The following is a 55,393-nucleotide window of genomic DNA, read 5'->3' as shown; positions in this document are numbered from 1 at the left end:
CGTCGATCAAGGCACGATTCGCGTCGAAGACGCGAAAGGTAACTCCAAGGGTCGTGCCCGCGAGCGCGCGGCGAAGCGCGCCTACGGTCACCGCAAGGGCCCCGGCTCCCGCAAAGGGAAGTCCGGCGGCCGGAAGAACAGAAAAGACGAGTGGGTCAGTCGGATCCGCGCCCAGCGCCGTCGCCTGAAGGAGCTTCGGGACGACGGACCGCTGACGCCGACGCAGTACCGCACGCTGTACAACAAGGCGTCCGGCGGCGAGTTCGACAGCGTCGACCGACTCGAAGCGTACATTCGGAACAACTACGACGTGGAGATCTAACAATGGCGACAGGACCACGCTACAAGGTGCCGATGCGTCGCCGCCGCGAAGTTCGGACGGACTACCACCAGAGGTTGCGCCTGCTGAAATCGGGCAAGCCCCGCCTCGTTGCTCGCGTGAGCAACAAGCACGTCAGGGCGCAGCTGATCTCGCCCGGTCCGGACGGCGACACGACGCACGCGGCCGCGAGCTCCGAGGACCTCGAAGAGTACGGCTGGGAAGCCCCCACGGGCAACATTCCCAGCGCGTACCTCACGGGGTACCTCGCGGGCCTGCGCGCACGCGAAGCCGGTCTCGAGGAAGCGGTCCTCGACATCGGCCTCAACACGGCTACCCCCGGCAACAAGGTATTCGCAGTACAGGAAGGTGCAATCGACGCGGGGCTCGAAATCCCCCACAACGAAGCGGTTCTCGCCGACTGGTCGCGTAACCGCGGCGAGCACATCGCCGAGTACGCAGAACAGCTCGACGAACCGCTCTACGGCGGGGACTTCGACGCCACAGAACTGCCCGAGCACTTCGACGAGATGCTCGCGCGACTACAGGAGGACGAATGAGCCAACGTAACGACAACGGCTGGGAGCCGCGCACGCGGCTCGGCCGCATGGTACAGAACGGAGACGTCACGTCCATGGACCAAGCGCTCGAGACGGGACTTCCGCTCAAGGAGTCCGAAATCGTCGACCAGCTCCTCCCCGGACTGGACGACGAGGTGCTCGACATCAACATGGTCCAGCGCATGACCGACTCCGGTCGCCGCGTGAAGTTCCGCTGCGTCGTCGCGGTCGGTAACCGCGACGGCTACCTCGGCTACGCCGAGGCGCGAGACGACCAGGTCGGATCGGCCATCCAGAAGGCTATCGGCGTGGCGAAGCTGAACATGATCAAAGTGGACCGCGGTTCGGGGTCCTGGGAGGACTCCGCGGGCGGCGTGAACTCGCTCACGCGCAAGGCCACCGGTAAGGCCGGCTCCGTGACGGTCGAAATCATGCCCGCTCCGCAGGGCCTCGGCCTCGCGGCCGCCGAGACGGTCCGCAACATCCTCGAACTGGCCGGCGTGCAGGACGCCTGGACCCGTTCGAACGGAAACACCCGTACGACGGTCAACCTCGCGAAGGCGACGTACAACGCGCTGCAGAACGCGTCGCAGTCCCGGGTTCCCCGTCGTGCGCGAAAGGTTCAGCGGGAGGCGGACGAATAATGCAGGCGATCGTCCAACTCCGCGGCGACGTCAACATGAGCGACGCCGTCCGCGACACGCTGAAGATGCTGAACGTCCACAGCGTCAACCACTGTACGTTCGTTCCGGAGACGGAGACGTACCGCGGCATGATAACGAAGGTCAACGACTACGTCGCCCACGGTGAACCCACCGTGGACGCCGTCGAGACCGTGCTGCGAAAGCGCGCGGAGCCCGAGGAGGGCTCCGTCAACGTGGACGACGAGTGGATCTCCGAGAACACCGACTACGACGACCTCTCGGCGCTCGCGCAGGCGCTCGTCGACGAGGAGACGACGCTCCGCGAGCAGGGAATCTCGCCGGTGCTCCGGCTTCACCCCCCGCGCGGCGGCCACCGAGGCCAGAAGCACGTCACCAAGGAGGGCGGCCAACTCGGAAAGCATACCACAGAGCAGATAAACGAACTGCTGGAGGATATGCGATGACGTCCAAGAAACGACGCCAACGCGGGTCTCGCACCCACGGCGGCGGCACCCACAAGAACCGGCGCGGCGCCGGTCACCGTGGCGGCCGCGGCCGCGCGGGACGCGCCAAGCACGAGTTCCACAACTACGAACCGCTCGGAAAACACGGCTTCAAGCGCCCGGAAGACGCCCAAGACACCGTCGTCGAAGTGAAGGTCCAGAAGCTGGACGAGGACGCCGCCCTGCTGGCGGCCGACGGCGTCGCGGAGAAAGACGGCGACGCGTACCACATCGACGCCCGCGACGTGGCCGAGGACGGCTACGAGGCGGACGTGGTGAAAGTGCTCGGCGGCGGACAGGTCCGACAGGAGCTGCACGTCGTCGCCGACGCGTTCACCGCCGGTGCGGTCGAGCTGATCGAATCGGCCGACGGAAGCGCAGAGCTGTCCGAACGCGCCGAAGAAGCCGCCGAGGACGAAGTCGAAGAAGATAACAACACCGACGAGGAAGGCTCGGAAGAGTAACATGGGATGGAAGGAGGCCGCCGAACCGGTGCTGACGCGGATGCCCGCAGTCGTGCGTCCGGAGGGACACGTCCCGTTCCGCCGGAAGCTCGCGTGGACAGCTGGCATCCTCGTGATGTATTTTTTCCTCACGAACGTCACGCTATTCGGACTGGATACGACGTCATCGACCGACTTGTTCGGACAGTTCCGTAGTATACTCGCTGGACAGCAGGGATCGATACTGCAGTTAGGTATCGGTCCCATCGTCACGGCGAGCATCGTCCTGCAGCTGTTGGGTGGGGCCGACCTGCTAGGACTCGACACCGACGACCCCCGCGATCAAGTGCTCTATCAGGGGCTGCAGAAGCTGCTGGTCGTCGTGATGATCTGTCTGACCGGTCTGCCGATGGTGTTCGCGGGCGGATTCCTGCCCGCCGACCAGTCCGTCGCCCGGTCGCTGGGCATCGGCGTCGGGGGCGTGAAGACGCTCATCTTCGCTCAGATGTTCGTCGGCGGCGTCCTCATCCTGTTCATGGACGAAATCGTGAGCAAGTGGGGAGTCGGGTCCGGCGTCGGACTGTTCATCATCGCGGGCGTGAGCCAGCAGCTCGTCGCCGGGCTGTTCAGCTGGCAAGCGCTCGGCGGGAACTCCGGCCTCTTCCCGACGTGGATCGGCATCCTCACGGGTGCGACCGACATCGGGTCGCCGCTCTCGCCGGGCGGCCTGTCCGACATCTTCCTCGGACAGGGCCAACTGCTCGCGCTCATCACGACGGTGCTCATCTTCGCGATCGTCGTGTACGCCGAGAGCGTCCGCGTGGAGATACCCCTCTCGCACGCACGCGTGAAGGGTGCCCGCGGTCGCTTCCCGGTGAAGCTCATCTACGCGAGCGTCCTGCCGATGATCCTCGTCCGCGCGCTTCAGGCGAACATCCAGTTCCTGGGTCAGATCCTGCACAACTCGTGGGCCGGGATGCCGGCGTGGCTCGGTTCGTACAACGGCGGACAGGTCACCGGCGGCCTGTTCTACTACCTCGCTCCCATCCAATCGCGGGCCGACTGGATGTGGTTCCTCGGGTTCACCTCCGCGGACCCCGCCCAGATCATCGTCCGCGTGCTCATCGACCTGACGTTCATGATCGTCGGTGGCGCTATCTTCGCCATCTTCTGGGTCGAGACGACGGGGATGGGTCCGGAGTCGACCGCAAAGCAGATTCAGAACTCCGGGATGCAGATTCCGGGCTTCCGACGGAACCCGCAGGTCATCGAGAAGGTGATGGAGCGGTACATCCCGCAGGTGACCGTCATCGGCGGCGCGCTCGTCGGTCTGCTCGCGGTCATGGCGAACATGCTGGGCACCATCGGCCAAGTCTCCGGTACGGGACTGCTGCTTACGGTCTCCATCACGTACAAGCTGTACGAGGAGATCGCCGAGGAGCAACTCATGGAGATGCACCCGATGATGCGCCAGATGTTCGGAGATTAAACTCAATCTCCACTCAAAGCGGTGATTTTTGCGTTATTTAGCTTCGTAGCGACAGCGTCGTTCCAGCTAAAACTCGTGAAAATAAGCTGGCGTTCCAAAACACTGAACTGACACTTAGCTGAAGGAAGGTACTTCTCGGAGACTCAGCCATGTAGACATAGGATGGTCTCCGAATCCGCTCTCCTAACCGCAGCGGTCACTCTCCTCGCGACACTCACCGGTGCAGCAGTCAGCCTCTACAGTACCTACGAGCTCCACAACCGCCAACAAGAAGCCGAAGAACAACGCCTGCGACAGGCGCTCATCGCAGAAATCGACTCAATGGACATCGAAGCCCTGGATACATTCGCAGAGAAACTAAAAGACCTCGGCTCACAGGACGACCGTGAGAGTAACATCCTCGACGGAATGAAAGAGGGGATGAAAAGAGCGGGAGATGAAGATCATTTTGAGAGTCTCTCAGAAGAACAGAAGAAGGCTATCTCGTGGGGTGCCGGTATTCTTGCACTCCCATATGTTAACGAGTTAGACGAGCTTTCTAAGATAGACCTCTCCACCGATATTTACGATGCCAACCTTGACAAGATCGGGCTGTTAGATGTCTCCGATATTGGCGAGGTGATTACGTACTATAATGACGTTCACAAAGTCCAGCGGACTGTTGCGAGCGTTACGCAGGCATTTGAGGCTGGTGAGCGAGAGAGCGATATTGCGCAGTTTAGCGGGCGTTTGAAACGGCAGACAGACGGATTGTATTCCCAGAAGGAGGATGTATTAGAGATTCTGCGCGAACAGGGGAACGAAGAAGACGTTGAATCTGTAGGTACGAGCTATCCCCGAACACCATACGCTTGAGAATAGACACAACGGTACTGTTCTATTGCCTCGCCACCGAAACACCCCCTTACTGTGAGAACGGGGGACACGGTGGCCTTTTGTCCGCCCCTGTCTTCTGTCCGCTAAATGAATTGGGCTCCGATAGCGACGGCCGGGCCGGAGGACGAGCGGAGGGGTCTCTTCTCAGCGACGCACGCACATCGTCTCGATGACTGCGCCGGGACGCTATCGAGTTTCGAATGCGGCGGGGAGGAGGCTGGATGAGCAAGCACGCCCTCTCGAACGAACGGTCGGACGGGGCGGCGACCCTCGAGGTCGGCCTCGAAGCGTTCCAGTCCGGCCCGGAGTTCCACGGCCCCGTCGAGGAACCCGGCAGCCATCACTGCAACGGCCACTTCGCCCACGTCTACGAAACCCCCGAGGAGAAGTTCACCGCCGCGGTCCCGTTCGTCCGCCACGGACTCGACCGCGGGGAACGAATCCTGTACGTCATCGACGAGAGTACCGAGCGGGAGGTGAAAGCGGCCCTCCGCGAGGGCGGTATCGATGTCGACGCCGCCGTCGACTCCGGTGCCCTCTCGTTCCCCACCGTCGAGGAGACGTACCTCCGGAACGGCGCGTTCGACGTCGACGAGATGATAGAGTTCTACGCCGACACCGTCGACGAGGCCACCGAGGAGTACGCCGCCCTCCGAATCGTCGCCGAGATGACGTGGATTCCGGCCAGCGACACGTCCATCGAGCGGTTCATGGAGTACGAGCAGAAGATCAACGAGCTGTTCGCCGAGACGGAGTCGCTCGCGATCTGTCAGTACGACCGCGACCGCTTCTCGCCCGAGGCCATCCGGGACGTCGTCCGCTGCCACCCGCACCTCATCTACGACGGCGCGGCGTGTCACAACTTCTACTACACGCCGCCCGAGGAGTTCTTCGGCGAGGACGCCCTCTCTCGCGAGAACGACCGGATGCTCCGGACGCTTCGGGACCGAGCCGCCGCGAAGGCCGAGATACAGGAACGCGAGCGGTTCCTCCGGGAGTGCTACGAGATCACGGCCGACACCGTTCGCGGGTTCGAGAAGAAACTCCACGCGCTGTTCGAGTTGGGGTGCGAGCGGTTCGACATGGAACTCGGCGGACTGGCGAAGGTGGACTCGGACACCGACCTCTTCGAAGTCGAGGCGGTGAGCGGCGACCACGACCATCTCGTCCCCGGTGCGCGGGCGGACCTCTCGGAGACGTACTGCCGAATCGTGGCGGACGACGGCCACACCGACGCCGTGACCGACCCCGTCGGCGCCGGGTTCGGGGACAACCTCTGCTACCGAGAGTTCGGCGTGCAGTCGTACCTCGGCACCCACCTCGAGATGGACGGCGACGAGGACAGGACGTTCTGGTTCATCTCGACCGAACCCCGCGACGACCCCGTCTCCGACGCGGAGCGCACGTTCGTCCACCTCATGGGGCAGTGGGTGAAGTACGAACTCGAGCGCCAACGGCACGAGCGCGAACTCCGCGAGCGAACGGAGCACCTGAACGCGCTCATCGAGACGACGCCCGAGTGCATCAAGACCGTCGCCCCCGACGGTACCCTCCTCCAGATGAACCCCGCCGGAGTGGAGATGGTGGGGGCGGACTCGGCCGCGGACGTGAGCGGCAGATGCGTCTACGACCTGATAGCGCCCGAGTACCGCGAGCGATTCCGCGAGTTCAACGAACGGGTCTGCCGCGGCGAGAGCGGAACCTTGGAGTTCGACATCGTCGGCCTCGAAGGGACGCGCCGCCACATGGAAACCCACGCGGCGCCCCTCGAGCGACCAGACGGGACGACCGTCCAGGTGGCGGTTACGCACGACGTCACCGAACGAAAGCGGCGCGAAGCCGAACTCCGCCAGACGAAGAATCGGTTCGAGACGGTGTTCGAACAGAGCGACGACGCCATCCTCATCCTCGACCCCGACGCGGCCGAACTGGTGGACGCGAACGCCGCGGCCGCCTCGATGACCGGCTACGCGCGCGACGAACTCCTGTCGCTTCGCCCGTCCGACCTGCACCCCGACGAACTGGAATCGTTCGACGCGTTCCTCGACGAGGTGCGCCGAACCGGGTCGGCGTGGAGCGAGGACCTCCACTGTCGCCACAAGGACGGCCACGACATCCCGGCGGAGGTCACCGGGTCTACGATCACGCTCGACGGCCGCACCCTCGTGCTCGCGCTCGTTCGGAACATCGAAGAACGAAAGAAACACGAGCGGTATCAGCGGGAGTTGTACGATATCGTGGCCGACTCGCGGGCGTCGTTCGACGAGAAACTCGAACGCCTGCTCGAGTTAGGGCGCCAACGGGTCACCCTCGAAAACGGGTACCTCAACCGCATCGACGCCGACGCCCGCGAGTTCGAGGTCGTCGCGGCGGTCGGTCCGCACGACCGTATCGAGCCGGGCGTGGTGGACTCGTTGTCGGGCACCTACTGCGAGCGACACCTCTCGTCGACAGCGCCGCTCGCCGTCGCGGACGTGACCGAATCCGGGTTAGACGGACTCCGCGCTCACGAGGAGTACCAGTTGAAGGCGTACTTCGCGACGACCGTCGACCTCGGCGACGGCGGGTGCGGGACCCTGTGTTTCGCCAGCGAATCGCCGCGCGAGGGACGGTTCACCGACGCCGAACGGGCGTTCCTCGACCTCCTGGGCCAGTGCATCGGGTACGAATTCGAACGCCAACAGCACGAACGGGAGTTGAAGGAGACGATCGGCCGACTCCAGCAGTCGAACGAGCGACTGGAGCGGTTCGCGTACGCCGCCTCCCACGACCTGCAGGAACCGCTCCGGATGGTGACGAGCTACCTCCGACTGCTCGAACAGCGATACGAGGACGCCCTCGACGAGGACGGCGAGGAGTTCCTCGAATTCGCGGTGGACGGCGCCGACCGCATGCGCGAGATGATCGACGGCCTGCTGAAGTACTCGCGGGTCGAAACCGGCGGTGAGCCCCTCGAACCCGTCGAGTTGGACGGCGTCATCGAGGACGCCCTCAAGAACCTGCAGATCGGAATCGAGGAGACGGACGCCGAAATCGAGGTCGAAGAACTCCCCCGCGTGGAGGGCGACGCCGGTCAACTCCGGCAGGTCTTCCAAAACCTGTTGGACAACGCGCTCACGTACAGCGGGGACGAACCGCCGCGGGTCCGCGTCGGCGCGGAGCGACGAGGGCGGGAGTGGGTGATATCCGTCAGCGACGACGGCATCGGCATCGACTCCGACGACCACGAGAAGATATTCACCGTCTTCGACCGACTCCACAGTCGCGAGGAGTACGACGGGACGGGAATCGGGCTAGCGCTCTGTGAGCGCATCGTCGAACGGCACGACGGCGAGATATGGGTCGACTCGGAATCCGGCGAGGGGGCGACGTTCTCGTTCACCCTCTCCGCGACGGAGGAGTAACTTCGGTCGAAGACCGTCGAGCTACACCCCGAGTCCGATCAGCTCGACGACCGGGTGGTGGCCCTCCTCGTTCACCCGCACGTCCGCGATGGAGTGTAGCCCGCCGACGCGGGCCACCTTCCGAAGCCCCAGTTCCGGAACGTCGGTCGGGTCCACGGTGAGGACGTACGCGCGCATCTCGCCGATGTCGAGTTCGCGCGCCGCGAGGGCGCGGTGGTGACCGTCCACGAGGAGGGTCTCCTCGCCGTAATCGAGCGCGATGAGCGGTTCCGCGAGTTCGTGTTCCAACTCGTAGGCGCGGCCCTCCAACTCGTCGGCGAACACCTCGCGCTGCGTGGGTATCAACTCCGAGACCGTAACGACGCCGTCGCCGACGCCGACGCTGACGCCGTGGGTCGATTCGAGCATCTTCCGCGTGCGCTCGACTTTCGAGGGCGTCGTGCGCTCTATCTGGCTCCGAACCACGTCGGCGTTGGAGACGACGCCGAGGAACGTCGCGTCGTCGTCCACGACGGGGAGGAACCGGTGGCCGGTCCGGAAGAGGACGCCGGCGGCGTCTCTGAGGGACATCCCCGGGCGGGCGACGGCGAGGTCCCGACGCATCACCGCGCGGAGGGGTTCCTCCTCGGGGACGCCGAGGAGGTCTACCGCGCCGACGAATCCCACGAGGCGTCCGTTTCCGTCGAGAACGGGGAGGCCGCGGCGCCGAGAACCGGCCCGCAGTCGTTCGACGACGTCCGCGACCCGGTCTTCCGGGCGGGCCGTCTCTACCGTCTCGTTCATGTAGGCGTCGACGCTGACGTCGTCGAACTCCGTCGGGGGCATCACCCCCCGGTTGGTTCGCAGAGACCGTATAATCGACCCCTCCGTTCGATCCCTCTATCCAATTTTCATATATGATATTCGGGAGAGTACATTTATGTACGAACTCGCGTCACTCACGTACGTCGGTAAGCGGGCGTGGCTTCCCCAACCCTGCGTCCGGAGTTCCGACGTGGCACGGACGTCTTCCCGGACGTTCCGCGTGCGAACCGCACGCCACCACCACCCACCACACTGTGACCGAGGCGTTCCCCGCGAACGCCGCCGCCGGGTGTCGTCTCTCGTCCGGCGGTCGGTCGAACGCCGCACCCCGCGGCGATACCCCAGACGGGGACGCCCTCCCCGGGGCGTTCCCGTCACCGTCCCACTGCCGGCGGGGCGGAGTCAGCCTACCGACTCCGACCCGGCCTCGACCCGTTCGCGGGGCGGCTTCGTTTTCTCCGAACTGTCGCGCGGTAAACGTTTAGCCGCTGCCCTCCCAACCGGGAGGCATGAACGGCGTCATCACCGGCGTGGAGGGCGAACTCCGGAGCAACGGAATCAGCGTCGAGTCCCTCGATACCGAGGGCGAGACGGTCGAACTCGCGTACCTCACCGCCTTCCCGGGCGAGAGCGTGAACCACCTCGAGGTGGGGCGCGCCCTCAGGACGTTCGTCGAGAGGGTGACGGCCGACGAGTGGGAGCCGAAACGCGTCGAGGCGACCGTCCTCCGCGCTAACGACGACGTGCAGGGGACGTGGCACGCCGAAGCCGAGTGGTTCCGCGAGTACGACCGGTACGAACTGAGCGACGAGGACTTCTCCGAACTGGTCCTCGACACGCTGGAGGGCGGCGAATGAGCCGACCCACCGCGCGCGGCGAGTGGAAGCGGGCGGAGCGACGAGAACGAGTGCGCGAGGACAGAGGACGGAGGGGGAACCGGGAGGCCGACCGCTCTCGGCCCCGCCGCCCGTCGCGCTACGAGTTCTCGAAGGTGACGATGGGGTTCGAGAGCGGCGGCGAACGCTGCACCGGGTGGCTCTACCGTCCGGACCGCCCGGCGGACCCGCCGGTCGTCGTCATGGCCGGCGGCATCGCGGGCGAACGCTCGTTCGGGCTGCCCGCGTACGCCGAACGGTTGGCCGAGTCGGGGTACGCCGTCTTCCTGTTCGACTACCGGAACCACGGCGACAGCGAGGGCGAACCCCGCAACCTCGTCTCCCCGTCGCGGCAGCGAACCGACTGGGAGGCGGCCATCGCGGGCGTCCGCGAACGGGACGACCTCGACACCCGGCGACTCGTCCTCTGGGGGACCGACATCGGCGGCGGTCACGTCCTCGACGTGGCGGCCGACGACGCGCGCGTCCGGGCCGTCGTCGCGCAGACGCCCGTCCTCTCGGGGCGGTCGCTCCTGACGACAAACGGGTACGGCTACCTCGCGAAGGGCGTCCTCGCGGGCGTCCGCGACAGACTCCAGTCGCTCGTCACCGACCCGCACACCGTCTCCGTGACGGGCGACACCGGGGAGTCGGCGCTGCTCTCGACGCCCGGCGCGCGCGCGGGCTACCTCGATTTGGTCCCGCGCGCCTCCGAGTGGAACAACGAGATGCCCGCCCGGTCGCTCCTCTCTCTGGCGACGTACTCCGCGGGCGACGAGGCGGAGGCCATCACCTGCCCCGTCCTGTTCGTCGCCGGCGAACGCGACGACATCGTCTCTGCGGACGCCGTAGAGAAGAAGGCGGAGTCGGTGGCAGACGCCACGTTCGTCCGCCTGCCCGCGGGGCACTTCGACCTCTACGAGGGCGCGACGTTCGAACAGGCCGTCGGCCACGGCGTCGCGTTCTTAGACGGCGCGTTGGACCGGCGGTAGGCGTCCCGCCGAGGGCGGTGCGTGACCTTCTTGACCGCACGGCCTAACCCTTCACCGATGACCGCGACGCGAACTGTCGAACTCGAGGGTCACATCATCGACTCCGGGATGATGCAGCGAGCCTTCGGTATCGTGATGGACCTCGACGGGTCGTTCGAAGTCGAGGAGTTCGAGGTCGGCAAGCACAAGGACAAGACGTCGTACTGCCGGATGGCGATAAGCGCCGACTCCGAGGACCAACTGCAGGAGATTCTCCACGAACTCCACCAGAACGGGGCGAACCTCACCGACCCGGTGGACGCGCACGTCGAACCCGCGCCCGCCGACCGGGTGGTCCCGCACGGCTTCTACTCGACGACGAACCACCCGACCGAAATCCGCTACGACGGCGAGTGGATAGACGTCGAGAACATCGAGATGGACTGCGCCATCGTCGTCGAACCGGACCCCGAGGACCGCGAGGGGCCGCGGGCCTACACGAAGGTGCTGAACGGCATCGAGGAGGGCGATCTGGTGGTGACGGACGAGGCGGGCATCCGCGTGCAACCGCCGGAACGCCCCCGCGACTCCTCCGGCCCGTTCGGCTTCATGCAGGGCGGCGTCTCCTCGGAACGCCCCTCCGAATCGCTCATCGAACAGGTCGCCGAGGCCGTAGAGGAGACGAAGGCCGAGGGCGGGGAGGTGTTGGTCGTCGCCGGCCCGGCCCTCGTCCACTCCGGCGGCGCGATGGACCTCGCGCGACTCATCCGCGAGGGGTACGTCGACATGCTGTCGGCGGGCAACGGCTTCGCCACCCACGACATCGAACACGGCCTCTACGGCACCTCCCTCGGCATGGACATGGAGACGATGGAGCACCCCCGGAAGGGCCACAAACACCACATCTACACCATAAGCGAGGTCATCCGCGCCGGCGGCATCGCGGAGGCCGTCGAGGAGGGACTCGTCGAGGAGGGCGTGATGTACGAGTGCGTCCGGAACGACGTGCCGTACGTCCTCGCGGGCTCCATCCGCGACGACGGCCCCCTGCCGGACACCATCACCGACGCGGTGGAGGCGCAGAACGCCATCCGCGAACAGGCCCACGAGGCCGACATGGTGCTGATGCTCTCGACGCTGCTTCACTCCGTGGCCGTCGGCAACTGCCTGCCGTCGAACGTCCGCGTCGTCTGCGTGGACATCAACCCCGCGACGGTCACGCAGCTTTTAGACCGCGGGAGTTCCCAAGCCATCGGCATGGTGACGGACATCGGCACGTTCGTCCCGACGCTGGCGGACAAGATTCTCGGCCCTGCGAACGAGGAGGAGGCGAAAGCGGAGAGCGAGTACTACGAGACGGACGGCGGGGACGAAGACGGCGACGGCAGCGGCCACAGTCACGGCGGCGGTGGCTACCCCTGCGGCGGGAACTGACGGTCCGCATCGGGGCGTCACCCGAGAGTCGGAACGACCCGCTACCCACAGAGTGAACAGGCTCGTATCCGTACCCTTCGCGTGAGTTTCTCGATGCAGGGCCTCACGGACGAGACTCGTCGCGCGTACGGACTCGTCGTCGTCGCGGCGTTCGCGTACACGTGTCTGATGTTCGTCTGGTTCTCGCTGCCGGCCTACCTCTCTCGAATCGTCGAGGACGTCGGCCTCACGGGCACGCAGGCCGGGTTACTGGTCGGTGCCGTCCCGTTGACCTACATCCCGCTCGCGCTGTTTTCGGGGGTCGCCATCGACCGCGTGGGACCCGGCCGAAGCCTCGCGGCCGGCGTCTCCGTGTACGGCGTCGCCCAGATCGCCCGAAGCGTCGCACTGGGGTTCCCCTCCCTGCTGGCGTCGACCCTGCTTCTCGGCGTCGGCGCGACGGCCGTCACGTTCGGACTCCCGAAGCTCGTCTCGATCCTCTTTCCCCCGGAGCGGACCGGTCTCCCCTCTTCGATATACCTCATCGGGGCCGCCGCGGGGTCGGCCGGCGCGTTCGGCGTCGGTCGTCCGCTGTTGGGTCCGCTTCTCGGCGGCTGGCGACCCCTCTTCCTCTGGAGCGGTCTCGCCGCCGTCGCCTATGCCCTCCTGTGGTACGCGATCTCGCGGAAGGCGGGCATCGACGACAGCACCGCCGAGGGCGAGTCGTTCTCCGTGCGCTCGGTCGGCCGTGACCTCAGACTCGTCCTCTCTCACAGGGAGCTTCGGTTTGTCGTCGCCGTCGGGACGATGTACCTCCTCGTCAACCACGGAATACAGGGGTGGCTCCCGACGATACTGGAGTCGCGCGGACTCTCGCCGGACCGCGCCGGAGTGACGACGAGCCTGTTCGTCGCGGCCGCGGCCGTCAGCACCCTGCTCCTGCCCGCCGTCGCCGACCGGTACGCCGCGCGACGGACGGCGCTCGTGGCGTGCGGGAGCGTGGTGTTCCTCGGCGTCCTCGGGACGGCGCTGAGCGGTATCGGCCCCCTCCTCTTTCTCGGCGTCGCCGTCACCGGCGCGGGCGTCGGCGGCATCTCCCCCCTCGTGAGGGCGATACCTCCGGACTTGGAGGGCATCGGCCCCCGCCTCACGGGCACCGCGATGGGATTCGTCTTCGCCGTCGGCGAAGTCGGCGGGTTCCTCGGCCCGGTACTCATCGGCACGTTCCGCGAGGAGACGAACTCCTTCGTTCCGGGGTTCGCGATGCTCGCGGCCGCCGGACTCGTCGTCGTTCTCGCCGGCGAGGGCCTGCGCCGGTCGACGGAGTAACGCGACGGACACCGCTCCGACGCGTCGCCGACCGTCGCCTCGGGCCGAGTACGTCCTCGCCGGACGTTCACGTGCGGTTGAATTTACACAAGACATATACCACGGACTACTGTCGGTCGTCGTATGAACCGCGACGCCGCCCTCGCAGGCGCGGCCGTCGGGGTAGTCCTCGTTGCCCTCCTCGCTTCGGTGGCTCTCCCCGGCGTCCTCGCCGATCCGACGGAAGACAGGCCGGTCCGACCCGGTCCGATCCGCATCTCGGAGGTGAACATCGGGTCCGACGACGCGCAAGTACGGGGTGGGACCGTCACCCTCTCGGTCGACACTCGAATCGAACACCGCGGCAACCCGACGGAGAACGTCACGCTCCTCGTCCGCGCCGTGGACTCCGAGTCCGGGCTGGTCGAGACGACGCGAACCGTGGACGTGGGGATCCTCCGCGACGAGGCCGAAACGTCCGTGACGGCGAACGTGACGGTCGAGCGCGAAGGGGGCTACCGCATCGAGACAGTCCTCTATCGGGACGACCGCCGGGTGGACGAGAGCGGAAAGACCGTCAGCGGTCTCGAGGCGTTGACGCCCGCGTACGCCCGCAGCGACGTTCGGTTCTCCGAGACGAGTGCGCTGCCGCCGCTCTCGTTCTCCGTCGCGCGGGCGGACGCGGGGAACGATCGGACGACGCTCGAACTCGCCGCGTCGCTGACGAACGGCGGCGACGGTCGCTCGAAGGACCTGCGGGTGCAGTTCGTCCTTCGGCAGGCGGAGTCGAACATCGTCGCCGCGCGGACGGCGGCCGACGTGGGCGCGATTCGCCCCGGTCGAACCGCGACGACGACGGCGCGGGTGACCGTCCCGCGCGACTACAACTACTACGTGGACGCCGTGTTGCTGAAAGACGGCGTGGTCGTGGACTCCGCGCGGACCGCGGCGAACCTCGACCCGACGAAGCGAATCAGCGTCAACGAGACGGAGACGGACGTCGAACTCCGCGTGGAGGACTTCGAAGGCGGCGGAAACGGCGGCGGAGGCAGGCCGACCGAGGAGGGAGGCGAACCGACGGACGCGAGTACGCCCGGATTCGGCGCGGTCGCCGCAGTCGTCGCACTCCTCGCGTCGGCCCTCGCCGCCCGGAGGTGGACCCGATGACCGACACGAACCCTAACCCCGACCCCGACGACAGCGCTACCGACACCCGACCGAGCGACCGACAGGAGTGGCCCGACCCCTCCCGGGGAGGCGGCGAGTCCACGGCGGAGCAACTGAAGCGCTACCTCAACTACGCCGTCCTCGCGGGCCTGGTACTCGTCGCGTTGGTGTCGGTGTTCCAACTGTACTCGGCAGTGACGCGGACCATCAACACGTTCGTCACCCCCGAGTACCGCGCGCCGTTCCTCGCGGCGTTCAACCTCGTCGTCCTCCTCGTCGTCGCGTTGGGCATCTCGCTCCAACTGAAGCGACTGCAGGAGTAGCGCCCGCCGACTCGTCGACGCGCCGCACCGACCGCCGACGCCGCACTGATAACCGACCTCGCGTGGCGGGTCCGCCAGGAGGGCCGCGACGTGAAGTACCGCGTCGGGGCCGAGAGCAACCGAGAGAGGCGACGGCTTCGTCCCCGAAACCGACGACTGGGAGGCCGAAGTCGAGTGGGCCGACGTGATCGTCTTCGACGACGTCCGGGTGGGCGACGACGGGCCGAAACCCGCAGAGAAAAATCCGACTCAGACGACCACTAACCACGCGAGGAGGACGGCAGCGCCGCCGACGGCGGTGCTGGCGACGGCGTGGACGCGGAGCCTGTCGAGCAGAGCGTGAGCGTCGCCCTTCACCGTGAGCAGGTCGTGGATCTCGCTGCCGATTTCGCACCGCGGGAGGAAGTCCATCGCCACGTGGAGGAACACGCCCGCGGCGAACCCGAAGACGAGCCCCCGAATCGGATCGGCGGCGGGGACGGCGATAGTGCTCGACAGCATCGCGGCGATGCCGACGCCCGAGGCGGGGACGAGGAGGACGGAGACGGGGCGTCCGTCGCCGACGAGGCGGCGCGCGGCGGCGTACCCCGCCGGGCCCTTGTGCGAGACGATGGCGACGCCGAGGAGCGGTCCGAGTTCGGGCATGTTGCCGTAGATGATGCCGATGATAGCGCCCGCCGAGAACGCGTGCGCCGACAGTTCCGCCACCGTGCGGTCCATCGGGAGGTCCAGGTGCGCGAGGCGGTGGCCGATGGTGTGGGAGGCGAAGCCCGCCAATAGGCCGAACGCGATGCCGAACCCGCCCCACTGCGGGTGCTGTCCGATGGCCTGCGGGACGAGAAACACCGCCGCGCTCGTCACCATCGCGCCGCTCGCGAGGCCGTACCCCCACACGAGGGCGTTGGCCTGTTCGCCGACGGCGCGCGCGCCGAGGGGCGCGGCCAGCGCCATCGCGAGGAATGCCACCCACGAGATTCCGAGCAGTTTCCACGACTCCGAGGCCGCCGCGTACACCGAGAGCGCTGCCAACACCGCCGTGGCTAGTAGCCCGAGCCGTGATATCCGGTTCACGATGTGAATTCTTTCTTTGCGGTTAATAACGTTCACGTTGTTAACTCCGATGTTCGTGTTAATAACCGTACCGGTGTTCCGTGGCCCGACCGGTGCGACGCCGGTTCTCGCGTCCGGGCGTCGGTTCGCGGTCTGCCCGCGCCTCGCCCGACTCGCGCGTCCGGCGAGACTAAAACGGCCGTTTGTCTCAACGGGGGGTATATGTCCGCGGACGTGAACGAACGGATATGGTCGACATCGACTCCGAGACGCTGTTCAACGGCGCGGCGGCCGTCCTCGTCACTGTCGCCGTCCTCTTTTTCGTCTTCAACGTCCGGTGGGGCTACTCGCCGGTGTCGAAGGTGGCGTTGACGCTCCTGTTTCTGACCGGCGTGTTCGCCATCACCCAGCGAACCGACGACTACCAGTTGACCCTGTTGGGGTACGGCGTCGTCGTCACGTCGTTCGTCGGACTGTTCTTCGAGGTGGTGAGCACGTTCGGCGCGGGCGACGCGGCGACCGTCGCCGGTCTGTTGGCCATCGCCGCCGCCCTGTTCTTCGTCCGCACCCGACTCGACGAGGACGAACGCTTCGTCACGGGGCGGTGGGCGACGTACGCCGTCGGCGTCGTCGCGGTTCTCACCGTCGCCGTCCTCCTCGTGGACGCGACCACCGGCGGCCTCGCGTACGAACTCCGACCCGCGAGCGAAGTCGAGTACGCGGAGTCGCACGACGAGGGGATGCGCGTCGCGTCCGTCGTCGTGACGAACCCGACGCCCCTCCCCGAACGCGTCGAGACTCCGAACTATCGAGTGTGCGCCGCGGGCAACTGGAGCGAGTACCGACCGCCGTCGGAACCCGGGCAACCGGAACGCCCCGTCGACATCAACGTGTACGTCCAAGACGGCTACGGCGAACACGTCCCCCCGTTCGGGACGAAGACGTACCCCGTCGAACTGAACCTCCACGGCGCGAACCTCTCCGGCGAGACGTTCCCCGTCGAGCGAACGTCGGCGTGCCCGGACGACGAGGAGGGGTCGCCGTACGTCGCCATCTTCGAGGCGGAACGGGACCGGTACGGACGCCCAGTCGCGTTGTAGGCGGCCGAACGCCCCGTCTGTGGTCAGTTCTTTTATACTTTCCACGTCCCTAGGGCGGGGTATGAACTCCGTCTCGGACCCGCGTTCGCTCGCCGGCTCCTCCGTCGTCGTCGTCGGCGGGGGGTTCGGCGGCCTCTCTACGGCGTGTTACCTCGCGGATGCCGGCGCGGACGTGACCCTCGTGGAGAAAAACGAGCAGTTGGGCGGGCGCGCCAGCAGACTCGAACGCGACGGGTTCCGGTTCGACATGGGGCCGTCGTGGTACCTGATGCCCGACGTGTTCGAGGACTTCTTCGGCACGTTCGACCGGACGCCGTCGGACTACTACGAGTTGACGCGACTCGACCCCCACTACCGCATCTTCTTCAAGGACGGCGACAGGGTGGACATGGTCCCCGACTTGGAGGCGAACAAGGAGACGTTCGAGTCCTACGAACCCGGCGCGGGCGAGAAACTGGCGTCGTACCTCCGGAAGTCCGAGCGGAACTACGAGATCGGCATGGAGCACTTCGTCTACGAGGATCGGACGGCGCTCTCCGACTACCTCGACCTCGACGTGGCGAAGAACGCGTGGGGACTGTCGCTCGTCGGGTCGATGCAGGACCACGTCGAACGCTACTTCGACCATCCGAAACTCCAGCAGATCATGCAGTACACCCTCGTCTTCCTCGGGGGCGCGCCGAACAACACCCCGGCGCTGTACAACCTGATGAGCCACGTGGATTTCAACATGGGCGTCTACTACCCCGAGGGCGGCATCGGCGGCGTCGTGGACGGCATCGCCGAACTCGGCGAGGAACTCGGCGTGACGTTCCGGACGAACGCTCCCGTCTCCGAGATCCGGGGCCGCGAGGGCGCGTTCGTCGTCCGCACGGAGGGCGGCGAGGAGTTCTACGCCGACTACGTCGTCAGCGACGCCGACTACCGCCACACGGAGATGGAACTGCTCCCGCCGGAGAAGCGCCAGTACGACGCCGAGTACTGGGACTCGCGGACGTACGCCCCCTCCGCGTTCCTCCTCTACCTCGGCGTCGAGGGCGACGTCGAACCCCTCGAACACCACACCCTCGTTCTCCCGCCGGACTGGGAGGACCACTTCGAGACGATATTCGAAGACCCGTCGTGGCCCGAAGACCCCGCGTACTACCTCTGCGTCCCCTCGGAGACGGACGACGACGTCGCGCCGGAGGGCCACAGCAACCTCTTCGCTCTGGTCCCCGTCGCCGCCGGACTGGACGACACGCCCGAACGCCGAGAACAGTTCCGCGAACTCGTGCTCTCGGATATCGCCGAGCACACGGGCGTCGAACTGAGAGACCGAATCGTCTTCGAGGAGACGTTCTGCGTGGACGACTTCACGGACCGGTACAACAGCACGAAGGGGACGGCCCTCGGGTTGGCCCACACGCTCCGGCAGACGTCGCTGTTCCGCCCGCCGCACCGATCGAAGAAAGTCGAGGGGTTGTACTTCACCGGGTCGTTCACGACGCCCGGCATCGGCGTGCCGATGTGTCTCATAAGCGGGCAGTTGACCGCCGAGGCGATGGCCGAGCGAGTCGGGCGAGAATGAGCGACCCCGGCCGCCTGCGGTACCTGCTGGCGCTCTCGCGCCCCCGGTTCTGGCTCTACCTCGCGGGCCCCGTCCTCGTCGGCGTCGCGTTCGGCGCCGAGAGCGTCGCCGGCCTCTTCACCCCCGGTGCCGCCGTCGCGTTCGCGTACTTCCTCCTCCCGGCGAACGTCTACCTCTACGGCGTCAACGACGCCTTCGACGCCGAGATAGACGCCGAGAACCCGAAGAAAGACGGGAGGGAGGCGCGGTGGCGCGGCGACCCGTTCGTCGCCGCCGTCGTCGTCGCCTGCGGACTCCTCGGGGCGGCGACGTTCCTCGCCCTCCCGCGAGTCGCGTGGCCGTACCTCGCGGGCTTTTTCTTCCTCGGGACGGAGTACAGCGCACCCCCGCTTCGGTTCAAGACGACGCCGTTCCTCGACTCGCTTTCGAACGGCCTCTACGTCCTGCCGGGGGCCGCCGCCTACGCCGCCGTCGCGGGGACCCACCCGCCCGTCGCCGCCCTCGTCGGCGCGTGGGCGTGGGCGATGGGGATGCACACGTTCTCCGCGATACCCGACATCGAACCGGACCGGGAGGCGGGCGTCCGGACGACGGCGACGTTCCTCGGGGAGGCGCGGACGCACGCGTACTGTCTGGCGTGTTGGCTCGCCGCCGCCGCCGCGTTCGCCCTCGTGGACGTCCGCCTCGGCGCGCTTCTGTCCGCGTACCCCGTCGCCGTCTTCGCCGTCTTCCGGTCGGGAATCGACGTCGAACGGGCGTACTGGTGGTACCCGGCGTTGAACACCGTCGTCGGGGCGACGCTCACCCTCGGCGGACTGTGGAGGCTGGTCAATGGCTGAGTCGGGACTGACGCTCTCCGAGCGACTGCCCCGGACGCGCGCGGAGTGGGAGGCCCGGTTGGACCGCCTCGTCCGCGAGAACCGCTTCACCATCTCCGTGTTCTTCCCGCTGAACGGCGCTCTCTTGCTCGTCGCCAGCGCCGAGGGCCTCCTGCCGGACCCCATCGCGTTCAACGCCGCCCTCGTCTTGCTCGGCACCGTCGTGATGCGCGCTCCCTTGCTGGTCGGCGCGCTTCCGGCCACCGACCGCCGGGCGGCGACGGGCGTCGGCCTCCTGACGCTGTACGCCTACGGCATCGAGTACGTCGGCGTCCGAACCGGCGTGCCGTACGGGGAGTTCTTCTACGGCGTCGAACTCGGACCGACCGTCGGCGGCGTCCCCCTCGGCCTCCCCGTGTTCTTCATCCCGTTGGTGATGAACGCCTATCTGCTCTGCCTGTTGCTCCTCGGCGAACGCGCGGAGAACCGGGCGGTTCGACTTCTCGCCGTCGTCGCGGCGGTGGTGGCGATGGACCTCGTGTTGGACCCCGGCGCGGTGGCCCTCGGCTTCTGGGTCTACCCCGGCGGCGGCGCGTTCTACGGCGTCCCCCTCTCGAACTACGCGGGGTGGCTTCTGAGCGCCGCCGTCGCCGTCGTCGCCCTCGATTGGGCGTACGACCGCCGCGCCCTCCTCGCGCGACTCGACGGCTGCGAGTTCATGCTCGACGACATGGTGTCGTTCGTCATCCTCTGGGGGGCGATAAACGCGTGGTTCGGCAACTGGGCCGCCGTCGCCGTCGCCGCTGCCTTCGGCGTCGGACTGCTGAAGACCGAGCGGTTCGACGCGCGACTCCTCCGCGCGCGGCGGTAGCGCGGGCGTCGGTCGCTACTCGCTGCGGATGAGGTACCGGACCCAGTCGGTCACCCGCCTGCCGACGACGCAGGGGGCGGCGAGCGACCACGTCGGCCCCGGGTCGGACGGCCCGTGCTCCCGCCGCGGGCCGTTCGCTTCCCCCGGATAGGGGACGGCGCTCACCCGCCGGAACACGGCCACCGGGTCGCTCTCGACGGCCCAGTACAATCGCGTCTTCGCCAACAGCAGGAGTTTCCGGCGGGTCGAGAGCGACGGCGTCTCCGAGAGCACGTCGTAGTCGCGCCGCCGAATCTCGCGGTGGTGGTCGGCGTACAACACCGCCGAGAGCAGCACGGCGAACTGGCAGTCCTCCGGCAGATACTCGATGCCGGCGACGCCCTTCCGGTACAACCGTTCGGTGCGGCGCATCTCCTCGCGCATCGCCCTCCGGAAGCTCTCGTCGCAGTCGAACGACCGCAACTGCGACTCCGAGACGCCGTGTCGTTCGAGGGTCTCCCGCGGGAGGTATATCCGGTCGAGTTCGACGATGTCCTCGCGGACGTCGCGCAGGAAGTTCGACATCTGAAACGCCTCGCCGAGGGCCGTCGCGTGCGGGCGCGCCAGTTCTTCGGCCTCCTCGCCGGGGTCCATGATGTCGGTCATCATCCGACCGACCGCCGCCGCCGACCCGTCCATGTACGACTGGAGTTGCTCGTACGTCTCGTAGCGCCCCGTCGAGACGTCCGACAGCATCGCGTCCACGAACGCGTTCACGTCCGACTCCCGCACGCCGTACTCCGCTCGCACCTCCGAGAACGCCGAGAGGACGGGGTTGTCGGCGTCGCGCCGTCCAAAGGCCGCCGCGCGGAGTCGCTCTAACTCTCGTCGCTGTTCCGCGGGCGTCGCGCCGTCGGCGTCGTCTACGATTTCGTCCGCGACTCTGAAAAACGCGTACAGCACGTACGTCGCGCGCCTGACCCGCCGCGGGAGGACGCGCGTCGCGAGGTGAAACGTCTTTCCGGTCCTGCGCTGTATCTCCTTGCTCCGTCTGACGTGGTCCCGTCTCACCATCGTCGGCGGTGGCGGGGCCGGACGTCTCCTCGAACACTCGTCCCCTGAGACATGGTACTACACGACTAGTGATTACAACGATATAACAGTTAGTTCCCCTCAGAAACCGACCGGTCGGATGCGGGAGGGGTCACCAGAACGTGTCGCTGCAGTCGTAGACGACGCCGTGTCGCGGGCAGACGTACTTGCAGTGGCGGCGGTGCATCGACTCGCCGCAGAGCGGACAGGGACGCCCCGTCTGGTCCATGCTCGCGGCGAGGGACCCGGCGTACGTTACTGTTTCTCTCCGCGTCGGCGACTCCCGTGCTACGGTTATTTTACCGATAGGTACGAAGAGTCACCATGGTCTCCCAACGAACGCGCGCGCGATTCAACGTCCTCGCGGAAGCCTTCTCGATTCCCTTGGAGGCGTACGTCCGGTCCCGAGCGAACGACGATGACGACGAGGAATCGTCGCTGAATGCGACGTGGTTCCTCGCCGGATTCGCCTACCGAATCGCCAACGCGTGGGCGTACGATAGAGACGTCGGCGGTATCAGGTCGAGCCGTCTGCGCCAACTCGCTCTCGGGGTGGCGTTCGCCGCCCTCGGGTTCCGGTCGCGGGACCGACCGGAATCGGAGTGGCGTAGCTTCACGCTGGGCGGCAGTCTCGGCTACGTCTGTTATCGACTCCGGTACGGCGTCTTCGGTCCGTTATCGGGAGACGAAGAGTAAAGAGAGAACCGCGAAACCGAACGCCTCGTTATGAATCGCTCAGTTCAGCACTCCGACCAGCCGCAGGACTCGCAGGTCTTGCAGCCTTCGGAGTAGTACAGCGTCATGCTGTTACACTCGGGGCACTCGGGGCTCTCGCCCGCCGCGAGCAAGTCGTCCATCGCGTCCGAGGACTTCAAGTCGGCGTCGCCCGCCGAGTCGGCGACGGCAGCGCCGCCGTCGGCTTCGGGTTCGGTGTCGCCGAGGGTCGCCTCCTCGGAGACTTGCGTCAGGTTCTGCTGTTGGGGGTAGCCCTCGTCTATCTCGCCGTCGAGGTAGCGGCGCATCGCCGTGCCGATGGCGTCGGGGATGGAGTTGATCTGCTCTCCTTTGTCCCACGCCACCTTCGGGCTGCGGATGCCCTGCAGTTCGCTGGCTATCTCCTCGGGGTCCACGCCCGTGCGGAGCGCCGTCGAGATGGTCTTCGCGAGCGCTTCCGTGAACGAGGCGGTGAATCCGCCGGAGTTGCCGATGTTGGCGAACAGCTCGAACGGCTGGCCGCGTTCGTCCTCGTTGATGTTGACGTAGAGCTTCCCGTAGCCGGTGTCGATGCGCTGGGTGACGCCGTAGAGGACGTCGGGACGCGGGCGCTTCGAGCCGAGTTCCACGTCGCCGTCGGCCTCCGCCAGCAGGCGTTCGACTTCCCCGTCGAGTGCGGCGCGAACCTCCTCGTTGTCGAGGAAGCCCTCCAGACCGCCGAACACCTCTTCCATCTGTTCGACGAGCGTTTCGGCCGCCTCGCCCTCGTCGGCGAAGTCCGCGTTCTTCGCGCGCGTCGTCAGCACCTGCTTCGAGCGGGTGCCGTCGCGGTAGACGGTGACGCCCTTCCCGCCGTTCTTGTAGATGTAGCGGTACACCTCGTCCATGTCCTCCCGCGTCGCGGAGTTCGGGAAGTTACACGTCTTCGAGATGGCGGAGTCCACGCCGTTCTGGCAGGCGCACTGCACGGCGGCGTGCTGTTTGCCCGAGAGGTCGGAGGTGACGACGAACAGCTCGGTGATGGCCTCCGGAACGGTCGAAAGCGAGGAGACGCCGTCGAACTCGTTGTTGGCCATCTGCTCTTGGGCCTCGCGCTTGACCTCCTCGACGTCGATGTCGTTGGCCTCCAGAACGCGGAGGAAGTAGTCGTCGAACTCGACGAGCATCTCGTCGCCCTGCACGTCGTCGGAGACGTTCTTGTAGTAGGCGACGTTGTAGATGGGTTCGCAGCCACCCGTCGTGTTGCCGATCATCGAGGTGGTGCCCGTCGGCGCGATGGTCGTCGTGTTGTGGTTCCGAAGCGCGAAGCCGTCGGCCCAGTCGTCGGCGTCGAGGCCGGTCTGCTTCTCGAACCACTCGCGGTACTCCGTCGGGTTCGCGTACTTTGAGTCCTCCCAGTCGTTGAACGCGCCGCGCTCCTCGGCGAGTTCGTGGCTGGCCCACTTCGACTCGTGGTTGATGTGGGTCATCAGCTGCTCTGCGACCTCGTTTCCGGCGTCGGAGCCGTACTGGATGCCGAGCTGGATGTACAGCTGAGCCAGCCCCATGATGCCGAGGCCGATCTTGCGCATGTCGCGCACCTTCTGTTCTATCTTCTCGACGGGGAAGTCCGACATCGTGACGACGTTCTCGAGGAAGCGCGTGCCGTACTCGATGCGGTGGTCGAACTCCTCCCAGTCGATGGCCTCTTCGAGGAAGGCGTCGACGGCGTCGTCGAAGGAGTCGTACTCGTCGCCGTGGTCGTCGTACCAGACGCGCCAGTCGGGCGCGTCGAGGTCGGCGACCGTCGAGAGGTTGATGTGGCCGAGGTTACACGCCTCGTACTCTTCGAGGGGTTGCTCGCCGCAGGGGTTCGTCGCGAGGATGCGGTGGTCGGGGTGTTTCTCGACGTCGAAGGAGTGCTCCTTGTTGACGCGTTCGAGGTAGATGACGCCCGGTTCGCCGTTCTCCCACGCGCCCTCGACGATGTGGTCCCACAGTTCCTCCGCGGGGACCGAGAGCACTTCGCCGACTTCGACGTACTCGCCGAGGCCGAACATCTCGTATATCTCCTTCGTCTCCGGCGTGGCGACGTGCGGTTCCTCGGTGCGGGGGTTCGTGAAGGTGAACTCCTCGCCCTCGAACAGCGCGTCCATGAAGTCGTCGGTGATGCCGACGGAGATGTTGAAGTTAGAGAGGTGACCCTCCACGGCGTTGCGGAGGTGCTTGGGGACGCGCCCCTCCTCGTCGATGAGTTCGCGCGCCTCCTCCAGTGCGTCCGCGAAGGAGTTGTGCGTGAAGTCGTCCGGGTCGTTCAGGCGAAGCGAATGGGCGAGAGAGACGTCCTTGTTCTTCGCGTGGATGAACTGGATGACGTCGGGGTGGCTGACGCGCATGACCCCCATCTGCGCGCCGCGGCGGGCACCGCCCTGCGCGATGGTCTCGCACATCTGGTCGTACGTCCGCATGAACGTGATGGGCCCGGAGGCGATGCCGCCGGTCGAACCCACGGCGTCGCCGTACGGGCGGAGTCGCCAGAAGGCGTACCCCATGCCGCCGCCGGACTGGAACACTTCGGCGGCTTCCTTCGCCGTCTGGTGGATGTCGGTGATGTCGTCGTCGGGCGAATCGACGAAACAGGCGGAGAGTTGCTGCAGTTCGTCGCCCGCGTTCATCAGCGTCGGCGAGTTCGGCATGAAGGAGAGCGACTCCATCATCTCCTGGAACTCCTCGCGCTTGGCCTCGACTTCGGCGCGAATCTCCTCGGGGAGTTCGGGGACGACGGTGTCGTAGGAGAACTTGTTGACGTTGTAGACCGAAAGCGTCGTCTCGGCGTCGTCACCAGAAGCGTCCGCTTCTGGCTGGCTCGCGGAAGCACCGCTTCCGCGAACGTCCTCCGCCGTCGTGCCCTTCCCGAACACTTCCTCGGCGAGTTCGTCGCGGCGCGGGTGGTCGGGCTTCAGTTGGTCGGGCGTGACCGAAATCGTCACGTCGCGCTTCTCGGCCTCGTAGACGGCCTCCGCGAGTGCGATGTTCTTCGCGACGCGAACGAACAGCTCCTCTTGCGTCTCGACGAGTTCGCCGTCGGCGTCCTTCCGGAGGTACCGCGCCGGCAGAATGTTGTGGTAGGCGTTCGCAGTGAGACGGTCCTCCAGCGTCTCCCCCTCGGTGCGCTTTATCGGCAGCTGCAGCTCGTCCGCCGAGATGTCCGCGCGGCTCATCTACTGTTCCCCCGCCCCAGCACCCCGTCGCTGGGCGATTTCGAATCGGATGGCTGGCTCAGTTCCGTTCATAGTAACGATGGCTTGTGAATGGAGGCGCTTCGGTAAAGGCTTCGGTATTGGGTAATGTCAGACTGAAATTCTCATCGCTCTGTCACACATTCCGAACTCTGCTCGCCCGCATTCACAGTACGGCACGTCCGTACGACCCGACCGGACATAACAGTATTCAGACCGCGGTGAAAGTAATGGTACGACTGGTAAAATCGCAAGACGAAGCGCACCCGTCCAGACGAACAGATGGGGGGTTCGAACTGCCCGCCCGCGCCGCGTCGGTCGGTCCGAATCGCGCCCCGGCGAGTGTACGAACCCGCGGCGTTCGACGGGAGCCGAAAACGTACCAGTTGACGTATCGTTATAGGAGGCGGTTACCGGCCCGGTCGCGCTCCGAGCCGGACATTCCTCCCACAGACTTATTCTCGCGCGCGCCGATATGTTGGGTATGTCCGCCACGTTCGCACCGGTCCTCGACCAGACGCTCGCCGCGTGGGCGACGCTCCCCCTCCAACTGGGCGGCCTCCTCGCCACCCAACTCGGGCAGTTGCTCGTCGGCGTCGTCGCCGTCGGCGTCGCCATCCTCGTCGCCCGCCTCGTCCTGAGGGTGGCGTGGCGACTAGTCACCATCGCCGTTGTCGTCATCGCCGCCCTGCTCCTGTTCTCGACGCTGGGCGTCAACGTCCCCTTGTAACGCCCCCGGAGGGGTGCTCGGCCCGCGCGGTTTTCCGCGTCGAACGGCTACGTACGTCCCATGAGCGTCCTCTCGACGCTGATGCGGTACTACCCGTACGTATTTCATCCGATAGTGTTGGTCGGCGGGGGACTACTTCTCCTCGTCCACTACGAGTGGCGTCGGCGGGGCGCGGACCGGTCCGCGCTCGTTCGCCGCCTCGGCGCGTTCCTCGGGGCGGGCGTCCTCTCGCTCCTCCCGACGGGGGCGTACGTGCTCGTGACCGGGCAGAGTCCGATGCAGGTGACGCAGGGCAACTCGTGGCAGGTGGACGCGCTGGTCGCGAGCGGCGTCCTCGTCGTCTGCGTGCTGCTTTGGTACCTCTGGCGTCGGTTCGACTGGGGGCGTCTCGTCCCCGTCGGCGCCGCGACGCTCGCCGCCGCGACGGTGCCGTACGCCGCACTCTCGGTGGTGTGGAACGTGTCGGGCCACGTCATCTTCGCCGTCGTTCCGACGCTGTTTCTGACGCTCGTCGACCGGAAGTTCTGGCCGCTTCTCGTCGTCCCGGCCGTGATGGTTCCGAACCGCGTCATCGTGAACGCGCACACGTGGCTCCAGTCCGTCGGCGGACTCCTCCTCGCAACCGCCGTCGTCGTCGCCGTGTACGTGTTCGAGCGACCGGACGACGCGCGGCCGACGGTCGGAACGTCGGGCGGAGAATCGTGAACCGTCGGGCGGAGAATCGTGAGTCGGTAGGGCGGGAGCGGGGCGTTACGCTTCAGCCACCGCGTGCGCTTTGTCGTCCCACCACCAGAGGACGGCCGTGAGGACGAGGCCCGCGACGAACAGTCCCCAGTTGACGAGCGGGGAGTTGTAGTAGAACACGTCGAGGGTCACGGCCTGTCTGATGACCGGCCAGAACGGCTCGATGGGTTGGGCGATGTCGGGCGCAGAGAGCATGTCGGCGAACAGGTGACTGAGGGACGCCACCCACACCGCGCCGATGGCGTAGGCGTACCGGTTACCGATCTCGAACGCCGGCACGTAGCGCTCTTCGAGCCACGGCACGACCCAGCGGGCGAGTATCGCGCCGATGACCACCGCCGCGACGCTCACGAACAGTATCGTGTGCGTGATGCCGTGGTGGTGAACCGTCGGGAACACCCGCCTCAGCCAGAGGTCGGTGTCCGGAAGCAGGCCGAACGGGACGCCGAGGGCGACGAATCCGAGCGCCGCCCGTTCGGCGTACAGGAACCAGCCGACGGCTAGCCAGATGAGTGCCATTCCCACGTGGCCGATTATGTCGACCATGTTCCACGTTACGGCGGTGAGCCGAATGTACCTGATGGCTACATACTGAAGACGCGTCGGACGAGGGACGGGTCGGGGCCGAGGCGGCGACCGGATGCCATCACCTACAAGAGCGCTTCGTCCCCTACTTCGAAACGATGAGTCGGGCACAAGTCGTGGGAGTCGAACTGGGACACACCATCCGGCAGGTGATACCTCCGGAGTTGATACCGGTGTTCATGTTCATCACGTTCTTCGGCGGCGTCGGCTTCGTCCTCGTCATGTTCACCGTCGATTACTGGTTCGTGGACGCGAAGCGAGGGGCGCACTCGCTCGGATTGGCCATCGCGGGCGCGGGGTTGGTCGTCGCCCTGAAGTCGTTCTTCGGCGAACCGCGCCCGTCGGTGGACGTGGCCGTTATCTCCGCCTCGGGGTTCAGTTTCCCCAGCGGACACGCGACGCTCTCGACTGTCGCCTACGGCATCCTCGCGTACGACCTCCGGAAGGGGACGTGGCGGGTCAGGCTCGCCGTCGCGTCCGTCGTCGTCGCCCTCATCGCCCTCTCGCGCGTCGTCCTCGGCGTCCACTACGTCAGGGACGTCGTCGCGGGCGTCCTGTTCGGGTCGCTCTTTCTCCTCGCCGCGATATCGCTGACGAAGCACGTCCCCCGGTACGCGTTCTGGTTGGCCGCCGCCGTCGGTACCGCGGGACTCGTCGTCAGCGGTGCCAGTCAGGACGGACTCGCCATCTTCGGCGCGTCGGCGGGCGCGGCCCTCGCGTGGGGGTCGTTCGACGTCTACCCGGACGTGGAGTCGCGCCGCGAACAGGCCGTCCTCGTCGTCGGCGTCCTCCCCTTCCTCGCCGCCGCCGGGTACGTGGCGACGAAGCTCGACCCGCCGCCGACGGCCGTCGTCCTCCTCACGGGCGCGGTGACGGCGGCGATACTGGCCGCACCGCTCGTCATCGAACGGTTCGTGACGGACGAGAGGGCCGCGCCTCAGGCGACGGACGCGTAGTCGGCGACGACGGTCCGCAGGAAGTTGGCGACGACGTCGTGTCCGACGGCGGTCAGCACGCTCTCGGGGTGGAACTGGACGCACTCGATGGGGTACTCGCGGTGGCGGACGCCCATGACGAGGTCGGTCCCCCGATGGTCCGTCGTCGCCGACACCTCGAAGCAGTCGGGCACCTCCGTGGCGACGAGCGAGTGGTACCGCCCGGCCTGAAAGCCCTGTTCGAGGCCGGCGAAGACGCCGCGCCCGTCGTGTTCGACGGGGAACGCCTTGCCGTGAATCGGTTCCGGCGCGTGACCGACGGTGCCGCCGTAGGCGTACACCGCGGCTTCGAGGCCGAGACAGACGCCGAGCGTCGGCACCTCCTTCGAGAGCGTCGTCAGCACCTCGTTCGTCACGCCCACGTCGCGGTCGTTCTTCGGGTGGCCCGGCCCCGGACTGATGACGATGGCGTCGGGGTTGAGGTCCCGAATCTCCGAGAGGGAGGCGGTGTTCTTCCGGACGAGAACCTCGACCGGTTCGCCCTCGATTCGTCGCTCGGAGAAGTACTCGACGAGGTTGTACGTGAAGGAGTCGAAGTTGTCCACGACGACGAGGCAGAGCGTCATCGGGGCACCTCCCCGGCCCCGGCCCCGGCGGCCGCGGACTCGTCGGGTTCGCGTTCGATTCGCTCGACGGCGGCGAGGACGCCGCCCATCTTCTGTTCGGTCTCCTCGTACTCGGCGGTCGGGTCGCTGTCGGCGACGATGCCCGCGCCCGCCCGGACCGCGATGGTGTCCTCCTCGCCCCGGCGCACCGTCGCGGTGCGGATGACGATGGCGAAGTCGGCGTCGCCGGACCACGAGTAGTAGCCGACGCCGCCGCCGTAGACGCCGCGGGGCGTCAGCTCTAACTCGTCGATTATCTCCATCGCGCGCACCTTCGGCGCGCCCGTGAGGGTGCCGGCGGGGAAGGTGGCCCGCGTCGCGTCGAAGGCGTCTTTGTCCCCGGCCAAAGTGCCGGTGACGGTCGATTCGATGTGCTGGACGTGGCTGTACTTCAGGACGTTCATGAACTCCTCGACGCGGACGCTCCCCGGTTCGGAGACGCGGCGCACGTCGTTGCGCGCGAGGTCGACGAGCATCGTGTGCTCGGCGCGTTCCTTCGCGTCCGCCAGCATCTCGCCGGCGAGGCGGCGATCCTCGACCGGACTCGTCCCGCGGGCGCAGGTGCCCGCGATGGGGTTCGAGACGACGCGCCGCCCCTGCACGGAGACCAGCGTCTCCGGACTCGCGCCGACGACGACTCGGTCGTCGTGGCGGAGCAGGTACATGTACGGCGAGGGGTTGACCGCGCGAAGCGCCTCGTACAGGCCCACCGGGTCCACGGAGCCGCGGAGTTCGCGCACCCGGGAGATGACCCCCTGATAGATGTCGCCGTCGAGGACGTGCTGTTTCGTCCGCCGAACGGCGTCCTCGTACTCCGCCCGCGGGCCGGCCGTCTCGCCCGACCTGACGAAGCCGTCCGTCTCCGGGCCGTCCGCGGTTGCGAGCGTCTCGGCGACGTCGCGCGCCTCCGCGCGCAGTTCGTCGTACACCGCGTCCGGGTCGTCGTCGGGGCCGACTACGGGCGTGAACACCAGTCGGACGGTGCCCTCCGCGTGGTCGAACGAGAGCGTCCGCGTCGTCAGGACGAACTGCGCGTCCGGCACCGGCGAGTCGGGGCGTTCGACGCCCACCTCTTCGAGCCAGAGGTCGTACACCGCCTCGTAGGCGAGGAAGCCGACGAGTCCGCCGCGGAGTCGTTGGCGTTCGTCGTCGGGGAACCCGACGCGCGGGAGGTCGGGGAGCGCGGTTCGGAGGCGGTCGAGTACGTCCCCGTCGTGAGTGCCCGAACACGCCTCCTCGACCACCTCGGCGGCGCGGCCGCCCAGCGTCTCCACGTCCGTGCCGTCGGGGCCGACGGTGACGACGGCCTCGGGGTCGTAGCCGACGAAGGAGTACCGCGCGTGCCGGTCGGCGTCCGCGCCGTCGCGAGACTTCGTCTCGCGGCCCGCGGGGCGTTGTCCTGCGACGTCGCCAGACTGCGTCCGGCGGGCTGCCGAGGTCCCCTCGGCGACGCCGCCGGGGGCGAACGCGCCGTCCGGGTCGGAGGACGGCGTCTTCTCGGCGCTCTCCAGGAGGAAGCCGTAGTCGCTCCGGTCCGAGAGCGCGGCGTAGGCCGAAAGCGGTGACGTGGTCGGCAGGTCGGCGGTCAGGTGCGCGACGGCCCGCCCCGCCTCGCCGTCGAAGAGGGACGCGAACTCCTCGCGCGAGAGGGAGAGCGAGACGTTCGTCGCGTCGTCGGTCACGACGGCACCTCCGGGCGGATGCCGTCGGCCGCCGCCTTCGCGTTCCGGACGAACGCCCGGACGGCGTCGTGGTCCTTCACGCCGCCCTCGGCTTCGACGCCGCTCGCCACGTCCACGGCGTAGGGGCGGACGGTGCGAACCGCCTCGGCGACGTTCTCGGGGGTGAGTCCGCCCGCGAGCGTCACGGGCGCGTCGAGCGTCTCGACCACCTCGGCGGTGGCCGTCCAGTCGTGCGTCTCGCCCGTGCCGCCCCCGCCGTCGTCGGAGACGGAATCGACGAGGACGCCGTCCACGACGTGCGCGACGGCGCGCGCGCGGGCGGGCGACTCCGAGTCCACGACGGCGACGACGCGGGCGTCCGTCTGCGCGCCGATACGCTGGAACTCGTCGGCGTCGAAGTCGCCGTGCAGTTGCAACACGTCGGGCGACGCCGCCGCCGCGAGTTCGACCGCGCGGGTCACCGAGGCGGGCATCGAGACGAGGGTCGTCGTCAGGAACGGCGGCGCGGCGTCGAAGAGCGTCGCGGCGCGCGAGAGCGACACCTCGCGCGGGGTGTCCACGGTGACTTCCGAGATGACGCCGACGGCGTCCGCCCCGGCGCGTTCGACGGCGCGGAGGTCGGATTCGCTCGTGACGCCGCAGACTTTCGCCCGCACCATCGGGTTAGGCCTCCACCTCCGACTCGGACTCCACGTCGGCGTCGGCGTCGGCGGTGGACCCACAGAGGTCGTCGAGTTTCGCCGCCGCCGCGCCGGAGTCGATGGACTCGGCCGCGACGTCGACGCCCTCCTCGACGGAGTCGGCGAGTCCGGCGACGTACACCGCCGCGCCCGCGTTAGCGAGGATGATGTCCCGCTTGGGACCGGTCACGTCGCCGGTGACGATGCCGCGCAGGTCCTCGGCGTTCTCCTGCGGCGTGCCGCCGCCGACGGCTTCGACGGGCGCGGATTCGAGTCCGATATCCTCGGGCGAGATGGTGTACTCCTCGACGCTGTTCCCGTCGACTTCCGCGACCACCGTCTCGTCGTGGAGGGCGATTTCGTCCATGCCGGCCCCGTGGACGACGAGTGCGCGTTCGACGGGCATCTCCGTGAGGGCGTTCGCGAGGAGGGGCACGAGGTCGGGGTCGTAGACGCCGACGACCTGCGCTTCCGCGCCCGCGGGGTTCGTCAGGGGGCCGAGGACGTTGAACACGGTGCGCATGCCGAGTTCTTTCCGCGGGCCGATGACGGCCTTCATCGCGGGGTGGAACACCGGCGCGAGCATGAATCCGATGCCGTCGCGTTCGATGGCCGCCTCGACGGACGGCGGTTCCGCCTCGACGTTCACGCCCGCGACGTCGAGGACGTCCGCGCTCCCCGACGAGGAGGAGACGGAGTAGTTGCCGTGCTTCGCCACCGCCGCGCCCGCGCCGGAGGCGACGATAGCGCTCGTCGTCGAGACGTTGATGGTGTCGTAGTCGTCGCCGCCCGTGCCGCAGGTGTCGACCAACGGCGTCCGGTCGGGTTCGATGGTCCGCGCGGCGTCGCGCATCCCCCGCGCGAACCCGGCGATTTCGCTCTCGGTCTCTCCCTTCGCTCTGAGGGCCGCCAAGAGCGCCCCTATCTGGGCCTCCGTCGCGTCCTCGAAGACGAGGCGTGCGGCCTCGCGGGACTGTTCGAGCGTCAGGTCCTCGCCCTCCGTCGCGCGTTCGATGTAATCCTGGAGCGTCATGTGGTGACCACCGATGTACTGGTTCGGGTTACAATGTACAAATCCGTTCATCGCCTTAAGCGTGTCGGAGGGGCGGATACGTGGGCGAGTATAGGATTCGTGCAGGACGGTGACGATACCCCTTCGGGGTGAACGGACGAGGAACCGTCGCCGTGTGGCGATAAGAGGCGTCGTAGCGACGGAATCGGGAGACGGCGTTCCAATCCGAAACCTTCAATTATATCCCCGGGATACGAAGTAATGCGCTCGGAGAGGGCGCGTCAGCACGCACGAACCGGACGGGTTGGTGGTCTAGTCTGGTTATGACACCTCCTTGACATGGAGGAGGCCGGCAGTTCAAATCTGCCCCAACCCACTACATTTTCGCGACGCACTACACGGCAAGCACCTCGTGTGCCCGCTACTGGTGAGTCGCAGAGTTCGTGCCGCGAGGAGTTCGAACGCGGAGCGATACGAACGACGGAAGTTTGAGCCCGCCCAGATCTGCTATCCTGACAGAGATGATCGTATGGAGTAATTCCTCTACTTCGAGAATACTGTCGAAAGAAGACTCTTATCAGTCCCGGACTACACCCCCTCTGTAGATGGATACAACTTCCGAGTCAGAGCCGGCCATGCAGACTCGGCTCCGACAACAGGAGGTTGTCGCGGAACTCGGACGACGGGCGCTCGACATCGACGACATCGATCGGTTGATGCGCGAGGCGTCGGTGGCGGTCGCCGAGACGTTAGACAACGAATACTGTCACGTGGTCGAGTTGCTTCCGGGCGGAGAGGAGGGAGTGCTGCGTCAGGGGGTCGGCTGGCGGGACGGCACCGTCGGGACTGCGACGGTGCCCGTCAGTTCCGACTCGCAGCCGGGAGTCGCCCTCCGAACCGGAGAGCCGGTCGTCGTCGAAAACCTCCACGCCGAGGAGCGGTTCTCCGACCTCGAACTGCTGACCAGCCACAACGCCGTCAGCGGAATCAGCGTCGTCGTCGGGTCGTGCGAGGAGCCGTGGGGCGTGCTCGGAACGTACGCGACCGAGCGCCGGGAGTTCTCGGTTTACGACGTTCGGTTCGTCCGGAGCGTCGCCGACGTTCTCGCGTCGGCCGTCGCGCGGGCGGAGCGCGAGCGGGCGGCTCGGGAGTCCGAGCGCCGGGACGAGGAGCGCAAACGGGCGCTCGAGGAGTCCGAGCGGCGCTACCGAACGCTCGTCGAACACTTCCCCAACGGCGCCGTCGCACTCGTCGACGAGGACCTTCACTATCGGACCGTCGGCGGCACCCCGCTGGACGTGGCGGGCGTCACCGTCGAGGAGGTGAGAGACCGGCCGGTGGGGGAGATACTCCCGCCGAAGCTGGCCGACGAACTCGTCCCGCGCTACGAAGCCGCGCTCGACGGAACGTCCGGCGCGTTCGAGATGGAGCTCGACGGCCGAGTCTACCAGTTCCAAGTCGTGCCGGTCCGGGACAACGACGGCGACGTCTTCGCGGCGCTAGGGATGTCTCAGGACATCACCGAACGCGAGGAGGCCAAGCGCAAACTGGAAGCGTCCGAGCGTCGCCACCGGACGCTCGTGGAGAACTTCCCGAACGGCTCGGTGGGGCTGTTCGACGAGAACCTGGAGTACACCGCCGTCGGCGGGCAACTTCTCGATACGCTCAATATGGACCCGGCGGACCGAATCGGGCGCAGCATCACCGAACTCCACCCCGAGGACCTCCTCGAAGACATCGAGCCGTACTTCCGAGCCGCCCTCGACGGCGAGGCGAACACCTTCGACGTCGAGTACCGCGGCCGGTACCTGCACGCCCGCACCCTCCCGGTCAGGAACGCCGACGGCGAAGTTGACGCGGGGATGCTCGTCGTCCAAGACGACACCGAGCGCCGGGAGTACGAGCGGAGACTCGAACAGCACAGGGAGTACACCGACCGCATTCTGGACGCCATCGACGACGTGTTCTACCTCCTCGACGCCGACGGGAACCTACAGCGGTGGAACCGGAGCGTCTGCGAGGTGACCGGCTACTCGGACGCCGAGATAGCGTCGATGCGCGCGCTCGACATCGTCGGCGAGGACGACCAGAAGGCGATCGCGGACGCCATCGCCGAAGCGCTCGAAACCGGGAGCACGCAAGTGGAGGCGGAGGTACTCACCAAGGGCGGCGAACGCGTCCCCTACGAGTTCGTCGCATCGAAGCTGGACGACCCCGACGGAAACCCGGTAGTGGTGGGCGTCGGTCGGGATATCACCCGGCGCAAGGAGCGAGAACGGGCCCTCGAAGAGAGCGAGGCGAAGTTCCGGATGCTGACCGAGAACCTCGAGGAGATGGTCTGGATATCCGACCCCGACACGCGGGACGTCCTCTATCTCAACTCCGCTTACGAGGAGATGTACGGCCGCGACCGAGGGTCGATATACGACGACCCGACGAAGTTCCTCGAAGCAGTCCACCCCGAGGACCGACGGCGCATCGAGGCGGCGTACGAGAGGATTCCGGAGGAGGGAATCGACGAGGAGTTCCGTATCGTCCGGCCTGACGGGGAAGTTCGGTGGCTCGACGCTCGGGCCGGGTCGGTCTGCAACGAGGGGGAGGAACGCGTCGTCGGTATCGCCGAGGACGTCACCGAACGCGTCGAGCGCGAGCGAGCGCTCGAGGAGTCCGAACGGCGCTACCGGACGCTCGTGGAGGACTTCCCCGACGGTGCCGTCGCGCTGTTCGACGAGGAACTGCGTTACACGGCCGTGGGCGGCCAACTCCTCGAAGCGGACGACATCGACCCCGAGGAGCGACTCGGGATCAGCATCCACGAACTGTATCCCGAGGAACTCGTCGAGGAGGTCGAACCGTACTTCCGGGCCGCCCTCGACGGCGAGGCGAACACCTTCGAGACCGAGTACGCCGGCCGCCAGCTGTTCAATCAGACCCTGCCCGTTCGGAACGCCGACGACAAGGTGTACGCGGGGATGCTCGTCGTCCAGAACGTCACCGAACGGAGGGAGTACGAGCGGAAGTTAGAGGAGTCGAACGAACGGTTAGAGCAGTTCGCGTACGCGGCGTCTCACGACCTCCAGGAACCGCTTCGGATGGTCACCAGCTACCTCTCGCTCGTCAAACGGCGGTACGGCGACGAACTGGACGAGGACGGCGAGGAGTTCATCGAGTTCGCCGTCGACGGCGCAGAGCGGATGCGCGAGATGATAGAGGGGTTGCTGCAGTACTCCCGGGTCGATACCCGGGGCGACCCCTTCGAGGAGGTAGACCTCGAAGCCGTCCTCGAGAACGTCCGTCAGGACCTCAAGATGAAGATAGCGGAGAGCGACGCCGAAATCACCGCCGAGAGCCTCCCGCGGGTCTACGGCGACGGCAGTCAGCTCAAGCAGGTGTTCCAGAACCTGCTGGCCAACGCCATCGATTACAGCGGCGACGACCCGCCGCGGGTACGCATCTCCGCCGAGAGGGACGGCGCGAAGTGGGTCGTCTCCGTCAGCGACGAGGGTATCGGCATCGACCCGGCCGACGCGAACCGCGTGTTCGAGGTGTTCCAGAGCCTCCACGCGCCGGACACCCATGGCGGGACGGGCATCGGGTTGGCGCTGTGCGAACGCATCGTCGAACGTCACGGCGGCGAGATCTGGGTCGACTCGGAACCCGGCGAGGGAGCGACGTTCTCGTTCACGCTCCCGACGGTCGCGGCGGCGTCCGACGACTGAGGCGGTGTCCGCGCGGACGGCCGTACCTCGACGCGTCGTTTGAGCTATCGGACGTTCGCTCGACTGAACGTGATGTCCTCTGAGCGCAGTCGAACGAAACGAAGATCGAACCGACGGAGGCGAGCGGTGACGCGCCTCCGCGCCGCGGTCCTCGCCTGCGTCCTCTGACGGTCGGAAGTCCCGCGGCGAAAACGATATCGTGCTCGTCCGACAGGTTCGGCGCTCTGGTGCGCCGTTCGCCCAAACGCACTTAGCGGCCCGGCGCTAAGCGGAGATACTCGTCCCGACCGCTACTCGCACGTTTCGGGCGGATCGCCCGCAGGGTCCGCGTGCGAGAGGCGAACCCGTCCGTCGCCGAAGACGACGATTTCGCACCCGAGATAGGAGAATCGAAGTTCCGCGTCCGGGGCGACCGACCCGGTGTCTGCGAACGCGTCTAACACGTCGGGGTCGATGGCTTTGGACAGTGGTTCCAGCGCCAACGGGTCGGCGTCGAGGTGGTCGGCGACGCGTTCGACGACCGCGACGGAGGGACGGTAACTAGAGTTCTCGTTTGGGGAGTTCATTCAAAGTATGTCCTCAATCCGTGAGATTGGCCACCTCCCTTACTACTCTTTCGGCGGTGTGTCACCTCCGACGGCGGTAGAGTTCAATCGTAGTATACATTCAGGTTTCGTTATAACAATTTGGTAAACAGTAAGCGTGAGTAGGTACATGTACCGGTGGTATGGGAGGTGTCGAACCGTCGAAGACGGTCGCTGCACGGCCGCAAACGGGCGGTAAATCGCCTCCTTGTGCGGAACGGCCGCCGCGGAACGCCGCGGGGCCGGTCGAACCGGTCGAGCATCTCTCCCGAGGTGCGAGAATCAGGCCGAACGGACGAGAAGAGAGATAAAGTTGAGAGTATTTCACAATGAACGTTTCGTGGCGATGGTCCTCGGAGTGAGTAACGAGCACGATGGTATCGACCGCTGAGATCACGGAGTCGCTGACCGAACTGGGCCTCACCGAGTACGAGGCGCGGTGTTACGTGGCGCTGACTCAGCTCTCCCGGGGGACCGCAAAGGAGGTGAGTCAGGTGTCGGGCGTCCCTCAGTCTCGGGTGTACGACGTGACCGAACGACTCTACCAACAGGGACTCATCGACGTGCAGGAGTCCGAGCCGAGAACGTTCAGGGCGATGCCGCCGCCGGTCGCACTGAAGCGACTCCGGCGGGAGTACAACGAGTACTTGGAGAAGGCCAGCGAGCAGCTGGAGGAGCTCCAATCCCGAGAGACTGACGACGAGGGCGTCTGGAAGATAGCGACCGAGGAGGACGTCGTCCTCCGCGCGCAGATGCACGTCGAGGACGCCTCCGAGGAGGTGTACCTCCTCGTCACCGAGGAGAGCCTCCTCGAAGACGAACTGCTGGACGCGCTCGACGCGGCGTGTCGGCGCGGCGTCTCGGTGTTCGTGGAGGTGCCCGACGAGTCGGTGTCGGAACAGCTCCGGGCGACGGTCCCCGAGGCGGACGTTCGGGTCTCGCCGTCGCCGTTCACGACGGGGGATCCCGGCGGCCAAGAGCCGGGGCGGTTGCTGTTGGTCGACCGGACGACGGTGCTGTTGAGCGAAGTCAGCGAGGGACTCGTGCCGCAAGCGAGCGACGAGTCCGGGATGTGGGGGCGGAGCGCGGGTCACGGACTCACCGCGTGGTTGCGACCGCTCCTCGTCGCCCGACTCGAAACCGTCGGATTCGACGTCGAGAGCGCGTCCTAACGGACGAAACCGACGGAGGGATTTTGTGGATCTGTGCCGTAGTACCGCCGTGCACGAGTTCGAGGCGGTACTGTTCGACCTCGACGACACCCTCTGTCGACGCGACCAGACCGAGGAGGAACTCTACCGCGGCGCGTTCGAGGCGGCGGGCGTCGAACCGTTCGGCGCTCCGAGCGACCTCTGGGAGGCCCTCTCGGGTCCGCCGCCCGCGGACGGACAGGAGGCGTACCTGCGCGACGGATTCGACCGCGTCGCGGCGCAGTACGGGGAGGAGTCGGTCGATACGGGGGCGCTGGCGCGAGGATTTCTCGACGCGGTAGACTACACCGCCGTCTCGCTTCGCCCGGGCGCGGCGGCGGCCCTCGAGTGCGCGAGCGAACGCGGACCGGTCGCGCTCGTGACGAACGGACCGGAGCGCCGTCAATCGACGAAACTCGCCGCGCTCGACCTACAGGAGGCGTTCGACGTGCGCGTGTTCTCCGACGACGTGCCGCGCAGAAAGCCCCACTCCGACCCCTTCGACCGGGCGTTGGCGCACCTCGGCGTCGAAGCGGAGGCGACCCTCCACGTCGGTAACTCGCTCGAACACGACGTCGCCGGCGCGCAGGACGCCGGTCTCCGCGCGGCGTGGTGCCCCGCCGACGCCGACGCCAACGCCGACCCCGGCGACCGCTCCCCCGACTACGTCCTCGAAAGCCTCCGCGACCTGCGCGACGTTCTGGACGCATCGTCTCGTCGGGCCCGCTAGCTCCCGTTCTCTCCCATTCTCGGCGGGCGGTTCTCGGCTCACCATGAGAATATAAGCCATACTCATTATCTAGGGTGTTTGGAATGAGACAAAGTTTCAATACCGCGGCCGGTGTATCTCCGAGCGGAGGACTCGTATATGGATATTACTGACATCGCCACTCCCGACTTCGTGGAAGTCGACGCCGGAAAGCGGCTCGGCAAGATTCGCTCTATCTTCGAGCGCGAGAAGCCGCGGGGCATCGTCGTCACGGAGGACGGAGTGTACGCGGGGGTCATCGGCGAGAAGCAACTCGTCCGCTCCCGGATGGAGGACGACACGAAGGCGTCGGTCGTGATGAAGTCCGCCCCCCGCATCGACCGCCACGAGGACGTCCGCGAAGCGGCGCGGATGCTCGTCGAGGGCGACACGAAGATAGCGCCGGTCTACGAGGGCGAGAAGCTCTACGGCATCGTCACCGGCGACGCCATCCTCGAAGCCGTCATCGAGAACCTCGACGCCATCAGCGTCGACGACATCTACACCGAAGACGTGGTGACCGTCGGCGAGAAGTCCCACGTCGGGCAGGCCATCAACCGCCTGCGCGAACACGGCGTCTCCCGGCTTCCGGTCGTCGACGAGGACGACACCCTCGAAGGTATCCTGACGACCCACGACATCATCGACTTCGTGGTTCGCGACGCCGACCGCCAGGGGCGCGGCGACCGGCGCGGCGACATCGACCGGATGCTCGACCTGCCGGTGTACGACCTGATGAGCGCACCCGTCATCACCGCGCAACCGGGCGAACTGGTCCGCGAGGTGGTCGAACGGATGTTCGAGAACGACGTCTCGGGCCTCGTCGTGACGCCCACCGATAGCGACGCCGCCGTCTCGGGCATCGTCACGAAGACGGACGTGCTCCGGGCGCTCACGTTCACCGAGGAGCGACAGATGGACGTCCAGATAACGAACATCGACCTCTTGGAGACGCTCTCGCGGGAGAACATCGTCGAGGACATCACGCAGGTGGTAGACAAGTACCAGCAGATGCAGGTCCACCACGCCCACGTCCGCTTCCACGAACACAAGGAGAAGCTCCGCGGCACGCCCCTCATCCAGTGTCAGATTCGCCTCCGCACGAGTCACGGACAGGTCGCGGGGAGTGGCGAAGGCTACGGGTCCGAGCACGCGTTCCACGTCGCACTCGACAAGCTCGAACGGAACGTCCTCGAAGTGAAGGGCGTCAACGCCGACGAGAGGTACCGCGGCCAACTCGTCCGAAAACTCGGCGAACTGTAGCCGGCACCGCCGACGGCGGTTCGCGTCCGAACCTTCTTTCCGGTTTCACGGAAAAATAGACGACTTCACCGACGACGGAGCGGTTCGCTCGACCGACGGGGGTGCGCGCACCGTCGGTGATCCGACGGTCCAGTCCGCCCGCGAGACGTCGAACGAGGCGTCTATCTCGACGAGGCGTCCGCAGGAGACGCACTCGTAGACGGCGAAATCGTCGCCCATCCGCGGTCCGTCCGAGACGCTCGCCGCCGCGGGCGCGCCGCACGTCGGACAGACCGGTCGCTCACACTGCACTTCTCGAACAGTCATCGAAGTCATAGGAGAGACGCGCTCCGAGGAGATCGCCGGTTCTCGCCGCCGACGCCGACGGTCCCTCAGACGTCCGCCGTCTCCAGCCCGGCGTCGGTGATTTTGAACGTGACCGTCTCGCCGGCGGGTTTCGCGCGGTGTTTCTCCAAGGTGGCGCGGCGGTTCCCCCCGCGGAAGCGGTCGAGGCGGACGACTGCCCCCGTCCAGTGTTCGAGGGTGTGGCCGCCGAGCGCTTTCGCCCGGTCGGTGTCGGGGTCGGTGAACACCTGATTCGTGATGACCACCGCGAGGTCGTGTTTCCGCGCGAGGGACAGGAGGTGCGTCACCTGCCGGGCCACCCGGCGGAGCGACTCGCCGCCGTCGCCCTCCGCGGTGCGTTCGAGGCGGTAGAACCCGGTGGCGCTGTCGAGAACCACTAGGTCCGCCTGCTCGGCGAACTCCTCGGCATCGCGGACGGCCTCCTCCTGCTCTTCGAAGTCGTGGGCCTCCGAAATGATGAGGCGGGAGGTGACGTCCTCTACGGACTGGTCGTCGCCGGCGACGTGCTCCGCGAGTTGGCTGAACCGGTCCACCGACAGCCCCTCGGTGTCGATGTAGACGACGGTACCCCCCGCCGCCGCCGCGCGGACCGCCGCCGAGAGGGCGACGTTCGTCTTCCCCGCGGCGGGGGCCCCGTACACCTGCGTGACGGTGCCGCGTTCGAATCCGCCCCCGAGAAGGTCGTCGAGCGCGCGGCACCCGGTGGTTACTGCTTCGGACACGGAGGAACGTCCGAGTCGTCCGCCGAAAAAGCCCCCGGTCCGGGTCTCACCGCCGATAGCCGGCGGCGGGGGCGTCCGCCGTCGGGCGTCGAGGCGCGACACGTTTTACCCCTCCGGCGTCGAATCCGACGGCGTGATAGTCGTCGCTACCGCAGACTTCGAACTCTACCACGACGTGGTCGGGGAACTCCGCGACCGCGGCGTGTCGTTCACCACCGTCGAACCGGACGAGGAGTTCCCCGACGGCGCGGAGGTGTTCATCGTCTCGCCGACCGACGAGGTGTCGGTGCCGGAGGGCGCGGAGACGGTCGTCGCCACGGCGGCCGAGTCCCGGAAGGCGGTCGAGGAGGCCATCGCGGTGCTCCGGGGCGGCGGCGGGCGGACGATAGTCGGCGTGGACCCCGGAACCCGGCCGGGCGTCGCCGTCCTCGCGGGCGAGACGGTCGTCTCGGCGTTCCACGTCCCCCTCGCGGACGCGGTAGAGACGATTCGCCGCGAAGTCGAAGACGTCCCCGACCCGGTCGTCAGAGTCGGCGACGGCGCGCGCATCCAAGGCGCGACCATCGTCAACGAACTCGAAGACGTGACCGTCGAACTCGTGGACGAGACGGGGACGACGCCGTACCTCGGCACCGGCGCGCGCGGGATGGGCGACGTCCTCGCGGCGGTCAACATCGCCCGGCGGGAGGGGTCGGTCGTGGAGTCGCGCGACATCGAACCCACCTCGGGCGAACTCCAGCGAATCAAAGACCGCTCCCGACACGAGTCCGAGGACAACCGAACCATCGACGAGGAACTCGCCCGACGGGTTGCCGCCGGCGAACTCACCGTCGCGGAGGCCTTAGACGAGCACCGAATCCGGGGCAACGCCCGCGACGACTCGACGGGGAAGTGAAAACGGCCCGTCGTCGGAGACGGAGCGCTACTTCTCGCGGACGGCCGACTCCGCCCGGCGCATGACCTCCCGGACGGGGAGGCCGGTCTCGCGGGCGACGGCGAGGGCGTCGTCGTACTCGGGGCTGTAATCGTACGCCTCGCCCGCCGCGTCGGACGCTACCTTCACCGCCACCTCGTACGCCTCGTCGCCGATTTCGAGCGTCGCCGTCTCGAACTCTCGGGCGGCTATCCAGCGGTGTCCGGCCCCGTGTTCGCGGACGCCCAAGGTGCCGGTTTCGACGGCGAGTCGGTGCGCGACGCGGTCGGCGTCCTCCGGGCGCACGACGACTTTCACGAGGTGGCCGGGCCGGGACTTCTTCATCGTCGCCGGGAGGACCGCCACGTCGCGCGCGCCGGCCTCCGTCAGCGACTCCTGCAGGCTCCCGATGAGTTCCGGCGTCGCGTCGTCGAGGTTCGTCTCCAAGACGGTTATCTCGTCGCGCGCGAGGCGGCCGGACCCGTCGCCGACGAGGGTCCGCAGGACGTTCGGGTGGTCGGGGAACTCCCACCCGCCCGCGCCGTAGCCCGAGGAATCGACCGTCAGAGGCGGGAGCGTGTCGACGCCCTCCGCGACGTGCGCGAGAATCGCCGCGCCCGTCGGCGTGAGCAGTTCCGCTTCGACGGGGCCGCCTTTCATCGCCCAGTCGGCGCGTTCCGCGATTTCGACCACCGCGGGCGCGGGCACGGGGTAGGTTCCGTGACTCATCGTCGTCTCGCCGCCGCCCGCCGCGACGGGCGTCGTCACGACGCGTTCGACGCCGAGATCCGACAGAAGGAGGCACGCCCCCACCACGTCCGCGATGGCGTCGTCCGCGCCGACTTCGTGGAAGTGCGTCTCTTCGAGATCCGTGCCGTGGACGGCCGCCTCCGCCTCGCCCAAAATGCGGAACACCGCCTTCGCGTCCGACTCGACGCCCGTCGGCAGGTCCATCGACTCGACGAGTTCGACGACTTCGGCGTACGACCGGTGCGGGCCGTGTCCCTCCGCCGGCGTCTCGTCGCCGTGGTCGTGCGAGTCGTCGCCGTGGTGATGAGCGTGCGAGTGGCCGTGGTCGTGACCGTGCGAGTGGTCGTCGTCGTGTGCGTGGTGATGGTGTTCCTCGTCGTGAGCGTGGTCCTCGTGGGAGTGGTCGCCGGCGTGGGCGTCGGCGTCGCCGTTCTCCGCCTCTCCGGCGTCCTCCGTCCTTCCGCCGTCCTCCTCGGCGTCCCCGTCCACGAGGACGCGCACGTTCGTGGCGGCGATGCCGTTCTTCTCGACGGTGCCGACGTCGTACCGGACGTCGAGTGCCTCCTCGACGGGGGAGAGGACGGACCGGTCCGCGCCGGCGGCGAGCAACGACCCGAGAATCATGTCGCCGCTTGCGCCCATCCGTCCGTCGAACGCGAGTGTTCGCATGCCCGAGCGAAAGCGTCGGGCGGTGAAAACCATGCGGCATTCGGTGTCGCTGTCGGTAGGGATTAGTATCCTCGAAGCGTACTGTGCCACATAGTGTCACAGACTGGGGTTCGACTCTCTGTCGGCGGGGTCAGGGAAGCACTTAACCCTCGCCGTGACCGAATCTGAGGCATCCCCGCGAGGCAATCATGAACGAAGTCCAACTCGAAGTGGCGAAGGCGTACCCGAACGACTCGGGTCGCGGTATCGCCCGTCTTGACCCGGACACGCTGCTCCATCTCAAGCTCTCACCGGGCGACATCATCGAGATAGAGGGCGGCGAGACGACCGCAGCGAAGGTGTGGCGTGCAGACCGGCAAGACTGGAACACCGATACGGTTCGCATCGACGGATTCACCCGACAGAACGCCGACGTCGGCATCGGCGAACGGGTGACCATCCGAAAAGCAGAAGCGAAGAAGGCGGAGAAGCTCGTCTTGGCCCCGCCCGAGGAGGCGAGCGTCCAGTTCGGCTCCGACGCCGCCGGCATGGTCAAACGGCAGATTCTGAAGCGGCCGGTCGTCGAACGCGACATCGTCCCGGTGATGTCCTCGACGAACCACCCCTTCATGCGGTCGCCCGGGCAGGCGATTCCGCTCATCGCCGTCGAGACCGATCCGGAGGGCGTCTGTCTGGTCACCGAGGACACCGAGGTGGAACTCCGCGAGGAGCCCATCTCCGGGTTCGAGAAGACCGGCGGCGGAATCACGTACGAGGACATCGGCGGCCTGCAGAACGAGATTCAGCGCGTCCGGGAGATGGTCGAACTCCCGATGAAGCACCCGCAGATCTTCAAGAAACTCGGCATCGAACCGCCGCAGGGGGTGCTTCTCCACGGCCCGCCGGGCACCGGGAAGACGCTGCTCGCGAAGGCCGTCGCCAACGAGACGTCGGCGAGTTTCTTCTCCATCGCCGGCCCCGAGATAATCTCGAAGTACTACGGGGAGTCCGAACAGCAGCTCCGCGAGATATTCGAGGACGCCAAAGAGGAGTCGCCGTCTATCATCTTCATCGACGAACTGGACTCCATCGCGCCCAAGCGCGAGGACGTGACCGGCGAGGTCGAACGCCGCGTCGTCGCCCAACTCCTGACGATGATGGACGGGTTGGAGACGCGCGGACAGGTCATCGTCATCGCGGCGACCAACCGCGTCGATTCCGTCGACCCGGCGCTTCGCCGCCCCGGTCGGTTCGACCGCGAGATCGAGATCGGCGTCCCCGACGAGACGGGACGGAAGGAGGTCCTGCAGATTCACACCCGCGGGATGCCGCTCTCGGACGACGTCTCCTTGGACCACCTCGCCGACGAGACGCACGGCTTCGTCGGCGCGGACATCGAGGCCCTGACGAAGGAGGCCGCGATGAAGGCGCTCCGGCGCTACCTCCCCGAGATAGACTTAGACGAGGAGGACATCCCGCCGAGCCTCATCGACCGGATGATCGTGAAGCGGCAGGACTTCGAGGGCGCACTCAACGAGGTGGAACCCTCGGCGATGCGCGAAGTCCTCGTCGAACTCCCGAAGATAACGTGGGACGACGTGGGCGGACTCGAAGAGCCCAAAGAGAAGGTCAAAGAGAGCGTCGAGTGGCCGCTCACGTCGAGGGGTAAGTTCGAGCGGATGGGCATCGACCCGCCGAAGGGCGTCCTCCTGTACGGCCCGCCGGGGACGGGGAAGACGCTCATCGCGAAGGCCGTCGCCAACGAGACGAACGCGAACTTCATCTCGGTGCGCGGCCCGCAACTGCTGTCGAAGTGGGTCGGCGAATCCGAGAAGGCCATCCGGCAGACGTTCCGGAAGGCCCGGCAGGTGTCGCCGACGATAATCTTCTTCGACGAGCTCGACAGCCTCGCGCCCAGTCGGGGCAACGACATGGGCAACAACGTCTCCGAACGCGTCGTCAACCAACTGCTGACCGAACTCGACGGTCTGGAGGAGAACGGCGACGTGATGGTCATCGGAGCGACGAACCGGCCGGACATGATAGACCCCGCGCTCATCCGCTCGGGTCGCTTCGACCGGTTGGTGCTCATCGGCGAACCCTCCGAGGAGGGTCGCGAGCAGATTCTCAAGATTCACACCCGCGACAGTCCGCTCGCGCCCGACGTGAGCCTCCGCGAGATAGCCGAGATAACCGACGGCTACGTCGGGTCCGACCTCGAATCCATCGCGCGCGAGGCGGCCATCGAAGCCCTCCGCGAGGACGACGACGCCGTCGAAATCGAGATGCGGCACTTCCGGAAGGCGATGGAGTCGGTCCGCCCGACCATCACCGACGACCTGATGGACTACTACGAGCAGATGCAGGATCAGTTCAAGGGCGGCGGTCAAGAGCAACTCGAAGGCCGGCGCGACGGCCGCATCGGGTTCCAATAAGCCCACCTTTTTCGAGGGGGTCCTCGCGCGCCGGAGGCGCGCTCGAACCCCCTCCAAAAATCTGGACCAAAAAGGGCCGCACCTCGCTCACTTCGTTCGCTTCGGTGCGGTACGGTTCCCTCGTAGCGGTGTTCCTTTTTAGCGCTCTGTGAGGATACCGGCGGTTCGCGGCTCAATCGCTCTGTTCGTACGTCATCCGGACCAACTCCTCGGTGCCACCCTCGGGGATCTCGATTTCGGGGTCGAACAGTTCGAAGCCGACCGACTCGTAGAACGGGACCAATCCGCGACGACAGAGAAGCGAGAGACCGGGTACGTCTCGGAGTTCCGGACGGTCCGCGACGGCCTCCACGAGAGTTTCACCGACGCCGTCGCCGCGGTGGTCGGCGGCGACGATGACGTCGAAGACGTTCGCGTAGTACGTGTAGTCGGTCAGAACCCGCGCCGCGCCGACGAGAGCGCCGTCGATTTCGACGCCGACTGCGACGTCCGTCTCGGCCAACGCCGTCCGAACGCCGTCGGCGTCCCGGTCGGCCCACCACTCGTACTCCTCGTAGAGGGCGGCGAGTTCGTCCGCGTCGTCGGGCGAGAGCGTCCGTATGTCGGTCATCCTCCCCCGCATCTCCCACTTCGTGAACAAATCGGTACCGGTCGTACGCGGTGCGTTACCGTCCAGCGCTCACTTTCTGCGACGACCGAGACGGCGAAAGCGTTCGACGATCCCCGCCCCCCTGCGACGCACGTCCGCGTTCGACCGCGTGTTCGACTAGCGGGCGTTCCCGCTCTCGCTTATCGGCTCTCCGGGTTCACGAGATGATAGAGGAGTTCGATATCTCGCTTCGGCTGATCGTCGGCTAACACCTCGTCCAGAATCTCTCCGTGTTCGCGGTCGATTTCGTACGGGGACGATCGGAACGCTTCGTACACCCCGTCTATGTCCTCCGCTTCCATGTAGTACACGAGGTAGTCGTCACTGTCCGTCCGTTCCAGAAAGGCCGCTTCCGAGATCATGCCCTCGTACCGGAGCGTTTCGATGGCTTCCTCGCGCCGAGTCGTGATTTCCGCCATCCACTCCCGAAGTCGGTCCGTCTTCCCCGGCTCGATTCTGTTCTTCGTGAGAACGACGTCGGACATACTATCGGTACACGGTCGTCACGCGTCAGCATAAACGTCACCTCTCGGCCACCAGCGTACGAGTTGCCAGTCGTCCCTCTCGGGAGTGTTCTACGTGTTAGATATCTGACACCGAGTTGTACCGCGAGACTCGGCCGTCGGCCGAGTCTCGTGGCCTTTTGGTCCAGCTTTTTGCGGTGAGTGGTCGCGCGGAGCGCGACCCGAATCTGCAAAAAGGTGGGATCCTAGTACAGCAGTTCGTCGTCGTCTTCGATCATGTACAGCGACCGGGCGGCGATGTTGACCCCGTGGTCGCCGACGCGTTCGAGGTCACGAATCGTCAGGAGGAGTCGGGAGACGTCCTCCATGTAGTCCTCGGAGTTTAACTCCTCGTCGGAGAAGGGGTCCGACTCGATGAGGTCGCGGACGACGATTTCGCTCGCCACCTCGCACATCGAGTCCAACTCGTCGTCGCGTTCGGCGACCTTGTAGCAGAGTTCGGTGTCCTCCTTCTCGTACGCCTGCATCGCGGCGTTGAGCATCTCCAACGTCACTTCGCCCAACTGCTGGACGTTGACCTCGGGGAACAGGTCTCGCTCCGCCGAGAGCGTGTAGTCCGCGAGGTTGACGGCGAGGTCGCCGATGCGTTCGAGGTCGGTGATGATCTTGAACGACGCGGCGATGAATCGCAGGTCCGAGGCGACCGGTTGCTGGAGTGCGATGAGGTCGATGCAGTCCTGTTCGAGGTCCAAGTACCGCCGGTTCACCTCGTCGTCGCCTTCGATGACCTCCTGGGCCAACTCCGTGTCCTTCTGTTCGAGTGCGGTGAGTCCCGTCCGGAGACGTTCCGCGACGATCTCGCTCAAGTAGAGAACGTCGTCGCGGAGAGATTGGAGGGACGCTTGATACTCTTGTCGCGGCATGTCCGTGAGGAGGTAAGGAAACGGAATAAGGGTGTCGCATATAGGCGTATTTAGAACTATATACTTACGTCGCTTCGACACCGCCGAATCGGTACTCACTCGTCGAAATAGGGAGCCACGCGATCCAGCGGCGGAATCGGGGAAAGCCAAGAAGACGGACGGCGGCGGGTGCCGCCGCCGACGACGGACGGGGGTTATCCGAACTTCCCGGTGATGTAGTCTTCGACGCGTTGACTGTCGGGGTTCTCGAATATCTTCTGGGTGTCGTCGAACTCGACGAGTTCGCCGCCCGTCAGGAAGACGGCCGTCTGGTCGGAGATGCGGGCGGCCTGCTGCATGTTGTGGGTGACGATGACCACCGTGTAGTCCTCGGCGAGCTCCTCGATGAGGTCCTCGATTTGGGAGGTGGCGACGGGGTCGAGCGCCGACGCGGGTTCGTCCATCAGGAGGACTTCCGGGTCCGGCGCGATGGCCCGCGCGATGCAGAGACGCTGTTGTTGGCCCCCGGAGAGTTCGAGGCCCGACTCGTCCAGTCGGTCCTTCACCTCGTCCCAGAGGGCCGCGCGCTTCAGCGACTGCTCGACGATTTCGTCGTAGTCGCCGCCCTTCCCCTGAATCTCGAGGCCGTAGACGACGTTGTCGTAGATGCTCTTCGGGAAGGGGTTCGGCTCCTGGAACACCATCCCGACGCGGCGGCGGAGGGCGACGGGGTCCACGTCGGAGTCGTAGACGTTCTTCCCGCGGAGGGTCAGTCTTCCCTCGACGCGAGCGCTGTCGATGAGGTCGTTCATCCGGTTGATACAGCGCAGGAACGTCGATTTCCCGCACCCGGAGGGGCCGACCATCGCGGTGACGCTGTTCTCGGGAATCTCCATCGTGATGTCGTTCAACGCCTGGTCGTCGCCGTACCAGACGTTGACGTTCTCCGCGCGCACGATGGTGTTCCGGCGGTGCGTCTGCGACTCCGAGGGCGAGACGCTCTCGCTGATGTCCGTCTCGACGAGCATGTCGTCGTTCGTCGGGTCGTCTTCACCCCGCTCCCGCGAACCGAAATCCGTCTCTGTGTCTTCTTGGCTCATAGTTGGAAGTTAGCTTTCGCTCTCATACTTGTTCCGGAGGACGATCGCGATGGAGTTCATCGCCAGCAACACCGCGAGCAACACCACCACGCCCGCGGGCACCGCCTTGGTGTAGAAGTCCTCGCTGGCGAACAGACTCGACCACGCGTACACCTGAAGCGGCATCGCGCTCACCTTCGAGGTGAGGTCCGTCGGCAGGTTGAACAGCACGTTCGGCGCGCCGATCATGATCAGCGGCGCCGTCTCCCCGATGGCGCGTCCGAGCGCCAGAATCGTCCCGGTGAGGATGCCGGGGAACGCCTCGGGCAGCACGACGTTCTTGATCGTCTGCCACCGCGTCGCGCCCATCCCGTATGACGCCTGCCGCATGTCCGAGGGGACCGACCGGATGGCCTCCCGCGCGGAGATGATGACGATGGGCAGGATGAGGAGCGCCAGCGTCGCGCCGCCGATGAGCACCGTCCCGGTCGGCCGGTTGAGGTACGTGACGAACACGCCGAGTCCGAGCAGCCCGTAGACGACGGACGGGACGCCCGCGAGGTTCGAGATGTTCACGTCGATGAAGCGCGTCAACGCGTTGTTCGGGGCGTACTCTTCGAGGTACACCGCCGCGCCGACGCCCAGCGGGAACGACAGTGCGGCGACCGTACACATCAGCAGTATCGACCCGCCGATGGCCGGGTACAGACCGGCGTTCTCGGCGGTCCCGCTGTGGGCGCTGGTGAGGAACTGCCAATCGACCCACGACTGCGGCCCCGCGAAGCCGAGGACGTCCACGGCGGCGGCGCCGAGGAGCGAACCGCCGATGACGACGGCGGCGAAGAGTAGTCCGAGTCGGTCCTCCTCGCGCACGACGGCCGCCCCGCCGGCGTACGTCGCGGTGGGGACCAACGCCACGCCGGTGACGATGGCCGTCGAAACGGGGTCGATGCCGACGAACGGACCGGCGAGTGCGCCCGCGGCCGTCGCGGCGATGGCGGCGACGCCCGCGTACACGCCCGCGCGGGTGGACTCGAAGATGCCGGCGGCGTACCGTCCGACCGCGACGGCCACCACCGACCCGACGACGAGCGTGACCATTATCCAATCGAGCGGCACGAACGGCGCGGACCGCACGACTCCGGCGACGCCGTGAAGGAGCGGCGGGATCCCCAGCGCTTCACCGACGGGGCCCGGGAGGCCGAACAGCGAGAGGTAGAAGAGGGCGGCGGTCGAAACGAGCCGAGCCGTGAAGCCGATGTGTCGGTCGTACTTCGTCAGGACGACGACGGCGGCCACCGGGAGTGCGAGCGCAACCGCGTAGGAGAACCCGACGAGCGGTGGGATGATGTCGACGAAGACGATTGCGACGCCGCCGCTGAACATGAGGGTGACGACGAGCATCCCGACGACCATCGTGCCGAGTTTGAGCGCGGACACCCGCCGCAGTGCGAGGTAGCCGCCGACGAGCGTCGCCGGGAGGACGAGCGTCAGGAAGAAGACGAGGTACCAGCCGGGGTCGGCGGTGAGCGGTTGTATCGCGTCGTTGGCGACGTAGACGAGGAGGACGCCGAGCGTGACGATGCCGAACATCGTCGCGGCCATGAGCAGGTACCGGAAGACGGTGCCGACCGTCCGGCTGACCTGTCCGAAGCTCTGTACCTGTCCGGATTCGCGTTCCGTTGCCATCTCAGTACTCCTCCCGGTAGCGTTGCGCGACGATGTCGCTTATGAGGTTCATGACGAGCGTGATGACGAAGAGGACGAGGCCGATGGCGAACAGGCTGCGGTACGCGAGGCCGCCGCCGGTGATGTCGCCGGTGAGCAGTTGGACCATCGCGGCCGTCATCGGAAGCGCCCCTTCGAGGTAGGAGGTGGGGTCGAACGGGTTGAGGAACCGCGCCTGCGAGCCCGCGGCGACGGTGACGGCCATCGTCTCGCCGATGGCCCGCGACAGCGCGAGGATGAACGAGGAGAAGATGCCCGAGAGGGCGGCGGGGACGACGATTCCCGTCGAGACGTCGAACTTCGTCGCGCCCATCCCGTACCCCGCCTGCCGGAGTTCGTCCGGGACGGCGGACATCGCGTCCTCGCTGATGGAGGCGACCATCGGGATGATCATGATGCCGACGACGATGCTCGCCGAGAGCAGGTTGAACGTCCCGATGCTCGGGAAGATGACCTCCAAGGCGGGCGTGATGTAGATGAGCGCGAAGAACCCGTAGACGACCGTCGGGACGCCCGCAAGGATTTCGAGCGCCGGCTTCAGCACCGACCGGGCCTGCGCGCTCGCGTACTCGCTGAGGTAGATGGCGGTCGCCACGCCCAGCGGAAGCGCGATGACCGCCGATCCGATGGTTATCATGAGCGTCGCGGAGACGAGCGCCAGCACGCCGAACTCCCGGCTGTTTATCTGCCACGTCGTCCCCGTGAGGAACTCAACGAGGGACGCGGTTTGGCCTTCGACGCCCATGAGCGGCGCGGTGATGCTGAAGAACTTCGCCGCTTCGGTGACGAGCAGGGCGACGATGCTGATGGTCGTAACGACGGAGAGTACCGCGCACAGGAAGAAGAACGACCGCGTCAGCAACTCACGCGGCGAGTTCTCCGTCTGCCGCGTGAGGTCAGATTCTAAGTCGTCTGTGCTCATTGTGTGGTATGACTCGGGGGTTATGAAAAAACGCTTCGTTAGGAGATTCCGCCCAGTGAAGCCTCAGTTCGCCTCTTGGATGGCGGATTCGAGTCTCTTCATCATCTTGCTCTGCTCCTCGTCGCTGAGCGGAACGTAGCCGACTTCCTCGGCGACGATCTTCTTGCTGGTGGCGTTCTGGAGCCAGAACTTGGCGAACTCGGCGACGTGGTTCTTCGAGAGCGACGACTTCGCGGCGTAGGTGAACAGCGGACGGGAGAGCGGCGTGTACTTGCCCTGGAGCGCGTTGTCGAGCGAGGGCTTGACGTAGCCGCCGTCGCCGTCCTTGATGGGGACGGCCTGCACGGCGTCTTTGTTCTCGCTGTAGTAGGCGAAGCCGAGGTACCCCATCGCGTACTTCGACCCTTGGACGCCCTGCACGATGGTGCGGTCCTGTTCGGTCGCGGAGTAGTCCTGACGGTGACCCGGGCCTTCCTCGCCGAGGACGGCCTCGATGAAGTAGTCGTACGTCCCCGACGCGTCGGTGGGACCGAACAGTTCGAGGGGTTCGTCGGGCCACTCGGGGTTGACGTCCGCCCACGTCTTCGGCTTACTCTTGGCGGACCATATCTGCCGGAGCTGCTCGACGGTGAGGCCCTCGCCGATCCAGTCGTTCTTGTTGTTGACGATGACCGTGAGCGCGTCCGTCGCGACCTTCAGTTCGACGGGCTCAACGTTGTTGGAGGAACACTGCTGTTTCTCCTCTTTCTTGATGGGGCGCGACGCGTTGTTGAAGTCCGTCTGTCCGGTGCAGAAGTAGTTGGCGAAGCCGCCGCCGGACCCCGTGGACTGGACGTTGACGCTGACCTTCGAGTGCTTCTTCTGGAATCGCTCGGCCATCGCAGTAGCGAGCGGAAACACGGTGGAGGAGCCCGCGATGTTGATGTCGCCCGAGAGCGTCTCGCTCTGGGTTCCCTCCGTACTCTCACCGCCGGAGTCCGTCGAACCGCCGCCCGACTCGGTCGGGTTCCCCGATTCGCCGCTCCGAGTACAACCGGCCAGCCCGGCGACGCCGGCCGCACCGGCGCCGACGATGAACTTACGGCGTGAGAGGTTCGATCCCGTCCGCTTACTTTGGCGCGTCATCACCCCTAGATATCCGAAGAGAGACTAAAACCCCTGCTAATATGGCTATATAGACAAAATATTCATTCATAGTTGTACGTTCTACCTCCGGAAAACGACAGGTCGCTGCCGTCTTTTGCACGCCCGAAACCGTCAAACCGCCCCGAGAACGTCTATGAACGCCGTCTCTGAATGCAGTAGTATGATAGATAAAGCATAGTTCTCCATCTCGTACCGGTCCGGGCGAAGCCACTCGGCCCGCCACCGGACGGTTAGATTAGGAGAGCCGGTTGTATATAGTGGTATGGTGAATCGGCAGAGAACCCCGTTCGGCGGCGAAATTAGCGCTCGTTCGGCCGAGGTACTCATTCGAACACGCCATCGTAGAGCCTCCATGCCCTCGTGAAGCGGGAAAGCCCGTCTCGGCGACCGGCGGCACCGGAGGGGATGGCAATAGTATATAGGAAAAGGCAGATTTATGTCCTATACAATCGCACACCCTCGTATGGTCGAAACCCGGAAGGTGCAGGTGACCGGCGGGTCGACGTTCACGGTGTCCATCCCGAAGGACTGGGCGACTGCCAACGGAATCTCCGCGGGGAGCGAGGTGGAGTTCTACCCCGAGGGCGATTCCCTGTTTCTCACCCCGCGGACGGAGGAGGAACGGACGGAGGGGACGCTCGACATCACGAACTTAGAGAGCGACGAGCTCATGCGCGCGGTGATGACGATGTACGTCAGCGGGTTCGACATCATCGGGTTAGAGAGCGGTCGCATCACGACCGACCAACGCCGGACCATCCGCGAGGCGACGCAGAGTCTCGTCGGCTTGGAGGTGCTCGAAGAGACGCGCGACAGAGTGGTCATCCGGGACCTGTTGGACTCCTCCGAGCTGTCCATCCACAACGCGGTGACGCGGATGCGCCTCATCGCCCTCTCGATGCTCGAAGACGCCATCGAGGCGCTCACGGAGCTCGACCAGGACATGGCACTGGACGTCATCCAACGCGACGACGACGTGGACCGCCTCTGGATGGTCGTCTCGCGCATCTTCCGGGCGACGCTCCGGACGCCGAAGGCCGCCGAGGAACTGGGACTGCCGCGGGAGGTGTGTTTCGACTACCAGTCGGCGGCCCGACAGCTCGAACGCGTCGCGGACCACGCGACGAAGATCGCCCACCTCACGCTGGAGATTCAGGAACCCGTCCCCGACGACGTGGCCGACGCCCTCCGCGAGCTGTACACGGAGGCCACGAAGGTCGTAGACGACGGGATGGACGCGCTGTTCACCGAGGAGAGCTCCGAGGCGACGCGCCTCGCCAACGAGGCGCGCGAATCGGTGCAGGCTATCGACGAACGCGCCCGCGCCATCGACGAACTCCTGCGCGAACTTGACCCCGCGCGCGCGCAACTGCTCGGTCTCATCGTTGACTCCGTCTCCCGGAGCGCCGACTACGGCGGCAACATCGCCGAGACGGCGCTTCAGAAGGCGGCTCCGACCCCCTGAGCGACGGTCCTCGGACGCCGACCCTTTTTCGACTCCCGAACCGACGGCGGCGACGCTACGCGGCGAGATTCCGAAGAAAACGGCGGTCGCTCGAAGGCGTTACTCCTCGTCGATGAGGACGGCGTTGACCTGCCCGTCCTGACCGGGGCGGGAGGTCACGCGGGCGCGACCCTCGCTGGTTTCGAGGATGGCACCCTTCGTGATGATGTTCCGTCGGATGTAGTTGATGTTTGCGGGGTTGTCCACGACGTTCTCGATTTCGGCCTCCGTGACCGTGTCGCCGTCGGCGACCTGCGCGACGTTCGTCGAGAGGGCGCGAACCTTCTTCTGGTTCCCGCGGGAGTCGACGGTGCGGAACCGCGGTTCGCCGACGGTCGTCTCCGTCGGTTCGCGGCCGAGTTGGTAGCGCTTCTTGTTACTCGAGCGCCGAAGTCGGCCTCCGGTACGCTTTCGCTTCGAGCGTCCTTGGTCCTTCATACGCGGTGAGAATCCCGGTAAGTACTTGAATCGCTCGACTCAGCGCAGGAGGGACTCCCCGCGGGGACGCCCGGTTCTCACGTTCGATACCGTCCGGATAATTTTAAAAGAGCCGAACGCGTCGGTTCGTGCATGCATTCCGACGTCGGCTCGGACCCGGACAGTCCCGTCCGTCCGGTCGAGGTGACGCGCGATTCAGACGAACACCTCGCCACGACGGTCGTGTACGCGCTCTCAGAAGCGCTTGGGTGCCACCCCAACGACCTCCCCGTCGAACTGAACGATGCCGTAGACCCGGACTCGCTCGAACGGGTGTTTGAGGAACGCGGCGGGAGGGAGCGCGGCCCCGGTCGTCTCATCTTCGAAATCGCCGGCTGCGAGGTCACCGTCACCTCCGCCGGTCGCGTCACCATCGACTCCGCGGAGGCCGTCGGAGGCGTGGGGACGGACGCGGAACTCGAACGCGGCGAGGGGACCGCCGACGACTGACTCGCCTCCGACCGAACCGGGAATTCCTTGTCCGTCGCCGCCCCACGGGGAGCCATGAGCCTCGAGGTGGCCGTCGCGGTGCCGTTCAAGCAACGGGGGACCGACCGGTTGGGCGAAGGCGAGTTCGTCGTCGCACTCTCCTTGGACCGAGACTGGTTCTCCCCCGACCAAGCGAAGCGACTCATCGACGTCGCCGCCGGGCGCGGACTCG

Annotated in this window: 53 protein-coding genes, 1 tRNA gene and 1 pseudogene (2 of these 55 cut by a window edge); 33 read left to right on the top strand and 22 right to left on the bottom strand. The window is 66.4% G+C overall.

Features of this window, described 5'->3' with window-relative positions; all coding sequences use genetic code 11:
• The 8 genes from ACFQEV_RS04995 to ACFQEV_RS04960 all read left to right on the top strand — a co-directional run.
• Positions 1-322: the 3' portion of a 50S ribosomal protein L19e gene (locus ACFQEV_RS04995; protein WP_379693163.1), read on the top strand. Its footprint begins 131 nt before the window's first position; 322 of the gene's 453 nt are visible here — the last part of the coding sequence; the start codon falls outside the window, past its left edge; its stop codon occupies positions 320-322.
• A gap of 2 nt (positions 323-324) precedes the next feature.
• Positions 325-879, top strand: a complete 555-nt coding sequence (locus ACFQEV_RS04990; RefSeq protein ID WP_379693160.1) for a 50S ribosomal protein L18 — start codon at positions 325-327, stop codon at positions 877-879.
• Positions 876-1,523, top strand: a complete 648-nt coding sequence (locus ACFQEV_RS04985; RefSeq protein ID WP_379693159.1) for a 30S ribosomal protein S5 — start codon at positions 876-878, stop codon at positions 1,521-1,523. The genes ACFQEV_RS04990 and ACFQEV_RS04985 overlap by 4 nt, the downstream gene beginning before the upstream one ends.
• Positions 1,523-1,987: a 50S ribosomal protein L30 gene (locus tag ACFQEV_RS04980; protein ID WP_379693157.1), complete on the top strand. Its 465-nt coding sequence runs from the start codon at positions 1,523-1,525 to the stop codon at positions 1,985-1,987. Before ACFQEV_RS04985 ends, ACFQEV_RS04980 begins: the two co-directional genes overlap by 1 nt.
• Positions 1,984-2,490, top strand: coding sequence for an uL15m family ribosomal protein (locus ACFQEV_RS04975; RefSeq protein WP_379693155.1), 507 nt, complete (start codon positions 1,984-1,986; stop codon positions 2,488-2,490). Before ACFQEV_RS04980 ends, ACFQEV_RS04975 begins: the two co-directional genes overlap by 4 nt.
• Before the next feature lies 1 nt (position 2,491).
• The gene (gene secY, locus ACFQEV_RS04970; protein WP_379693152.1) at positions 2,492-3,958 is read left to right on the top strand and encodes a preprotein translocase subunit SecY; all 1,467 of its coding nucleotides are present in this window, start codon (positions 2,492-2,494) and stop codon (positions 3,956-3,958) included.
• A gap of 162 nt (positions 3,959-4,120) precedes the next feature.
• A complete protein-coding gene (locus ACFQEV_RS04965; protein WP_379693150.1) occupies positions 4,121-4,813 on the top strand; it encodes a hypothetical protein in 693 nt (230 codons plus the stop codon).
• A gap of 242 nt (positions 4,814-5,055) precedes the next feature.
• A complete protein-coding gene (locus tag ACFQEV_RS04960) occupies positions 5,056-8,238 on the top strand; it encodes an MEDS domain-containing protein (RefSeq protein ID WP_379693148.1) in 3,183 nt (1,060 codons plus the stop codon).
• Between the two features lie 21 nt (positions 8,239-8,259).
• On the opposite strand, the gene ACFQEV_RS04955 is transcribed toward ACFQEV_RS04960, so the two are convergent.
• Complete coding sequence (locus tag ACFQEV_RS04955; RefSeq protein ID WP_379693147.1) at positions 8,260-9,063, bottom strand: CBS domain-containing protein; 804 nt, start codon at positions 9,061-9,063, stop codon at positions 8,260-8,262.
• Between the two features lie 488 nt (positions 9,064-9,551).
• Here ACFQEV_RS04955 and ACFQEV_RS04950 point away from each other — a divergent pair, with 488 nt between their 5' ends.
• The 7 genes and pseudogenes from ACFQEV_RS04950 to ACFQEV_RS04920 form a co-directional block, all read left to right on the top strand.
• A complete protein-coding gene (locus tag ACFQEV_RS04950; RefSeq protein ID WP_379693146.1) occupies positions 9,552-9,899 on the top strand; it encodes a DUF8159 domain-containing protein in 348 nt (115 codons plus the stop codon).
• Complete coding sequence (locus ACFQEV_RS04945) at positions 9,896-10,909, top strand: alpha/beta hydrolase (protein WP_379693144.1); 1,014 nt, start codon at positions 9,896-9,898, stop codon at positions 10,907-10,909. The genes ACFQEV_RS04950 and ACFQEV_RS04945 overlap by 4 nt, the downstream gene beginning before the upstream one ends.
• A 57-nt stretch (positions 10,910-10,966) precedes the next feature.
• Entirely contained in the window at positions 10,967-12,322 is a 1,356-nt protein-coding gene (locus tag ACFQEV_RS04940; protein ID WP_379693142.1) for an ornithine cyclodeaminase, nickel-pincer nucleotide-dependent, read from the top strand.
• A 93-nt stretch (positions 12,323-12,415) separates the two neighbouring features.
• Positions 12,416-13,630 carry an MFS transporter gene (locus ACFQEV_RS04935; protein ID WP_379693140.1) on the top strand — a complete coding sequence of 405 codons (1,215 nt, stop codon included), beginning with the start codon at positions 12,416-12,418 and terminating at the stop codon, positions 13,628-13,630.
• Between the two features lie 123 nt (positions 13,631-13,753).
• Complete coding sequence (locus ACFQEV_RS04930; RefSeq protein WP_379693138.1) at positions 13,754-14,776, top strand: DUF7490 domain-containing protein; 1,023 nt, start codon at positions 13,754-13,756, stop codon at positions 14,774-14,776.
• A complete protein-coding gene (locus tag ACFQEV_RS04925) occupies positions 14,773-15,099 on the top strand; it encodes a hypothetical protein (RefSeq protein ID WP_379693136.1) in 327 nt (108 codons plus the stop codon). The genes ACFQEV_RS04930 and ACFQEV_RS04925 overlap by 4 nt, the downstream gene beginning before the upstream one ends.
• A gap of 45 nt (positions 15,100-15,144) precedes the next feature.
• Positions 15,145-15,319, top strand: a pseudogene (locus tag ACFQEV_RS04920) (phosphoribosylamine-glycine ligase); the annotation flags it as partial.
• 29 nt (positions 15,320-15,348) lie between these two features.
• On the opposite strand, the gene ACFQEV_RS04915 reads toward ACFQEV_RS04920, so the two are convergent.
• A complete protein-coding gene (locus ACFQEV_RS04915) occupies positions 15,349-16,170 on the bottom strand; it encodes a ZIP family metal transporter (RefSeq protein WP_379693134.1) in 822 nt (273 codons plus the stop codon).
• 227 nt (positions 16,171-16,397) lie between these two features.
• On the opposite strand from ACFQEV_RS04915, the gene ACFQEV_RS04910 reads away from it, so the two are divergent.
• The 4 genes from ACFQEV_RS04910 (at position 16,398) to cruF (ending at position 20,508) form a co-directional block, all read left to right on the top strand.
• Positions 16,398-17,249: a hypothetical protein gene (locus tag ACFQEV_RS04910; protein WP_379693131.1), complete on the top strand. Its 852-nt coding sequence runs from the start codon at positions 16,398-16,400 to the stop codon at positions 17,247-17,249.
• Between the two features lie 61 nt (positions 17,250-17,310).
• Entirely contained in the window at positions 17,311-18,819 is a 1,509-nt protein-coding gene (locus tag ACFQEV_RS04905) for a phytoene desaturase family protein (protein WP_379693128.1), read from the top strand.
• Complete coding sequence (locus ACFQEV_RS04900; RefSeq protein WP_379693125.1) at positions 18,816-19,658, top strand: prenyltransferase; 843 nt, start codon at positions 18,816-18,818, stop codon at positions 19,656-19,658. Before ACFQEV_RS04905 ends, ACFQEV_RS04900 begins: the two co-directional genes overlap by 4 nt.
• A complete protein-coding gene (gene cruF / locus ACFQEV_RS04895) occupies positions 19,651-20,508 on the top strand; it encodes a bisanhydrobacterioruberin hydratase (RefSeq protein ID WP_379693123.1) in 858 nt (285 codons plus the stop codon). Before ACFQEV_RS04900 ends, cruF begins: the two co-directional genes overlap by 8 nt.
• Before the next feature lie 15 nt (positions 20,509-20,523).
• Here cruF and ACFQEV_RS04890 read toward each other — a convergent pair whose 3' ends face one another.
• Both ACFQEV_RS04890 and ACFQEV_RS04885 read right to left on the bottom strand, forming a co-directional pair.
• A complete protein-coding gene (locus ACFQEV_RS04890; RefSeq protein ID WP_379693120.1) occupies positions 20,524-21,561 on the bottom strand; it encodes a phytoene/squalene synthase family protein in 1,038 nt (345 codons plus the stop codon).
• A 130-nt stretch (positions 21,562-21,691) separates the two neighbouring features.
• A complete protein-coding gene (locus tag ACFQEV_RS04885) occupies positions 21,692-21,808 on the bottom strand; it encodes an HVO_2523 family zinc finger protein (protein ID WP_379693118.1) in 117 nt (38 codons plus the stop codon).
• A 95-nt stretch (positions 21,809-21,903) separates the two neighbouring features.
• On the opposite strand from ACFQEV_RS04885, the gene ACFQEV_RS04880 reads away from it, so the two are divergent.
• Positions 21,904-22,275 (top strand): DUF8097 family protein, encoded by a 372-nt coding sequence (locus ACFQEV_RS04880; RefSeq protein WP_379693115.1) that lies wholly within the window; start codon positions 21,904-21,906, stop codon positions 22,273-22,275.
• 44 nt (positions 22,276-22,319) lie between these two features.
• Here the strand turns inward: ACFQEV_RS04880 and ACFQEV_RS04875 are convergent, their stop codons facing one another.
• On the bottom strand, positions 22,320-25,493 hold the full coding sequence (locus ACFQEV_RS04875; RefSeq protein ID WP_379693113.1) for an adenosylcobalamin-dependent ribonucleoside-diphosphate reductase: 3,174 nt from the start codon (positions 25,491-25,493) through the stop codon (positions 22,320-22,322).
• A gap of 502 nt (positions 25,494-25,995) precedes the next feature.
• Between ACFQEV_RS04875 and ACFQEV_RS04870 the strand changes: the two genes are divergently transcribed.
• Complete coding sequence (locus tag ACFQEV_RS04870) at positions 25,996-26,241, top strand: hypothetical protein (protein ID WP_379693112.1); 246 nt, start codon at positions 25,996-25,998, stop codon at positions 26,239-26,241.
• A gap of 60 nt (positions 26,242-26,301) precedes the next feature.
• Complete coding sequence (locus ACFQEV_RS04865) at positions 26,302-26,946, top strand: phosphoesterase (protein WP_379693110.1); 645 nt, start codon at positions 26,302-26,304, stop codon at positions 26,944-26,946.
• 45 nt (positions 26,947-26,991) lie between these two features.
• Here ACFQEV_RS04865 and ACFQEV_RS04860 read toward each other — a convergent pair whose 3' ends face one another.
• Positions 26,992-27,531 (bottom strand): metal-dependent hydrolase, encoded by a 540-nt coding sequence (locus ACFQEV_RS04860; RefSeq protein ID WP_379693107.1) that lies wholly within the window; start codon positions 27,529-27,531, stop codon positions 26,992-26,994.
• A gap of 137 nt (positions 27,532-27,668) precedes the next feature.
• Here ACFQEV_RS04860 and ACFQEV_RS04855 point away from each other — a divergent pair, with 137 nt between their 5' ends.
• The gene (locus ACFQEV_RS04855; protein WP_379693105.1) at positions 27,669-28,526 is read left to right on the top strand and encodes a phosphatase PAP2 family protein; all 858 of its coding nucleotides are present in this window, start codon (positions 27,669-27,671) and stop codon (positions 28,524-28,526) included.
• Here the strand turns inward: ACFQEV_RS04855 and trpG are convergent.
• From trpG to trpD, 4 genes are read right to left on the bottom strand one after another with little or no spacing between them, the layout of a single operon-like run.
• Positions 28,508-29,131 carry an anthranilate synthase component II gene (gene trpG / locus ACFQEV_RS04850; protein ID WP_379693103.1) on the bottom strand — a complete coding sequence of 208 codons (624 nt, stop codon included), beginning with the start codon at positions 29,129-29,131 and terminating at the stop codon, positions 28,508-28,510. The two genes, ACFQEV_RS04855 and trpG, sit on opposite strands and share 19 nt — an antisense overlap.
• Positions 29,128-30,852: an anthranilate synthase component I gene (trpE, locus tag ACFQEV_RS04845; protein ID WP_379693101.1), complete on the bottom strand. Its 1,725-nt coding sequence runs from the start codon at positions 30,850-30,852 to the stop codon at positions 29,128-29,130. The genes trpG and trpE overlap by 4 nt, the downstream gene beginning before the upstream one ends.
• Complete coding sequence (locus ACFQEV_RS04840; protein WP_379693099.1) at positions 30,849-31,511, bottom strand: phosphoribosylanthranilate isomerase; 663 nt, start codon at positions 31,509-31,511, stop codon at positions 30,849-30,851. Before ACFQEV_RS04840 ends, trpE begins: the two co-directional genes overlap by 4 nt.
• Before the next feature lie 4 nt (positions 31,512-31,515).
• Positions 31,516-32,565 (bottom strand): anthranilate phosphoribosyltransferase, encoded by a 1,050-nt coding sequence (gene trpD, locus ACFQEV_RS04835; protein ID WP_379693097.1) that lies wholly within the window; start codon positions 32,563-32,565, stop codon positions 31,516-31,518.
• 280 nt (positions 32,566-32,845) lie between these two features.
• On the opposite strand from trpD, the gene ACFQEV_RS04830 reads away from it, so the two are divergent.
• Both ACFQEV_RS04830 and ACFQEV_RS04825 read left to right on the top strand, forming a co-directional pair.
• Positions 32,846-32,920 (top strand) — tRNA-Val (locus tag ACFQEV_RS04830).
• 229 nt (positions 32,921-33,149) lie between these two features.
• On the top strand, positions 33,150-36,263 hold the full coding sequence (locus ACFQEV_RS04825; RefSeq protein ID WP_379693095.1) for a PAS domain S-box protein: 3,114 nt from the start codon (positions 33,150-33,152) through the stop codon (positions 36,261-36,263).
• A 290-nt stretch (positions 36,264-36,553) separates the two neighbouring features.
• Here the strand turns inward: ACFQEV_RS04825 and ACFQEV_RS04820 are convergent, their stop codons facing one another.
• The gene (locus ACFQEV_RS04820; protein WP_379693093.1) at positions 36,554-36,829 is read right to left on the bottom strand and encodes a HalOD1 output domain-containing protein; all 276 of its coding nucleotides are present in this window, start codon (positions 36,827-36,829) and stop codon (positions 36,554-36,556) included.
• 392 nt (positions 36,830-37,221) lie between these two features.
• Between ACFQEV_RS04820 and ACFQEV_RS04815 the strand changes: the two genes are divergently transcribed.
• The 3 genes from ACFQEV_RS04815 to ACFQEV_RS04805 all read left to right on the top strand — a co-directional run bounded on the left by ACFQEV_RS04815 (position 37,222) and on the right by ACFQEV_RS04805 (position 40,048).
• On the top strand, positions 37,222-38,019 hold the full coding sequence (locus ACFQEV_RS04815; protein ID WP_379693091.1) for a TrmB family transcriptional regulator: 798 nt from the start codon (positions 37,222-37,224) through the stop codon (positions 38,017-38,019).
• Between the two features lie 49 nt (positions 38,020-38,068).
• Positions 38,069-38,767, top strand: a complete 699-nt coding sequence (locus tag ACFQEV_RS04810) for an HAD family hydrolase (RefSeq protein WP_379693089.1) — start codon at positions 38,069-38,071, stop codon at positions 38,765-38,767.
• A 138-nt stretch (positions 38,768-38,905) separates the two neighbouring features.
• Positions 38,906-40,048: a CBS domain-containing protein gene (locus ACFQEV_RS04805; RefSeq protein ID WP_379693087.1), complete on the top strand. Its 1,143-nt coding sequence runs from the start codon at positions 38,906-38,908 to the stop codon at positions 40,046-40,048.
• A gap of 45 nt (positions 40,049-40,093) precedes the next feature.
• Here ACFQEV_RS04805 and ACFQEV_RS04800 read toward each other — a convergent pair whose 3' ends face one another.
• Positions 40,094-40,354 (bottom strand): hypothetical protein, encoded by a 261-nt coding sequence (locus tag ACFQEV_RS04800; protein WP_379693085.1) that lies wholly within the window; start codon positions 40,352-40,354, stop codon positions 40,094-40,096.
• Between the two features lie 65 nt (positions 40,355-40,419).
• Positions 40,420-41,115: a DNA repair and recombination protein RadB gene (gene radB, locus ACFQEV_RS04795; RefSeq protein WP_379693083.1), complete on the bottom strand. Its 696-nt coding sequence runs from the start codon at positions 41,113-41,115 to the stop codon at positions 40,420-40,422.
• A 133-nt stretch (positions 41,116-41,248) separates the two neighbouring features.
• Here radB and ACFQEV_RS04790 point away from each other — a divergent pair, with 133 nt between their 5' ends.
• Entirely contained in the window at positions 41,249-42,010 is a 762-nt protein-coding gene (locus ACFQEV_RS04790) for a hypothetical protein (protein ID WP_379693081.1), read from the top strand.
• 27 nt (positions 42,011-42,037) lie between these two features.
• Here the strand turns inward: ACFQEV_RS04790 and larC are convergent, their stop codons facing one another.
• A complete protein-coding gene (gene larC, locus ACFQEV_RS04785; protein ID WP_379693079.1) occupies positions 42,038-43,447 on the bottom strand; it encodes a nickel pincer cofactor biosynthesis protein LarC in 1,410 nt (469 codons plus the stop codon).
• A 188-nt stretch (positions 43,448-43,635) separates the two neighbouring features.
• Here larC and ACFQEV_RS04780 point away from each other — a divergent pair, with 188 nt between their 5' ends.
• Positions 43,636-45,861, top strand: coding sequence for a CDC48 family AAA ATPase (locus ACFQEV_RS04780; protein ID WP_379693077.1), 2,226 nt, complete (start codon positions 43,636-43,638; stop codon positions 45,859-45,861).
• Positions 45,862-46,033: 172 nt separating this feature from the next.
• Here ACFQEV_RS04780 and ACFQEV_RS04775 read toward each other — a convergent pair whose 3' ends face one another.
• From ACFQEV_RS04775 to ACFQEV_RS04745, 7 genes are all read right to left on the bottom strand, one after another.
• Positions 46,034-46,471: a GNAT family N-acetyltransferase gene (locus tag ACFQEV_RS04775; protein WP_379693075.1), complete on the bottom strand. Its 438-nt coding sequence runs from the start codon at positions 46,469-46,471 to the stop codon at positions 46,034-46,036.
• 179 nt (positions 46,472-46,650) lie between these two features.
• Complete coding sequence (locus ACFQEV_RS04770; protein WP_379693073.1) at positions 46,651-46,995, bottom strand: DUF6176 family protein; 345 nt, start codon at positions 46,993-46,995, stop codon at positions 46,651-46,653.
• A gap of 224 nt (positions 46,996-47,219) precedes the next feature.
• Positions 47,220-47,897: a phosphate signaling complex protein PhoU gene (phoU, locus tag ACFQEV_RS04765; protein ID WP_379693071.1), complete on the bottom strand. Its 678-nt coding sequence runs from the start codon at positions 47,895-47,897 to the stop codon at positions 47,220-47,222.
• A 194-nt stretch (positions 47,898-48,091) separates the two neighbouring features.
• A complete protein-coding gene (gene pstB, locus ACFQEV_RS04760) occupies positions 48,092-48,976 on the bottom strand; it encodes a phosphate ABC transporter ATP-binding protein PstB (protein WP_379693069.1) in 885 nt (294 codons plus the stop codon).
• A 9-nt stretch (positions 48,977-48,985) separates the two neighbouring features.
• Positions 48,986-50,644 (bottom strand): phosphate ABC transporter permease PstA, encoded by a 1,659-nt coding sequence (gene pstA / locus ACFQEV_RS04755; RefSeq protein ID WP_379693067.1) that lies wholly within the window; start codon positions 50,642-50,644, stop codon positions 48,986-48,988.
• Between the two features lies 1 nt (position 50,645).
• Positions 50,646-51,605 (bottom strand): phosphate ABC transporter permease subunit PstC, encoded by a 960-nt coding sequence (gene pstC / locus ACFQEV_RS04750; RefSeq protein WP_379693065.1) that lies wholly within the window; start codon positions 51,603-51,605, stop codon positions 50,646-50,648.
• Positions 51,606-51,668: 63 nt separating this feature from the next.
• Entirely contained in the window at positions 51,669-52,730 is a 1,062-nt protein-coding gene (locus ACFQEV_RS04745) for a PstS family phosphate ABC transporter substrate-binding protein (RefSeq protein ID WP_379693063.1), read from the bottom strand.
• 484 nt (positions 52,731-53,214) lie between these two features.
• On the opposite strand from ACFQEV_RS04745, the gene ACFQEV_RS04740 reads away from it, so the two are divergent.
• Entirely contained in the window at positions 53,215-54,216 is a 1,002-nt protein-coding gene (locus tag ACFQEV_RS04740) for a PhoU domain-containing protein (protein WP_379693061.1), read from the top strand.
• A gap of 99 nt (positions 54,217-54,315) precedes the next feature.
• Here ACFQEV_RS04740 and ACFQEV_RS04735 read toward each other — a convergent pair whose 3' ends face one another.
• Positions 54,316-54,693 carry a 30S ribosomal protein S8e gene (locus ACFQEV_RS04735; RefSeq protein ID WP_379693059.1) on the bottom strand — a complete coding sequence of 126 codons (378 nt, stop codon included), beginning with the start codon at positions 54,691-54,693 and terminating at the stop codon, positions 54,316-54,318.
• Between the two features lie 132 nt (positions 54,694-54,825).
• Between ACFQEV_RS04735 and ACFQEV_RS04730 the strand changes: the two genes are divergently transcribed.
• Complete coding sequence (locus ACFQEV_RS04730) at positions 54,826-55,182, top strand: HalOD1 output domain-containing protein (protein WP_379693057.1); 357 nt, start codon at positions 54,826-54,828, stop codon at positions 55,180-55,182.
• A gap of 54 nt (positions 55,183-55,236) precedes the next feature.
• Positions 55,237-55,393, top strand: partial view of a DUF2240 family protein gene (locus ACFQEV_RS04725; RefSeq protein WP_379693055.1) — the beginning only. The gene runs 290 nt beyond the window's last position; the window shows 157 of its 447 coding nt (coding positions 1-157); the start codon lies at positions 55,237-55,239; the stop codon falls past the right edge of the window.

This window comes from Halopelagius fulvigenes (assembly GCF_042662625.1).
GTDB lineage: Archaea > Halobacteriota > Halobacteria > Halobacteriales > Haloferacaceae > Halopelagius > Halopelagius fulvigenes.
This window is presented reverse-complemented; position numbering and strand designations above follow the sequence as displayed.

Excerpts from the sequence above, each read along its gene's own strand:
- ACFQEV_RS04990 (WP_379693160.1), top strand. The coding sequence starts at position 325 with ATGGCGACAGGACCACGCTACAAGGTGCCGATGCGTCGCCGCCGCGAA.
- ACFQEV_RS04985 (WP_379693159.1), top strand. The coding sequence starts at position 876 with ATGAGCCAACGTAACGACAACGGCTGGGAGCCGCGCACGCGGCTCGGC.
- ACFQEV_RS04980 (WP_379693157.1), top strand. The coding sequence starts at position 1,523 with ATGCAGGCGATCGTCCAACTCCGCGGCGACGTCAACATGAGCGACGCC.
- ACFQEV_RS04975 (WP_379693155.1), top strand. The coding sequence starts at position 1,984 with ATGACGTCCAAGAAACGACGCCAACGCGGGTCTCGCACCCACGGCGGC.
- secY (WP_379693152.1), top strand. The coding sequence starts at position 2,492 with ATGGGATGGAAGGAGGCCGCCGAACCGGTGCTGACGCGGATGCCCGCA.
- ACFQEV_RS04965 (WP_379693150.1), top strand. The coding sequence starts at position 4,121 with ATGGTCTCCGAATCCGCTCTCCTAACCGCAGCGGTCACTCTCCTCGCG.
- ACFQEV_RS04960 (WP_379693148.1), top strand. The coding sequence starts at position 5,056 with ATGAGCAAGCACGCCCTCTCGAACGAACGGTCGGACGGGGCGGCGACC.
- ACFQEV_RS04955 (WP_379693147.1), bottom strand. The coding sequence starts at position 9,063 with ATGCCCCCGACGGAGTTCGACGACGTCAGCGTCGACGCCTACATGAAC.
- ACFQEV_RS04950 (WP_379693146.1), top strand. The coding sequence starts at position 9,552 with ATGAACGGCGTCATCACCGGCGTGGAGGGCGAACTCCGGAGCAACGGA.
- ACFQEV_RS04945 (WP_379693144.1), top strand. The coding sequence starts at position 9,896 with ATGAGCCGACCCACCGCGCGCGGCGAGTGGAAGCGGGCGGAGCGACGA.
- ACFQEV_RS04940 (WP_379693142.1), top strand. The coding sequence starts at position 10,967 with ATGACCGCGACGCGAACTGTCGAACTCGAGGGTCACATCATCGACTCC.
- ACFQEV_RS04935 (WP_379693140.1), top strand. The coding sequence starts at position 12,416 with ATGCAGGGCCTCACGGACGAGACTCGTCGCGCGTACGGACTCGTCGTC.
- ACFQEV_RS04930 (WP_379693138.1), top strand. The coding sequence starts at position 13,754 with ATGAACCGCGACGCCGCCCTCGCAGGCGCGGCCGTCGGGGTAGTCCTC.
- ACFQEV_RS04925 (WP_379693136.1), top strand. The coding sequence starts at position 14,773 with ATGACCGACACGAACCCTAACCCCGACCCCGACGACAGCGCTACCGAC.
- ACFQEV_RS04910 (WP_379693131.1), top strand. The coding sequence starts at position 16,398 with ATGGTCGACATCGACTCCGAGACGCTGTTCAACGGCGCGGCGGCCGTC.
- ACFQEV_RS04905 (WP_379693128.1), top strand. The coding sequence starts at position 17,311 with ATGAACTCCGTCTCGGACCCGCGTTCGCTCGCCGGCTCCTCCGTCGTC.
- ACFQEV_RS04900 (WP_379693125.1), top strand. The coding sequence starts at position 18,816 with ATGAGCGACCCCGGCCGCCTGCGGTACCTGCTGGCGCTCTCGCGCCCC.
- cruF (WP_379693123.1), top strand. The coding sequence starts at position 19,651 with ATGGCTGAGTCGGGACTGACGCTCTCCGAGCGACTGCCCCGGACGCGC.
- ACFQEV_RS04890 (WP_379693120.1), bottom strand. The coding sequence starts at position 21,561 with ATGGTGAGACGGGACCACGTCAGACGGAGCAAGGAGATACAGCGCAGG.
- ACFQEV_RS04885 (WP_379693118.1), bottom strand. The coding sequence starts at position 21,808 with ATGGACCAGACGGGGCGTCCCTGTCCGCTCTGCGGCGAGTCGATGCAC.
- ACFQEV_RS04880 (WP_379693115.1), top strand. The coding sequence starts at position 21,904 with ATGGTCTCCCAACGAACGCGCGCGCGATTCAACGTCCTCGCGGAAGCC.
- ACFQEV_RS04875 (WP_379693113.1), bottom strand. The coding sequence starts at position 25,493 with ATGAGCCGCGCGGACATCTCGGCGGACGAGCTGCAGCTGCCGATAAAG.
- ACFQEV_RS04870 (WP_379693112.1), top strand. The coding sequence starts at position 25,996 with ATGTCCGCCACGTTCGCACCGGTCCTCGACCAGACGCTCGCCGCGTGG.
- ACFQEV_RS04865 (WP_379693110.1), top strand. The coding sequence starts at position 26,302 with ATGAGCGTCCTCTCGACGCTGATGCGGTACTACCCGTACGTATTTCAT.
- ACFQEV_RS04860 (WP_379693107.1), bottom strand. The coding sequence starts at position 27,531 with ATGGTCGACATAATCGGCCACGTGGGAATGGCACTCATCTGGCTAGCC.
- ACFQEV_RS04855 (WP_379693105.1), top strand. The coding sequence starts at position 27,669 with ATGAGTCGGGCACAAGTCGTGGGAGTCGAACTGGGACACACCATCCGG.
- trpG (WP_379693103.1), bottom strand. The coding sequence starts at position 29,131 with ATGACGCTCTGCCTCGTCGTCGTGGACAACTTCGACTCCTTCACGTAC.
- ACFQEV_RS04840 (WP_379693099.1), bottom strand. The coding sequence starts at position 31,511 with ATGGTGCGGGCGAAAGTCTGCGGCGTCACGAGCGAATCCGACCTCCGC.
- trpD (WP_379693097.1), bottom strand. The coding sequence starts at position 32,565 with ATGACGCTCCAGGATTACATCGAACGCGCGACGGAGGGCGAGGACCTG.
- ACFQEV_RS04825 (WP_379693095.1), top strand. The coding sequence starts at position 33,150 with ATGGATACAACTTCCGAGTCAGAGCCGGCCATGCAGACTCGGCTCCGA.
- ACFQEV_RS04820 (WP_379693093.1), bottom strand. The coding sequence starts at position 36,829 with ATGAACTCCCCAAACGAGAACTCTAGTTACCGTCCCTCCGTCGCGGTC.
- ACFQEV_RS04815 (WP_379693091.1), top strand. The coding sequence starts at position 37,222 with ATGGTATCGACCGCTGAGATCACGGAGTCGCTGACCGAACTGGGCCTC.
- ACFQEV_RS04805 (WP_379693087.1), top strand. The coding sequence starts at position 38,906 with ATGGATATTACTGACATCGCCACTCCCGACTTCGTGGAAGTCGACGCC.
- ACFQEV_RS04800 (WP_379693085.1), bottom strand. The coding sequence starts at position 40,354 with ATGACTGTTCGAGAAGTGCAGTGTGAGCGACCGGTCTGTCCGACGTGC.
- larC (WP_379693079.1), bottom strand. The coding sequence starts at position 43,447 with ATGCGAACACTCGCGTTCGACGGACGGATGGGCGCAAGCGGCGACATG.
- ACFQEV_RS04780 (WP_379693077.1), top strand. The coding sequence starts at position 43,636 with ATGAACGAAGTCCAACTCGAAGTGGCGAAGGCGTACCCGAACGACTCG.
- ACFQEV_RS04775 (WP_379693075.1), bottom strand. The coding sequence starts at position 46,471 with ATGACCGACATACGGACGCTCTCGCCCGACGACGCGGACGAACTCGCC.
- ACFQEV_RS04770 (WP_379693073.1), bottom strand. The coding sequence starts at position 46,995 with ATGTCCGACGTCGTTCTCACGAAGAACAGAATCGAGCCGGGGAAGACG.
- phoU (WP_379693071.1), bottom strand. The coding sequence starts at position 47,897 with ATGCCGCGACAAGAGTATCAAGCGTCCCTCCAATCTCTCCGCGACGAC.
- pstB (WP_379693069.1), bottom strand. The coding sequence starts at position 48,976 with ATGAGCCAAGAAGACACAGAGACGGATTTCGGTTCGCGGGAGCGGGGT.
- pstA (WP_379693067.1), bottom strand. The coding sequence starts at position 50,644 with ATGGCAACGGAACGCGAATCCGGACAGGTACAGAGCTTCGGACAGGTC.
- pstC (WP_379693065.1), bottom strand. The coding sequence starts at position 51,605 with ATGAGCACAGACGACTTAGAATCTGACCTCACGCGGCAGACGGAGAAC.
- ACFQEV_RS04745 (WP_379693063.1), bottom strand. The coding sequence starts at position 52,730 with ATGACGCGCCAAAGTAAGCGGACGGGATCGAACCTCTCACGCCGTAAG.
- ACFQEV_RS04740 (WP_379693061.1), top strand. The coding sequence starts at position 53,215 with ATGGTCGAAACCCGGAAGGTGCAGGTGACCGGCGGGTCGACGTTCACG.
- ACFQEV_RS04735 (WP_379693059.1), bottom strand. The coding sequence starts at position 54,693 with ATGAAGGACCAAGGACGCTCGAAGCGAAAGCGTACCGGAGGCCGACTT.
- ACFQEV_RS04730 (WP_379693057.1), top strand. The coding sequence starts at position 54,826 with ATGCATTCCGACGTCGGCTCGGACCCGGACAGTCCCGTCCGTCCGGTC.